Source organism: Actinomadura sp. NPDC023710 (assembly GCF_040639875.1).
GTDB classification, from domain to species: Bacteria; Actinomycetota; Actinomycetes; order Streptosporangiales; family Streptosporangiaceae; genus Spirillospora; species Spirillospora citrea.
Genome location: NZ_JBFAGB010000054.1, coordinates 1 through 55,384, shown reverse-complemented (window position 1 = coordinate 55,384; position 55,384 = coordinate 1). Strand labels below are relative to the sequence as shown.

The 55,384-nt window shown below is 73.3% G+C and carries 44 protein-coding genes; 14 read left to right on the top strand and 30 right to left on the bottom strand.

From position 1 onward, the window contains the following. Window positions 1-104: 104 nt before the first annotated feature. The 6 genes from serA to AB0H37_RS40110 all read right to left on the bottom strand — a co-directional run bounded on the left by serA (window position 105) and on the right by AB0H37_RS40110 (window position 7,801). The gene (gene serA, locus AB0H37_RS40135; protein WP_329094175.1) at window positions 105-1,694 is read right to left on the bottom strand and encodes a phosphoglycerate dehydrogenase; all 1,590 of its coding nucleotides are present in this window, start codon (window positions 1,692-1,694) and stop codon (window positions 105-107) included. Between the two features lie 175 nt (window positions 1,695-1,869). Continuing rightward, complete coding sequence (locus tag AB0H37_RS40130) at window positions 1,870-2,526, bottom strand: hypothetical protein (protein ID WP_229809842.1); 657 nt, start codon at window positions 2,524-2,526, stop codon at window positions 1,870-1,872. A 365-nt stretch (window positions 2,527-2,891) separates the two neighbouring features. Next, complete coding sequence (locus tag AB0H37_RS40125; protein ID WP_360617854.1) at window positions 2,892-4,454, bottom strand: DUF2079 domain-containing protein; 1,563 nt, start codon at window positions 4,452-4,454, stop codon at window positions 2,892-2,894. Window positions 4,455-4,509: 55 nt separating this feature from the next. Further along, window positions 4,510-6,486, bottom strand: coding sequence for an FtsX-like permease family protein (locus tag AB0H37_RS40120; RefSeq protein ID WP_360617852.1), 1,977 nt, complete (start codon window positions 6,484-6,486; stop codon window positions 4,510-4,512). Then, window positions 6,483-7,199 carry an ABC transporter ATP-binding protein gene (locus AB0H37_RS40115; protein ID WP_179833284.1) on the bottom strand — a complete coding sequence of 239 codons (717 nt, stop codon included), beginning with the start codon at window positions 7,197-7,199 and terminating at the stop codon, window positions 6,483-6,485. The genes AB0H37_RS40120 and AB0H37_RS40115 overlap by 4 nt, the downstream gene beginning before the upstream one ends. After that, complete coding sequence (locus AB0H37_RS40110; RefSeq protein ID WP_179833283.1) at window positions 7,196-7,801, bottom strand: PadR family transcriptional regulator; 606 nt, start codon at window positions 7,799-7,801, stop codon at window positions 7,196-7,198. Before AB0H37_RS40110 ends, AB0H37_RS40115 begins: the two co-directional genes overlap by 4 nt. 140 nt (window positions 7,802-7,941) lie before the next feature. Between AB0H37_RS40110 and AB0H37_RS40105 the strand changes: the two genes are divergently transcribed. After that, a complete protein-coding gene (locus AB0H37_RS40105) occupies window positions 7,942-8,730 on the top strand; it encodes a hypothetical protein (RefSeq protein ID WP_360617851.1) in 789 nt (262 codons plus the stop codon). 83 nt (window positions 8,731-8,813) lie between these two features. Here the strand turns inward: AB0H37_RS40105 and ilvC are convergent, their stop codons facing one another. From ilvC to AB0H37_RS40085, 4 genes are all read right to left on the bottom strand, one after another. Continuing rightward, window positions 8,814-9,797, bottom strand: a complete 984-nt coding sequence (gene ilvC / locus AB0H37_RS40100) for a ketol-acid reductoisomerase (RefSeq protein WP_179833281.1) — start codon at window positions 9,795-9,797, stop codon at window positions 8,814-8,816. 70 nt (window positions 9,798-9,867) lie between these two features. Next, window positions 9,868-10,392 carry an acetolactate synthase small subunit gene (ilvN, locus tag AB0H37_RS40095; protein ID WP_329094188.1) on the bottom strand — a complete coding sequence of 175 codons (525 nt, stop codon included), beginning with the start codon at window positions 10,390-10,392 and terminating at the stop codon, window positions 9,868-9,870. 5 nt (window positions 10,393-10,397) lie between these two features. Next, a complete protein-coding gene (locus AB0H37_RS40090) occupies window positions 10,398-12,269 on the bottom strand; it encodes an acetolactate synthase large subunit (RefSeq protein WP_329094190.1) in 1,872 nt (623 codons plus the stop codon). A gap of 151 nt (window positions 12,270-12,420) precedes the next feature. After that, complete coding sequence (locus tag AB0H37_RS40085) at window positions 12,421-15,249, bottom strand: EAL domain-containing protein (RefSeq protein WP_360617849.1); 2,829 nt, start codon at window positions 15,247-15,249, stop codon at window positions 12,421-12,423. Between the two features lie 403 nt (window positions 15,250-15,652). Here AB0H37_RS40085 and AB0H37_RS40080 point away from each other — a divergent pair, with 403 nt between their 5' ends. Continuing rightward, on the top strand, window positions 15,653-16,759 hold the full coding sequence (locus AB0H37_RS40080; protein WP_360617848.1) for a PQQ-dependent sugar dehydrogenase: 1,107 nt from the start codon (window positions 15,653-15,655) through the stop codon (window positions 16,757-16,759). A gap of 105 nt (window positions 16,760-16,864) precedes the next feature. Here AB0H37_RS40080 and gatB read toward each other — a convergent pair whose 3' ends face one another. The 3 genes from gatB to gatC form a co-directional block, all read right to left on the bottom strand. Further along, window positions 16,865-18,349, bottom strand: a complete 1,485-nt coding sequence (gene gatB / locus AB0H37_RS40075; RefSeq protein ID WP_179838476.1) for an Asp-tRNA(Asn)/Glu-tRNA(Gln) amidotransferase subunit GatB — start codon at window positions 18,347-18,349, stop codon at window positions 16,865-16,867. Between the two features lie 14 nt (window positions 18,350-18,363). Then, window positions 18,364-19,863, bottom strand: coding sequence for an Asp-tRNA(Asn)/Glu-tRNA(Gln) amidotransferase subunit GatA (gatA, locus tag AB0H37_RS40070; protein ID WP_329094195.1), 1,500 nt, complete (start codon window positions 19,861-19,863; stop codon window positions 18,364-18,366). A 191-nt stretch (window positions 19,864-20,054) separates the two neighbouring features. Beyond that, the gene (gatC, locus tag AB0H37_RS40065; RefSeq protein WP_179833275.1) at window positions 20,055-20,354 is read right to left on the bottom strand and encodes an Asp-tRNA(Asn)/Glu-tRNA(Gln) amidotransferase subunit GatC; all 300 of its coding nucleotides are present in this window, start codon (window positions 20,352-20,354) and stop codon (window positions 20,055-20,057) included. 178 nt (window positions 20,355-20,532) lie between these two features. On the opposite strand from gatC, the gene AB0H37_RS40060 reads away from it, so the two are divergent. Continuing rightward, window positions 20,533-20,781 carry a DUF6458 family protein gene (locus AB0H37_RS40060; protein ID WP_179833274.1) on the top strand — a complete coding sequence of 83 codons (249 nt, stop codon included), beginning with the start codon at window positions 20,533-20,535 and terminating at the stop codon, window positions 20,779-20,781. Window positions 20,782-21,146: 365 nt separating this feature from the next. On the opposite strand, the gene AB0H37_RS40055 is transcribed toward AB0H37_RS40060, so the two are convergent. The 4 genes from AB0H37_RS40055 to mnmA form a co-directional block, all read right to left on the bottom strand. Further along, window positions 21,147-23,261: a bifunctional diguanylate cyclase/phosphodiesterase gene (locus AB0H37_RS40055; protein WP_360617845.1), complete on the bottom strand. Its 2,115-nt coding sequence runs from the start codon at window positions 23,259-23,261 to the stop codon at window positions 21,147-21,149. Between the two features lie 258 nt (window positions 23,262-23,519). Then, window positions 23,520-25,688: an NAD-dependent DNA ligase LigA gene (gene ligA, locus AB0H37_RS40050; RefSeq protein ID WP_360617844.1), complete on the bottom strand. Its 2,169-nt coding sequence runs from the start codon at window positions 25,686-25,688 to the stop codon at window positions 23,520-23,522. A gap of 51 nt (window positions 25,689-25,739) precedes the next feature. Beyond that, window positions 25,740-26,741: a methionine synthase gene (locus AB0H37_RS40045; RefSeq protein ID WP_360617843.1), complete on the bottom strand. Its 1,002-nt coding sequence runs from the start codon at window positions 26,739-26,741 to the stop codon at window positions 25,740-25,742. A 62-nt stretch (window positions 26,742-26,803) separates the two neighbouring features. After that, window positions 26,804-27,880 carry a tRNA 2-thiouridine(34) synthase MnmA gene (mnmA, locus tag AB0H37_RS40040; protein WP_360617842.1) on the bottom strand — a complete coding sequence of 359 codons (1,077 nt, stop codon included), beginning with the start codon at window positions 27,878-27,880 and terminating at the stop codon, window positions 26,804-26,806. 67 nt (window positions 27,881-27,947) lie between these two features. Here mnmA and AB0H37_RS40035 point away from each other — a divergent pair, with 67 nt between their 5' ends. Continuing rightward, window positions 27,948-29,033 (top strand): DUF695 domain-containing protein, encoded by a 1,086-nt coding sequence (locus tag AB0H37_RS40035; protein ID WP_329094207.1) that lies wholly within the window; start codon window positions 27,948-27,950, stop codon window positions 29,031-29,033. Between the two features lie 36 nt (window positions 29,034-29,069). Here AB0H37_RS40035 and AB0H37_RS40030 read toward each other — a convergent pair whose 3' ends face one another. Both AB0H37_RS40030 and AB0H37_RS40025 read right to left on the bottom strand, forming a co-directional pair. Further along, on the bottom strand, window positions 29,070-29,903 hold the full coding sequence (locus AB0H37_RS40030) for a DUF1206 domain-containing protein (protein WP_360617840.1): 834 nt from the start codon (window positions 29,901-29,903) through the stop codon (window positions 29,070-29,072). A 33-nt stretch (window positions 29,904-29,936) separates the two neighbouring features. After that, the gene (locus tag AB0H37_RS40025; protein WP_360617857.1) at window positions 29,937-31,112 is read right to left on the bottom strand and encodes a cysteine desulfurase family protein; all 1,176 of its coding nucleotides are present in this window, start codon (window positions 31,110-31,112) and stop codon (window positions 29,937-29,939) included. 157 nt (window positions 31,113-31,269) lie between these two features. Between AB0H37_RS40025 and AB0H37_RS40020 the strand changes: the two genes are divergently transcribed. From AB0H37_RS40020 to AB0H37_RS40010, 3 genes are all read left to right on the top strand, one after another. Then, window positions 31,270-31,791, top strand: a complete 522-nt coding sequence (locus AB0H37_RS40020; RefSeq protein WP_329094211.1) for a TetR/AcrR family transcriptional regulator — start codon at window positions 31,270-31,272, stop codon at window positions 31,789-31,791. Window positions 31,792-31,983: 192 nt separating this feature from the next. Beyond that, window positions 31,984-33,213: an MFS transporter gene (locus tag AB0H37_RS40015; RefSeq protein ID WP_360617839.1), complete on the top strand. Its 1,230-nt coding sequence runs from the start codon at window positions 31,984-31,986 to the stop codon at window positions 33,211-33,213. 48 nt (window positions 33,214-33,261) lie between these two features. Further along, a complete protein-coding gene (locus AB0H37_RS40010) occupies window positions 33,262-35,058 on the top strand; it encodes a serine/threonine-protein kinase (protein ID WP_360617838.1) in 1,797 nt (598 codons plus the stop codon). A 67-nt stretch (window positions 35,059-35,125) separates the two neighbouring features. On the opposite strand, the gene AB0H37_RS40005 is transcribed toward AB0H37_RS40010, so the two are convergent. The 8 genes from AB0H37_RS40005 to AB0H37_RS39970 form a co-directional block, all read right to left on the bottom strand. Further along, window positions 35,126-36,076: an electron transfer flavoprotein subunit alpha/FixB family protein gene (locus tag AB0H37_RS40005; RefSeq protein WP_179833265.1), complete on the bottom strand. Its 951-nt coding sequence runs from the start codon at window positions 36,074-36,076 to the stop codon at window positions 35,126-35,128. Window positions 36,077-36,096: 20 nt separating this feature from the next. Next, window positions 36,097-36,876, bottom strand: a complete 780-nt coding sequence (locus AB0H37_RS40000) for an electron transfer flavoprotein subunit beta/FixA family protein (RefSeq protein ID WP_089312987.1) — start codon at window positions 36,874-36,876, stop codon at window positions 36,097-36,099. 275 nt (window positions 36,877-37,151) lie between these two features. Further along, window positions 37,152-38,459: a hypothetical protein gene (locus AB0H37_RS39995; protein ID WP_360617836.1), complete on the bottom strand. Its 1,308-nt coding sequence runs from the start codon at window positions 38,457-38,459 to the stop codon at window positions 37,152-37,154. Window positions 38,460-38,516: 57 nt separating this feature from the next. Next, entirely contained in the window at window positions 38,517-40,442 is a 1,926-nt protein-coding gene (locus tag AB0H37_RS39990) for a serine/threonine-protein kinase (protein ID WP_329094220.1), read from the bottom strand. A 48-nt stretch (window positions 40,443-40,490) separates the two neighbouring features. After that, window positions 40,491-41,303, bottom strand: coding sequence for a serine/threonine-protein kinase (locus AB0H37_RS39985; protein ID WP_360617835.1), 813 nt, complete (start codon window positions 41,301-41,303; stop codon window positions 40,491-40,493). 97 nt (window positions 41,304-41,400) lie between these two features. Continuing rightward, window positions 41,401-42,351, bottom strand: a complete 951-nt coding sequence (locus AB0H37_RS39980) for an acyl-ACP desaturase (RefSeq protein ID WP_329094223.1) — start codon at window positions 42,349-42,351, stop codon at window positions 41,401-41,403. A 171-nt stretch (window positions 42,352-42,522) separates the two neighbouring features. After that, window positions 42,523-43,290, bottom strand: a complete 768-nt coding sequence (locus tag AB0H37_RS39975) for an SDR family oxidoreductase (RefSeq protein ID WP_179833260.1) — start codon at window positions 43,288-43,290, stop codon at window positions 42,523-42,525. Window positions 43,291-43,356: 66 nt separating this feature from the next. Next, the gene (locus AB0H37_RS39970) at window positions 43,357-44,022 is read right to left on the bottom strand and encodes an NAD(P)-binding domain-containing protein (protein WP_360617833.1); all 666 of its coding nucleotides are present in this window, start codon (window positions 44,020-44,022) and stop codon (window positions 43,357-43,359) included. An 82-nt stretch (window positions 44,023-44,104) separates the two neighbouring features. On the opposite strand from AB0H37_RS39970, the gene AB0H37_RS39965 reads away from it, so the two are divergent. Continuing rightward, the gene (locus AB0H37_RS39965; protein WP_329094228.1) at window positions 44,105-44,476 is read left to right on the top strand and encodes a helix-turn-helix domain-containing protein; all 372 of its coding nucleotides are present in this window, start codon (window positions 44,105-44,107) and stop codon (window positions 44,474-44,476) included. Here the strand turns inward: AB0H37_RS39965 and AB0H37_RS39960 are convergent. Next, complete coding sequence (locus tag AB0H37_RS39960) at window positions 44,463-45,245, bottom strand: enoyl-CoA hydratase-related protein (protein WP_179833257.1); 783 nt, start codon at window positions 45,243-45,245, stop codon at window positions 44,463-44,465. The genes AB0H37_RS39965 and AB0H37_RS39960 overlap by 14 nt on opposite strands. 121 nt (window positions 45,246-45,366) lie before the next feature. Here AB0H37_RS39960 and AB0H37_RS39955 point away from each other — a divergent pair, with 121 nt between their 5' ends. From AB0H37_RS39955 to AB0H37_RS39945, 3 genes are all read left to right on the top strand, one after another. Continuing rightward, window positions 45,367-48,366, top strand: a complete 3,000-nt coding sequence (locus AB0H37_RS39955) for a DEAD/DEAH box helicase (RefSeq protein ID WP_360617832.1) — start codon at window positions 45,367-45,369, stop codon at window positions 48,364-48,366. Beyond that, on the top strand, window positions 48,367-49,143 hold the full coding sequence (locus AB0H37_RS39950) for an SWIM zinc finger family protein (protein WP_179833255.1): 777 nt from the start codon (window positions 48,367-48,369) through the stop codon (window positions 49,141-49,143). It abuts the gene before it with no gap. A gap of 155 nt (window positions 49,144-49,298) precedes the next feature. Then, a complete protein-coding gene (locus AB0H37_RS39945; RefSeq protein WP_360617831.1) occupies window positions 49,299-50,039 on the top strand; it encodes an ATP-binding cassette domain-containing protein in 741 nt (246 codons plus the stop codon). A 25-nt stretch (window positions 50,040-50,064) separates the two neighbouring features. On the opposite strand, the gene AB0H37_RS39940 is transcribed toward AB0H37_RS39945, so the two are convergent. Further along, window positions 50,065-51,234, bottom strand: a complete 1,170-nt coding sequence (locus tag AB0H37_RS39940) for a sensor histidine kinase (RefSeq protein WP_360617829.1) — start codon at window positions 51,232-51,234, stop codon at window positions 50,065-50,067. A gap of 229 nt (window positions 51,235-51,463) precedes the next feature. On the opposite strand from AB0H37_RS39940, the gene AB0H37_RS39935 reads away from it, so the two are divergent. After that, window positions 51,464-51,724 carry a helix-turn-helix transcriptional regulator gene (locus tag AB0H37_RS39935; protein ID WP_229809839.1) on the top strand — a complete coding sequence of 87 codons (261 nt, stop codon included), beginning with the start codon at window positions 51,464-51,466 and terminating at the stop codon, window positions 51,722-51,724. Continuing rightward, the gene (locus tag AB0H37_RS39930; protein ID WP_360617827.1) at window positions 51,721-52,296 is read left to right on the top strand and encodes a hypothetical protein; all 576 of its coding nucleotides are present in this window, start codon (window positions 51,721-51,723) and stop codon (window positions 52,294-52,296) included. The genes AB0H37_RS39935 and AB0H37_RS39930 overlap by 4 nt, the downstream gene beginning before the upstream one ends. Here AB0H37_RS39930 and glgP read toward each other — a convergent pair. Continuing rightward, the gene (glgP, locus tag AB0H37_RS39925; RefSeq protein WP_329094237.1) at window positions 52,293-54,890 is read right to left on the bottom strand and encodes an alpha-glucan family phosphorylase; all 2,598 of its coding nucleotides are present in this window, start codon (window positions 54,888-54,890) and stop codon (window positions 52,293-52,295) included. The two genes, AB0H37_RS39930 and glgP, sit on opposite strands and share 4 nt — an antisense overlap. Window positions 54,891-55,245: 355 nt before the next feature. Between glgP and AB0H37_RS39920 the strand changes: the two genes are divergently transcribed. Next, on the top strand, window positions 55,246-55,384 hold a 139-nt coding region (locus AB0H37_RS39920), incomplete at its 3' end, for a maltotransferase domain-containing protein (protein WP_360617855.1).

Sequence of the window (55,384 nt, the reverse complement as noted above, 5' to 3'; positions counted from 1 at the left end):
GGACGGACACGCCGATCGTCCGCCGTCGCCGTCCGCTACGTCCAGGGTCCGGCCGCCGCGCTGGACACATGGCCGGACGCCCGCCCGAAGCTCATCCGTCGAGACTAACCTTCGAGGTCGACGCGGCGGCCCATGTCAGCGCCCACCTCGCGGGTGATGGCGTCGACGAGCTGGGGCGCGACGGCCGAGTCGACGGTGAGCGCGATGAGCGCCTTGCCGCCCTTGGCGTCGCGGCCGACCTGCATGCCCGCGATGTTGACCTGCTCGTCGCCGAGCAGCTTGCCGACCGCGCCGACGATGCCGGGGCGGTCGACGTAGGAGAAGAACGCCATGTGCTCGGTCGGGACGAGCTCCATGTTGTAGCCGTTGATCTCGATGATCCGCTCGGCGTGCTTGGGGCCGGTGAGGGTGCCCGACACCGACACGACGGAGCCGTCGGACATCGTGCCGCGCACCTGCACGACGTTGCGCCAGTCGGGGCTGTCCTCGCTGGTGGTGAGGGTGACCTCGACGCCGCGGTCGCGGGCCAGCAGCGGCGCGTTGACGAAGGTCACGGCCTCCTCGATGACGTCCACGAAGACGCCCTTGAGCGCGGCCAGCTCCAGCACCTTGACGTCGTGCTCGGCGATCTCGCCGCGGACCACCACGTCCAGCCGGACGGGGACGCCGCCGGCGAGGGCGGTGAAGATGCGGCCGAGCTTCTCGGCGAGCGGCAGGCCGGGCTTGACGTCCTCGGCCACGGCGCCGCCCTGCACGTTCACGGCGTCCGGGACGAACTCGCCGGACAGCGCGAGCTTCACGGAGCGGGCGACCTGGGTGCCCGCCTTCTCCTGCGCCTCGTGGGTGCTGGCACCGAGGTGCGGGGTGACGACGACGCTGTCGTGGTGGAACAGCGGGCTCTCGGTGCACGGCTCGGTGCTGAACACGTCGATGCCGGCGCCGGCGACGCGGCCGTCCTTGAGCGCGAGGTCGAGGGCCGCCTCGTCGACGATGCCGCCGCGGGCGGCGTTGACGATGCGGACGGACGGCTTGACCTGCTGCAGCTCGCGGTCGCCGATGAGGCCGAGGGTCTCGGGCGTCTTCGGCAGGTGGACGGTGATGAAGTCGCTCTCGCGGAGCAGCTCGTCGAGGGTGACGAGCTTCACGCCGAGCTGCGCGGCGCGGGCGGCCTGGACGTAGGGGTCGAACGCGACCACGTTCATGTCGAAGGCGGCGAGGCGCTGGGCGACGAGGACGCCGATGCGGCCGAGGCCGAGCACGCCGACGGTCTTGCCCTGGAGTTCGACGCCCGTGTACTTGGAGCGCTTCCACTCGCCCTGCTTGAGCGCGGAGTGGCCCTGCGGCACGTTCCGGGCGGTGGCCAGGAGCAGAGCGATCGCGTGCTCGGCGGCGGTGACGATGTTGGACGTGGGCGCGTTGACGACCATGACGCCGGCCTTGGTGGCGGCCTCCACGTCGACGTTGTCGAGGCCGACGCCGGCCCGGGCGACGACCCGGAGCTTCTTGGCGTGCTGGAACACCTCGGCGGTGACCTTGGTGGCGCTGCGGACGATCAGGGCGTCCACGTCGGCGACGGCGGGCAGCAGCCGGTCCTTGTCGCTGCCGTCGACGTGCCGGACCTCGTAGTCGGCCTCCAGGACGGCGATGCCGGCCGGGGAGAGTTCTTCTGCGACGAGGACGACGAGCTTGCTCAAGTGGAAACAGTCCTTCGAAAAAAGTAGGTGTTCGTGTGCTGTGCAGGTGAAGTCGCGAGTCACCTCGTCGTGCCCTCGCCCCCTCCGGTGAGTGTATAACCCGGCGGCGGCGGCGGTTCGCGGCGGGGAAAGACCCACCAGTAACTCCGGTTCGTCCCGCGTTGTGACGGTCTCGTCAGGCGGCGTTCGGCTCCGGCACCGAGGCGAGCACCGACGCGACCCGCTCGGCGTCGCCGACGTGCACGTGCGGGACGTCCACGAACACCCGCAGCGGCCCGGGCGGCAGCCCCAGCTCGTCGGCGACCTGCACCTGCACCTCGCGGAGCGGGATGTAGGCCAGGTAGGCGCGGTGGATGTTCTGCGACCGGAACATCGCCGTCATGATCAGCCGGTAGCCGCGGATGCGGAACGACAGCGCGGTCAGCGCCGGCAGCCCGTCGGCCGGCTCGCCGGGGATCGTCAGCGAGATCCACGCGCTGGTGGTCCACGGTCTCGCGCGCAGCAGGTCCACCACCCACCGGATCTGGTCGTGGCCCTGCAGGTCGTGCAGCCGCGGCCAGAACCGCCCGCGGACGACCCGGCGGGTGCGCTCCTGCGCCCTGCGGACGAGCCGCGCCCGGTCGCCGTACTCGCGCAGGATCGGGTCCTCCCAGCTCAGGGAGCAGATCTCGAACAGCAGCGGCGGCCCCTCGATGATGGGCCCGCCGTCCTCCAGCCCCGCCTCCCCGGCCGCCCACACGTGCCGCAGGACGCCGACCCACGCCCGCCCGCACGTCTCGAAGCGCAGGACGTCCCTGTCCTCCCGCCCCGGCATGCCCTCCCGCCCCGGCATGTCACGGCTCCTCGCCGTGACCGGTTCCCCGGTCCACCGCGCGCGTCATCGGGGATTCGCCCGCCCGTCGCATTGCCCGCCGGGCGAGGAATTCCGGGCCACCGCCCACCGGTGCCTCCGCCTCGCCGCCGTTCAGCCTCACACCGCTCATGCCACGCCCCAAGGCCCGCTCCGGCCGAGGTCACGGGGTGTTCGCACGGGTTCCTCCCGCGCCGGCCGCGGCCGTAACGACTCTCTTCAAGTATCTGGCAAAGTACCCAGAAAGGGTAGGGATAATTGGCCGATCGGCACCTTCACTGGGATTCTTACCCGTGCGACGATGATCGGTCATCGGACAATCCGTCCAAAAGCCGCGTTTCGCCTTATCAGGGGTTCCCGCTACCAGGGACCCGGGGGTCGGGGACGTCCCGGTGCAGCACGACGTAGCCGTCCCTCCGGAAGACCTCCCGGTACCCCTCCGCCTTCAGCCCCTCGACCCGCCGCCGCTGCTCGGCGGGCGAGCCGAAGGGGAACTCCAGCCGCTCCACCTGGGCGATCACCCAGGGCGCGCCGTGGGAGCGGTCGTCCCACAGGAGCACGCGGGCACGGGACGTCAGCGCAGGGCCGAGGCCGTTGGCGGCCTCGACGAGCGCGCCGTCCGGGATGCGCGCGACGGCCGCGGACGCCGCCCGCGCCCGCTCGTTCGGCCGCCACAGCGCGGGATCGGCCAGGTGGCGGTAGGCGAAGAAGGGCACGCACGCGACGGTGACCGCGAGGATCCCCGCCATCGGCGCGGCGGAGGGCAGCCGTCCCAGTGCGCCTCGCGCGATCCGGGGCCGTCCGCGCAGCCGCGCCGCGCCGTCCGCCGCCGCCAGGACGAGCACGGCGACGATGAAGGCGTTGTAGTGGTAGTGCGGTTCCCACCAGTTGCCGAACCGGCTGGCGAGCATCCGCTCGGCGAGCAGCGGGACGGCGGTGAGGGTCAGCGGGGACGCCAGCGGCAGAAGAAGCAGCGGGAGCAGCACCAGAGCCATCGTGAGCAGCTTCCGCGGCGGGTCGCCGAGGACGCGCACGACGTCCCATGGATGGGTGAGGGCGTGCACCGCCGCGTGGGGAAGGTCCGGGCCGAGCGCCCCGTACGCCCAGTAGTAGTCGTTGTCCCCGCCGAACGCCGCGACGGCCACGCGGGAGCAGACCCAGGTAGCGGCCAGCCCCACCGCGACGTAGGCGAGACCCGCCCGCCGGTCGCCTGGCGGCAGGAGTCCCCGCAGGGTCCGCAGCCCGCCGCCGGTGGGACGGGTGAGCAGGTAGAGGCCGAAGCCCGCGAGCAGCAGCCCCATGTCCTCCTTCACCAGCAGCAGGGCGAACGCGGCGGCGGCCGCCTGGAGCCGCCGTCCGGCGTCGTGCCGCTCGACCATCAGCGCCGACAGCAGCGGGACGAAGGCGACCTCGTGGAAGTCGAAGGCGAGCGCCTCGGCGATCGGCCAGGACAGCGCGTAGGCGCCCGCGGCGCAGTAGGCGGCGCGAGCGCCGAGCCGGCGCTCGGTGTACCGCCAGATCGGCGGGATCGCGAGCGCGAGCAGGACGGCCTGCGCGACCAGCAGGGTCGCCGGGCCGTCGTGGATCCAGTAGAGCGGCGCGAGCAGCGCGAGGATCGGCGAGAAGTGGTCGCCGAGGATCGAGAAGTCCGGGCCGAAGTCGTTGTGGACGCCCTTGACGATGGCGACCGGCGGGCCGAACCGGCTGTAGGACCGGATCGCCTGGTCGAAGATCACCAGGTCGTAGCTGCCCGTCCGGAAGGCGCGCAGCCGCATCAGCGAGTACGCCGCGTACAGCAGCGCGCTCGCCGCGACCAGTGCCGCCAGGGCGGCGCTCCGGCGCCGGGCGGCGCCCCCGCGGCGTGCGGAGGAGCCGCCGGCCGGTCCCTGCACCGCAATCGCCTCGACCACGCGCCGGACGCTATCACCAGCGGCGGCGCGTGGCCGAGCGGCCCGGCGGGCGTCGCTACCCCGGGGTCCGGCGGGCCGGGGGACGGCCGCCGGTCACCGCCCCGGCCGCGCACGCCGCGACGAGCGGGACGCCGATCGCGAGCGCCAGCAGGAGCAGCCACGGGACGTCGACGATCGTCCCGTGCGGGGCGGCCCCGTTCTCCTCCACGCCGTCGGTGAGCGGCCGCGTCACCGCGAGGCCGGGGACGAGCCCGCCGGCGATGCCGAGCCAGCAGCCGAGCGCGGCGATGAAGGCGCCCCGGCCCATCGTCAGCAGCCGTCCGGTGCGGGGCCGGGCACCGACGGCGCGCAGGGTGGCCAGGTCGGGACGGCCGTCGGCGGCGGCGAGCCCGGTGGCGATCAGGGTGGCGCCGAGCGCCAGGACGGCAGCGGCCGCGCCGAGCATCAGCGTGATCCTCCCGAACGACTCGGTGAAACCCCGCTCGACGTGGACGGCGCCGGAGTCGTGGCCGAAGGTCTCCATGCTCCTGGTCAGCCGGGCCTCCTCGGCCTTGGTGACCCGGTGGTCGGCGCGGTCCACCCCGTACGCCTCCGTCCGGATGGGCACGCCGGCCTTCTCGGCGAGCTTCTCCGCGGCCTCCGGCGGGACGATGGCCGGCACGTGCGGGTCGCCGTGGGCGGCCACGGCCGGCAGGTCCTTGATCGTCGCGATCGTGTGCTGCCGGTCGTCGTCCCAGTAGGTCACCTTGGTGGTGACCGTCCCGTGGTCGAGCGGACGCACCCGGAACAGGACGATCTTGCCCGCGTCCAGCGCCGACGCGACCCCGGCGTCGTTGCGGCCGAGCAGCATCCGGGCCTCCCGCGCGCCGCCGACCACGATCGGCAGGATCTCGTTCAGGGCCGCCCCGTCATGCTCGGCCGAGAAGGTCAGCGCGGGGCATTTCGATGTGTCCTCGGACAGGCAGACCCCGTCCGGCCCGGGAAGGGTGCGCAGGGGGATGACCGGCACGCCCGGCAGGTCGCGCCGGACGACGGCCGCGGCGGCGTCCTCGTCCCTGCCCTGCGGCAGCCGGATCAGCGCCGAGCCGTGGGGCAGCTGCGCCTGGTACTCCACCTGCCGCTGCCGGAAGTCGCTGACGCCCCCGATGGCCAGCGCGGTGACACCCGCCACGGCCGCCATGATCGCGGCGACCGCGGGCGCGGTGCGGGCCCGGTTGCGGGCGCCGTCCCGGACGGCGAGGCGCAGCGGCAGCGGAAGCCGGGGCGCGAGCCGCCCGGTCGTCCCGACGATCCACGGGGAGGCGAGCACGAGACCGATGATGATCGCGGCGGCGCCGAACGCGGCGCCGAACTCGCGCAGCGCCCGGACGCCCTCCAGGGACGCCGCCAGGCCCGCCAGGACGAGGACGCCGCCGGCGATCGGCAGGCCGCGCCGCGCCCGGCCGGGCGGTTCGCGGCGTCCGGCGAGGGCGGCGACGACGTCCATCCGGCCCGCCTGGCGCGCGGGCACCAGGGCGGCGAGCAGGCCGCTGCCCGCGCCGAGCAGCATCGTCACGGCGACCACGGTCCACGGCACGGTGAACGGTCCGAGGCCGTCCGGTCCGTCCGCGGCCCGCGCGACGACGGCCGCGGCGGCGATGCCGAGCCCCGCCCCGGCCACCGCGGCGATCCCGCCGAGGAGCAGGCCGCTCGCCAGCACGACGGCGCGCAGGTGCCGGCCCGCGCCGCCCGACGCCGCGACGAGCGCGAGGTCGCGGCGCCGCCGCCGGACGTCCACCATGAACGCCGGCCCGGCGAGCAGGACGACCTCCAGCACGACCATCGCGATGATCATCGCGAGCACGGCCGACTCGGCGCCGCTCGGGGCGCCGGACGACCCCTCGATCCCCGCCTCGGAGGTGGAGCGCAGCACGGCCAGGGCGACGACGACGCCGATCGGCAGGCCGATCATGCACAGCACGAGCGCCGTGCGGCCCTTGGCGCGCAGCGCGTCCTGGCGGGCCATGCGCAGCGCGAAGACGTAGCGGTTCACAGTTTCTCCTGCAGGAGGCTCTCGGGGCCGGTCGGCCGGGGCGTGGCGTCGACGATCCGGCCGTCGCGCAGGAACACGACCCGGTCGGCCCAGGCGGCGTGCCGCGACTCGTGCGTGACCATCAGGCAGGACGCGCCCGCGTCGCAGCGGGCCCGCAGGACGCGCAGGACGTCCTCGCCGGTGTGGCTGTCGAGCGCCCCGGTCGGCTCGTCGGCCAGGACGAGCCGACGCTCGCCGACCAGCGCGCGGGCGATCGCGACGCGCTGCTGCTGGCCGCCGGACATCTCGTCGGGGAACCGGTCGGCCAGCTCGGCGACGCCGACCTCCGCGAGCGCCTCCCGCGCCTCCCGGCGGGCCGTGCGGGCGCGGGCGCCGTCCAGCTCGCGCGGCAGCATGACGTTCTCGCCCGCGGTGAGGCTCGGGATGAGGTTGAGGTCCTGGAAGACGTAGCCGACGCTGCGGCGGCGCAGCGCGGCCCGCCCGGCCCGGCCGAGCCCGCCGAGGTCGGCGCCGTCCACCAGGACCTGCCCGGACGTGGGACGGTCGAGCCCGCCGGCCAGCGCCAGCAGGGTCGACTTGCCGGAGCCGGACGGGCCCATCACGGCGACGAACTCGCCCTCCGCGACGTCCAGCGTCACCTCGCGCAGCGCGTGGACGAGGGACGGGCCGGCGCCGTGGTCGCGGGACACCTCCCGCATCGCCAGCACGCTCATCGCCGCGCCTCCTCGTCGGCCGGGGCGGGCGCCTCGACCGGGACGGACGGGGCCGCGGGGGCGGACGGCGCGGAGGGCTCGGCGCGGGCGACGTAGGCCTCGCAGTGGTCCAGCCAGCGGACCTCGGCCTCCGCCTGGAAGATCATGGATTCCAGGACCAGCCGCCACGCGCGGTCGCCCTGGTCGGCGGGGACGGCGGGCGCGTCGGCCTTGAGGCGGGTGAGGTCCTGCAGGGTGCGCAGCGTGGCGGTGCGCTGGGTCTGGACGACGTGCGCGGCGTCGACGCCGGGCGTGGTGACGGCCATCGCCAGCTTGATCGCCAGCTCGTCGCGGGGCCGGTCGGAGCGGGCGATGGGGGTCGAGAACCACCGCCGCACGTCCTGCTCCCCCGCCGGCGTGATCCGGTAGACGAACCGGCCCTCGTCGTCGGCGCCGACGCGCGTGACGAGCTCGTCGCGTTCGAGGCGGGACAGGGTGGAGTAGACCTGGCCGATGTTGAGCGGCCAGGTGGCGCCGGTGGACGACTCGAACTCGGCGCGCAGCTGGTAGCCGTAGCGGGGGCCCTGGGACAGCAGGGCCAGCAGACCGTGACGGATGGACATGCCTACCAAGTATGCATACCGAGTATGCGGCAGGCAATACCGAGTATGCATCCTGGGAGACACACCGTCCGGTTTTCACTGTGCGCGATCGAGCTGGGCCCTACCGTGACCGATGTCCCCGGCCGATCAGGAGATGACCCGTGACCTCGGACAACGCCATCAGCGTCCTGCGCGACCTCCTGCGCGTGTACGACCACCGCTTCCTGGCCCTCGACGGCCCCCAGCGGGAGCGGCTCGTGGAGGGCACCCGCCGCGTCCTCGGCGAGGAGGGGCTGAGCGAGGCCGCCCGCGCCGCGATGCCCGCGTCCGCGCGGCTCAGGGCGTTCTGCATCCAGCACGGCCTGCGCGAGGAGCTGGAGCGGATGATCCGCGACGAGGTCGAGGGGACCCCGGCGGGCGCGGTCGTGGTCGGCGGGCGGATCTACGCGATGTACCCCTACCTGCGCGGCGTCTCCCGGCATGACGCCGACATCACCAGCGAGGTCGGCGTCGAGCACCGCCTGGAGGCCGTCTGCTGGCAGGGAAGGAAGGTGCGCATCCGCGGCGTCGCCGCCCTCCAGCGCGTCGAGACCGGACGGACGTCCGTCGACGTCGTCCTGCGGGAACGCGCGTCCGGCAAGGAGCACGGCTTCATCGCCGACCCCCGCGCGGGGCGCGCCGGAGGGTTCGAGGTCGTCGCCGACCCGGCCGCCGTGGAGCCGGGGCATTGGGACGTGCACGTCACCGCGACCGCCCTCGGCGTCACCCGCGAGGCCCGTTTCGGCTCGGCGCGCGCCGAGGGGGTCAAGACGGCTGCGCAGCGGCGGGCCGCCGGCCCGAAGGACGTCACCGTCTACTTCACCAAGGGCGGCCATCTGGCCCTGCTCGTGGCCGAGGCCGCCGAGCCCGCCTCACTGCGCGACAGGATCCGCCGCCGCCTGCGCCGCTGAGCCCGCGAGCCCCCCGCGCGGGGCTCGCGGGCATGCGAGAACGCGGGGACCGGGCACCGGTCCCCGCGCCGCCGCGGAACGGCTCAGTCGTTGAGCCAGCTCATCATCGGGCGCAGCTCGGCGCCCGTCTTCTCGATCGGGTGCTGGGCCAGCTCCTCGCGGTACTGCGTGAACTTCTTCTGGCCGCCCTCGAACTCGTCCACCAGCTCCTTGGCGTACTCGCCGGACTGGATCTCGCCGAGGATCTTCTTCATCGCGGCCTTGGTCTCCGGCGTGATCACGCGCGGGCCGCGGCTGTAGCCGCCGTACTCGGCGTTGTCCGACACCGACCAGTACATCTTGGACACGCCGCCCTCGTACATCAGGTCGACGATCAGCTTCATCTCGTGCAGGACCTCGAAGTAGGCGACCTCCGGCTGGTAGCCGGCCTCGGTCAGCACCTCGAACCCGGTCTTGATCAGCTCGGAGACGCCGCCGCACAGCACCGACTGCTCGCCGAACAGGTCGGTCTCGGTCTCCTCGGTGAAGGTCGTCTTGATGCCGCCCGCGCGCAGGCCGCCGATGGCCTTGGCGTAGGACAGCGCCAGCGGCCAGGCGTTGCCGGACGCGTCCTTCTCCACGGCCACGATCACCGGCACGCCGCGCCCGGCGACGAACTGGCGGCGCACGAGGTGGCCCGGGCCCTTCGGCGCGACCATGGCCACGTCCACGCCCTCCGGCGGCTGGACGAGGTCGTAGCGGATGCTGAAGCCGTGGCCGAAGAACAGGGCGTCGCCCTCGACGAGAGCGGGCTTGATGTCCTTCTCGAAGATCTCCCGGTGGTGGTGGTCGGGGGCCAGCAGCATGATCAGGTCGGCCTCCTCGGCGGCCTCCGCCGGGGTGACCACGCGCAGGCCCTCGGCCTCCGCCTTCTCCCGGCTGGCCGACCCCTCGCGGAGCCCGACCCGCACGTCGACGCCGGAGTCGCGCAGCGAGAGCGCGTGCGCGTGCCCCTGGCTGCCGTAGCCGATGATCGCCACGTGCCGGCCCTGGATCACGCTCAGGTCGGCGGCGTCGTCGTAGAACATCTCAGCCACAGTGCTGTTGCCTTTCGTTGGTGTGTTGGTGCCGCCCGCGGGGCGGCGTCCGGGTCGCGGGTCAGGCGCTGCGCTCGATGGCCCGCAGCGAGCGGTCGGTGATGGACCGGGCACCGCGGCCGACGGCCACCATGCCCGACTGCACCAGTTCCTTGATGCCGAACGGCTCCAGGATCCTGATGAACGCGTCCAGCTTGTCGCGGTTGCCGGTCGCCTCGATCGTGACGGCGTCGGGCGCGACGTCCACCACCTTGGCGCGGAACAGCGTCACGGTCTCCAGGACCTGCGAGCGGGTCTCGGCGTCGGCGCGCACCTTGACCAGCACGAGCTCGCGCTGGACGGACGCCGAGGAATCCAGCTCGACGATCTTCAGCACGTTGATCAGCTTGTTGAGCTGCTTGGTGACCTGCTCCAGCGGCAGGTCGGCGACGTTCACCACGATCGTCATCCGGGAGATCTCCGGATGCTCGGTGGTGCCCACCGCGAGGGACTCGATGTTGAAGCCGCGCCGGGAGAACAGCGCCGCGACCCGAGCCAGGATGCCGGGCTTGTTCTCCACCAGCACCGAGAGGGTGTGCAGGCTCATCGGGGTCAGTCTCCGTTCTCCCAGTCGGGAGCCATGTCCCGGGCGATCTTGATGTCGTCGTTGGTGGTGCCGGCCGCGACCATCGGCCACACCATGGCGTCCTGGTGGACGACGAAGTCGATCACGACGGGGGCGTCGTTGATCTCCATCGCCTTGGCGATGACCTCGTCGACGTCCTCGGCCTTCTCGCAGCGCAGGCCGACGCAACCGTACGCCTCGGCGAGCTTGACGAAGTCCGGAATCCGCTTGGCCGAGTGAAGGTTGGTGTTGGAGTAGCGCCCGTTGTAGAAGAGCGTCTGCCACTGCCGGACCATCCCGAGGTTACCGTTGTTGATCACGGCGACCTTGACCGGGATGCCCTCGATCGCGCAGGTCGCGAGCTCCTGGTTGGTCATCTGGAAGCAGCCGTCGCCGTCGATCGCCCAGACCGTGGTGTCCGGCGCGCCGACCTTGGCGCCCATCGCCGCCGGGACGGAGTACCCCATCGTCCCGGCGCCCCCGGAGTTCAGGAACGCGCCCGGCCGCTCGTACTTGATGAACTGCGCGGCCCACATCTGGTGCTGGCCGACGCCCGCGACGTAGTACGCCTCCGGCCCCGCGATCCGCCCGATCCGCTCGATGACGTACTGCGGGGACAGCGAGCCGTCGGCGGGCGTGTCGTAGCCCAGCGGGTACGTCTCGCGCCAGGCGCCGAGCTGGCGCCACCAGTCGGTGTAGTCGCCCTTGCGGCCCGCCTCGTTCTCGTTCTGCAGGGCGACGACCAGGTCGGCGATCACCTCGCGGGCGTCCCCGACGATCGGCACGTCGGCGTGCCGGTTCTTGGAGATCTCCGCCGGGTCGATGTCGGCGTGCACGACCTTGGCGTGCGGCGCGAACCCGTCCAGCTTCCCGGTGACGCGGTCGTCGAACCGGGCGCCGAGCGCGACCAGCAGGTCGGCGCGCTGCAGCGCGCCGACGGCGCCGACGGCGCCGTGCATGCCCGGCATGCCCATGTTCAGCGGGTGGCTGTCGGGCAGCGCGCCCTTGGCCATCAGCGTGGTGACGACCGGCGCGCCGGTCAGCTCGGCGAGCACCTTCAGCTCGGCGGCCGCGCCCGCCTTCAGCACCCCGCCGCCGACGTACAGCACCGGGCGCCGCGCCTGGACGATCAGCCGTGCCGCCTCGCGGACCTGCTTGGAGTGCGGCCGGGTGACGGGCCGGTACCCGGGCAGCTGCAGCGCGACCGGCCACTCGAACCCGACCGTCGCCTGGAGGGCGTCCTTGGCGATGTCGACCAGGACGGGGCCGGGCCGCCCGGTGCCCGCGATGTGGAACGCCTCGGCGATGGTGCGGCCGATGTCCTCGGCCTGGGTGACCAGGAAGTTGTGCTTGGTGATCGGCATCGTGATGCCGGCGATGTCGGCCTCCTGGAAGCCGTCGGTGCCGATCAGCGAGGACGCGACCTGCCCCGTGATCGCCACGATCGGCACCGAGTCCATGTAGGCGTCGGAGATCGCCGTGACGAGGTTGGTCGCGCCCGGCCCGCTGGTGGCCATGCAGACGCCCACCTTGCCGGTCACCATCGCGTAGCCCTGGGCGGCGTGGCCGGCGCCCTGCTCGTGCCGGACGAGGATGTGGCGCAGCTTCCTGGAGTCGAACAGCGGGTCGTACGCCGGGAGGATCGCGCCGCCCGGGATGCCGAACACCGTGTCGACGCCGACGTTCTCCAGGGCGCGGACCAGCGCCTGGGCTCCCGTCATCTGTTCGGTCGTCATGATTCTGCGGTTCCTTGGGGAGTGAGTGTTGGCTCGCCGGGCAACAAAAAACCCCCGCCGCCGTGAGGCGGTCGAGGGGAGGCGCGCAGGACGAAAAGCTTGGTCAGCCTGCGCGCCGACCAAGTACTACGAGGATGGTGGAGGTGCTCTGCACGTGCCCACTTTCGCCGATGTCCGGCCACCGGTCAAATCCTTGGACGCTTTGTCTCATATGTCGAGACGGTAGTGTCGTCCGCCACACCCGCGCCCGGCACGGCCGTGTCGCACGCCACGGTCACCCCGGCAGCGGGAGCGGGACGTCGCCCGGACGGGCCTGGCCGGCGAGGTTCGTCCGCACCAGCGACTCGACCCGCTGCGCCGCCATCGGCCGCGCCACGAGGAAGCCCTGGCCGCGCGGGCACCCCATCTCCCGCAGCAGCTCCAGCTGCTCGGACCGCTCGATGCCCTCCGCCACCACGGTCAGACCGAGGTCGCTGCCGAGCTGCACGATCGTCCGGGTGAGCAGCGTCAGGGTCTCGTCCGAACCGAGCCCCGCCACGAACGACGGGTCGATCTTGATGATGTCGACCGGGAGCTGCCCGAGGTAGGCCAGCGAGGCGTACCCGGTGCCGAAGTCGTCGATCGCGAGGCGGACGCCGAGGTCGCGCAGCTGGGACAGGCGCTCGACGTTCTGGTCGGCGTCCTCGACGAGGACCTCCTCGCGCACCTCCAGCGTGAGCGCCTGCGGCGGCAGCCCCGTCTCCGCCAGCGCCGCCGCGACCGACTCCACGAACCGGGGCGCGGCGATCTGCCGGGCGGTGAAGTTCACCGACAGGCCCACGTCCCACGAGTCGCCGCGCCAGCGGGCGACCTCCCGGCACGCCTCCCGCAGCATCCAGTCGCCGAGCGGGATCATCAGGCCGGACTCCTCGGCCAGGCCGATGAACTCCTCCGGCGGTACCGCCTCGCTCCCCCGGCGCCAGCGCAGCAGCGCCTCCACGCCGGTCACCCGGGACGTGGCCAGGTCGACGACCGGCTGGAACTCCACGGAGAACTGCTCCTCGGCGAGCGCCGCCTGCAGGTCGCTGCCGAGCTCCAGCCGCCGGACGACGTCGGCGTGCATGTGCGGCGCGTACACCTCGACGCGCCCGCCGCCGAGCTCCTTCGCACGGGCCATCGCGAGGTCGCCGTTGCGGATCAGTTCGGCGGCGCCGCGGCGGAGCCGCCGTCCCGCGTCCGATCCGGCGCCGGTCGGCTGCTCCGCGTCAGCGGCGAACGCGATGCCGACACTCGCCGTCAGCACGATGTGCTTGTTGCCGACCTGGTAAGGGTCGACCGAAAGCACGCGAAGGAGCCGACCGGCCAGTTCGACTGTGGCACGCGTCTCACGCGCGTCCGGCGGGATCTGCACCAGGACGGCGAACTCGTCGCCGCCCCACCGCGCCACCGTGTCGTCGGCCTGGACGTTCGCGCGCAGCCGCCGGGCCGCCTGCGCGAGCACCTGGTCGCCGGCGGCGTGCCCGTCGGAGTCGTTCACGGCGGTGAACCCGTCCATATCGACGAACACGACCGCGGCCTTGCCGCAGGACGCCTGCCGCGACAGCACCTCCCGCGTGCGCTCCTCGAAGTAGGAGCGGTTCGGCAGGCCCGTCAGCCCGTCGTGGAAGGTCAGATGGGCGACCTGCCGTTGCAGCGCCGCCTGCTCGCTCAGGTCGCGGGTGGTGACCAGCAGCCGGGACGGCGCCCCGTCCGAGCCCTTGTACCGGGAGATCGTGGACTCCGTCGGCAGCCACGTCCCGTCCGCGGCGCGCAGCCGGCACGACACGCGCAGCGCGTCCTGCGGGCCGACGTCGCCGGCCGGCTCGTCCAGGAACTCGGTGAACACCTGCTGGACGCGCGGCAGGTCCTCCGGGTGGATGATCTCGTTCAGCGGGCGGCCGAGCAGCTCGTCCTGGGTGTAGCGGTAGGTCCGCAGGGCGCCCGCGCTGGCGTGCCGGACGGTGGCGTCCAGGTCGCAGATGAGCACCGCGTCGTTGATGCTCTCCGACAGGGCCCGGAAGTGCTCCTCGCCGGTGTCCACGGCCCGGCGCAGCGCCTCGTTCTCCCGCAGCAGCGCGGCGAGGCGCGCGATCAGCACCAGCGCGGCCGAGCCCGCGGCGATCGAGATCGCCGGCTCCAGGCCGTCGTTGCCGGCGATCGAGTGGCCCGCGATGAACAGCGCGGCCGCGGCGGCCACCGCGGCGGGCGCGAGGCCGGGGCCGATCATGCGGCCGCACTCCTCGGCGGGCGCCGCGACGTCCTCGGGGATGTCGTCGACGGGCAGCGCCGGCTCGGCGGCCGGGCCCGTCCACGGCACCAGCAGCAGGAGCAGCAGCCCGGCCAGGCGCAGGATGTCGGAGGGGTCCTCGGCGGAGCCGCCTCCGTCCAGCCGGACGAACGTGGTCACGATGTCGGCCGCCGCGATGGCGGCCAGCGCGCCGTACCCCATCCAGGCGAGGCGGCGGTGCCCGCGCGCGGCACCGAGGACGAACGGCAGCGCCCCGCAGACGAACACGATGTCGATCAGCGGGTACAGCAGTTCCAGCAGGAACTCCGGCGGCGACTCCCCCGACCGGTGGTACAGGTTCCCGAACAGGGCCACCCAGCCGAGGACGAACAGCGCGCAGGCGCAGACGTAGGTGTCGGCGGCGTAGCGCAGCCACGTCCCCGCGTCACGGGGCAGCCGGATCGGCGCGACCAGGCCGATGACGAGCGCGACCAGCGCGACCAGGTAGAACAGGTCGGGGATCGACAGCGACAGGGCGCTGCGGCCGGAGCCGTAGGCCAGCGCGCCGCCGACCGCGCCGACGAACCATGAGGCGGCGGCGATGCCGTACCACCGCCAGGACGCGCGCCAGATGCCGCCGGGAGCGCCGGCCGCTTCGGCGGACGGGCCGTCGGGGCGCCGGGACGACAGCAGCAGGGAGATCGCGGCGGCGCCCGCGGCGCCGGCCTCGGTCCAGGCGATGAAGGCACGGCCGCCCCAGCCGAGCAGCGAGCCGGTGGCGTACAGCACACCGACGATCGCCGCCAGGGCGACCGGCAGCGCACGCGGCGGTACCCGCCTGGCGTAGTCGCCGCTCATCGCGCCGTGTCCCTTCCTGCCCGATGGGCCGGTCGGCCCTGGCGGAGGCAGGGCCGCGCCAGGGGAGAGTGGGGTCCACGACCCCCGCCGCCTGGATAACGGGCCGAAGGTCACGGATCGTGCCCGCGCCCGATCGGCGCGGACCGGTGGCGAGCGCACCGGCCTCGCCTGCCGGGTATCAGCGACGTTGCTGCACTACGGGATCACCGTGTCGCTCACTGTACGTTCGGTAGGTCACGGAGCGATTGAGGCTGAGCGACCTTCCCGCGACGAACGGCCTCGTCGCGGATCCGTTTGGGACGTCCGAAAGCCGAACATCACCGGATCGCCGCCTTGCCGGGATGACGCTGCGTGACGGGGAACGGTAAGCGCCGGGGATCCGTAGTACGTGGGGGAGGCGCTCATGCGACAGCACACCACCATCCTCGTCCCGGCCGTCCTGGTCTCGGCGGCCGCGCTCCTTGCGGCCTGCTCGTCCTCGCCGTCCGGGGGCGGGGCGGGCCGGACCCCGCCGCCCGCGTCCAGCACTCCGTCCGGGACGGCGAGCGGCGGGCCGGGCACGCCCCGCACCGTCACCGACGACCTCAGGGTGCCGTGGGCCGTGGCGTTCCTGCCCGGAGGCGACGCGCTGGTCACCGAACGGGACACCGCCCGGCTCCTGCGCGTCACGCCGTCCGGCCGCAGGGCGACGGCCGGCACGGTGCCCGGGGTGGACGCGCAAGGTGAGGGCGGCCTCCTCGGCGTCGCGGTGTCCCCGTCTTACCGAACCGACCATTTCGTCTACCTCTACTACACGGCCGCGTCCGACAACCGTGTCGTGCGCGCCACCTATGACGGCCGTCTCGGCGACCTGAAACCGATCGTCGCCGGCATCCCCAAGGGCGCCGTCCACAACGGCGGACGCCTGGCCTTCGGACCCGACAAGATGCTTTACGTCACCACCGGCGAGACCGGCGAGGGCGGCAAGGCGCAGGACAAGGACTCCCTCGGCGGCAAGATCCTCCGGGTCACGCCCGAGGGCGCGCCCGCGCCCGGCAACCCGTTCGGTACCCGCATCTGGACGTACGGGCACCGCAACGTCCAGGGCCTCGCCTGGGACGGCGCGGGCCGCATGTACGCCACCGAGTTCGGCCAGGACCACTTCGACGAGATCAACCTGATCGGCAAGGGCCGCAACTACGGCTGGCCCGAGGTCGAGGGGGTCGGCCACCGCAAGGGGTTCACCGACCCGCTCCTGACCTGGACGACCGACCAGGCGTCGCCGTCCGGCCTCGCCTACGCGAACGGTTCCCTGTGGGCCGCCGCGCTGCGCGGCGAGCGCCTCTGGCAGATCCCGCTCGACGACGGCAAGGCGGGACGCCCCATCGCCCGGCTCCAGGGCCGCTACGGACGGCTACGCGCGGTCGTCCGCACACCGGACGGCGCACTGTGGGTGACGACCAGCAACCAGGACGGCCGAGGCGCCCCCAAGCCGGGCGACGACCGCATCCTCGACATCCCCCTCCGCTGAGCGCCCGGCATCGCCGGAACGCCCGATCCCGTCCGGGCGCCCATTCGCCGGGGCGTCCCGCCTGAGCTGAGACGCCCCGGCGACCGCACGGGGCGCCGGCCAGGGTCAGGAGGCGCCGAGTTTCTCCAGGATCAGTTCGCGGGCGCGGCCGGCGTCGGCCTGACCGCGGGTGGCCTTCATCACGGCGCCGACGAGGGCGCCGGCCGCCGCGACCTTACCGGCGCGGATCTTGTCCGCCACGTCCGCGTTGCCGGCGATCACCTGGTCAATGACCGAGGACAGCTCGCCCTCGTCGCTGACGACCTTCAGGCCCCGCGCGGCGACGACCTCGTCCGGGCCGCCCTCGCCCGCGAGGACGCCCTCGAACACCTTGCGGGCCAGCTTGTCGTTCAGCTCCCCCGCGCTGATCATCGCCTGCACGCGGGCGACCTGCTCGGGCGTGATCGGCAGGTCGGCCAGTTCGACGCCCTGCTCGGTGGCGCGCCGCGACAGCTCGTTCATCCACCACTTGCGGGCCGCGGCGGCGTCGGTGCCCTGCGCGACCGTCGCCTCGATGAGGTCGACGGCGCCGGCGTTCACGACGTCCCGCAGCTCGAGGTCGGACAGGTTCCACTCCCGCTGGATGCGCCCGCGGCGCGCGGCCGGAAGCTCCGGCAGGGTCGCCCGCAGCTCCTCCACCCACTCCCGCGCCGGCGCCATCGGCACCAGGTCGGGCTCGGGGAAGTAGCGGTAGTCCTGCGCCTCCTCCTTGCTGCGCCCGCTCGTGGTGCGGCCGGTGTCCTCGTGGAAGTGCCGGGTCTCCTGGACGATGGTGCCGCCGGCGTCCAGCACGCCCGCCTGCCGCTCGATCTCCGACCGGACGGACCGCTCGACCGACCGCAGCGAGTTGACGTTCTTGGTCTCGGTCCGCGTGCCCCACTTCTCGGCGCCGCGCGGCATCAGCGAGACGTTCACGTCGCAGCGCATCGAGCCCTGCTCCATGCGCACGTCCGACACGCCGAGCGACCGGACCAGCTCGCGCAGCTCCGTCGCGTACGCCCGCGCCACCAGCGGCGCCCGGTCGCCGGTCGCGGGGATCGGCTTGGTGACGATCTCCACCAGCGGGATGCCCGCCCGGTTGTAGTCGACGAGGGAGTACTCCGCGCCGTGGATGCGCCCCGTCGAGCCGCCGACGTGCAGCGACTTGCCGGTGTCCTCCTCCATGTGGACGCGCTCGATCCCGATCCGGTACGTCTCGCCTTCGACCTCGACGTCGAGGTGGCCCTCCACGCAGAGCGGCTCGTCGTACTGCGAGATCTGGTAGTTCTTCGGCATGTCCGGATAGAAGTAGTTCTTCCGGGCGAACCGGCACCACTCCACGATGTCGCAGTTCAGCGCGAGACCGATCTTGATGATGCCCTCGATCGCGGCGTGGTTGGTGACCGGCAGGGATCCCGGCAGCCCCAGGCACACCGGGCACACCTGCGTGTTCGGCTCCGCGCCGAACGCCGTCGGGCACCCGCAGAACATCTTGGACGCGGTGCCGAGCTCGATGTGCGTCTCGATGCCGAGCACCGGTTCGAACTTCGCCAGCGCCTCGTCGTAGTCCATCAGGGCCGGAGTGGTCACTTCGCCTCCACCAGTTCCGGGGCCTTGGCCAGCAGCGGGCCGCCCCAGCGGTCTTCGAGGGCCCGCTCGACGGCGGCGCCGACGCGGTAGACGCGGTCGTCGCCGAGGACGGGGGCCATGATCTGCAGGCCGACGGGCAGGCCGTCCGACAGACCGCACGGCACCGAGATCGCGGCGTTGCCGGTGAGGTTGGCCGGGATCGTGCACAGGTCGGCCAGGTACATGGCGATCGGGTCGTCGGCGCGCTCGCCGATCGGGAACGCGGTGGTCGGCGTGGTCGGCGAGACCAGCACGTCCACCTGCTCGAACGCGGCCTCGAAGTCGCGCTTGATCAGCGTGCGGACCTGCTGCGCCTTGCCGTAGTAGGCGTCGTAGTAGCCCGACGACAGCGCGTAGGTGCCGAGCATGATGCGCCGCTTGACCTCGGGCCCGAAGCCCTCCGCGCGGGTCAGCGCCATGACCTCCTCGGCGCTGCGGCTGCCGTCGTCGCCGACGCGCAGGCCGTACCGCATCGCGTCGAAGCGCGCCAGGTTGGACGAGCACTCCGACGGCGCGATCAGGTAGTAGGCGGGCAGCGCGTAGGAGAAGTGCGGGCAGGACACCTCGACGACCTTCGCGCCGAGGGACTCCAGCAGCTCGACCGCCTCGTTGAAGCGCGCGGAGACGCCCGCCTGGTAGCCGTCGCCCGCGAACTCCTTCACGACCCCGACGCGCAGCCCGTTGACGTCGCCGCGGCGCGCGGCCTCCACGACCGGCGGGACGGCCTCCTCCACCGAGGTGGAGTCCATCACGTCGTGGCCGCTGAACGCCTCGTGCAGCAGCGCCGCGTCCAGCACGTTGCGGGCGAACGGGCCCGGCGTGTCGAGCGAGGACGCGAACGCGATGACGCCGTAGCGGGACGAGCCGCCGTAGGTGGGCTTCATGCCGACGATGCCGGTGACCGAGGCGGGCTGCCGGATGGAGCCGCCGGTGTCGGTGCCGGTGGACAGCGGCGCCTCGTACGCGGCGACCGCCGCCGACGACCCGCCGGACGACCCGCCCGGGACCCGCTCCAGGTCCCACGGGTTGCGGGAGGTGAAGTAGGCGCTGTTCTCCGTGGACGAGCCCATCGCGAACTCGTCCATGTTGGTCTTGCCGAGGATCACCAGCCCGGCCTGCCGCAGCCGCGCCGTCACGGTCGCGTCGTACGGCGGCCGCCAGCCCTCAAGGATCTTGGATCCGGCGGTGGTGGGCATGTCCGCGGTGGTGAACACGTCCTTGTGCGCGATGGGGACGCCGGCCAGCGGGCCGAGCTCCTCCCCCGCCGCGCGCCGCTCGTCCACCCCGCGGGCCTGCGCCAGCGTCGTCTCGCGGTCGACGTGCAGGAACGCGTTGACGCTGCCGTCCACCGCCGCGATGCGGTCCAGGTGCGCCTCGGCCACCTCGACGGCCGACGCCTCACCGGCGGCGATCAGCTCCCCGAGCTCCGCCGCACTCTTCCTCACCAGCTCACTCACCGGTCGTGTCCTTTCTGGGGGGACGACCCCCCAGGCCCCCCGGCCGTGCCGCCTGACCGGTGCCCTCCACTCCGCTGCGCTCCGTTCCGGTCACCGGCCGCGTCATTTTCTGGGGGGCGACCCCCCAGGCCCCCCGGGCGTGCCGCCTGACCGGTGCCCTCCACTCCGCTGCGCTCCGTTCCGGTCACCGGTCAGGCCTCCTCATCGAGGATCCGCGGTACGCGGAAGCGCTGCCCCTCGGCTGCCGGGGCGCCGGCGAGGGCCTGCTCGGGCCGGAGGCACTGTCGCACCTCGTCCGTCCGGTAGACGTTGGTCAGCGGCAGCGCGTGGGAGGTGGGCGGGATGTCCTCCGCCGCGACCTCCTGCACCCGCGCGACCGCGGAGATGATCTGGTCGAGCTGGGCGGCGAGATGGTCGAGCTCATCGTCGCCGAGCGCCAGCCGGGACAGCCGGGCGAGGTGCGACACCTCGTCACGGGTGATGGCGGACATTCGAGAAACCGTTCGTGCGATGAAGTGGGTTCACGGCCATCCTATGGGCCCGCACCCCCGGATCCCGACCCGTTTACGCGGGCGCGCCCGCGGCAGGTCGCCGGGATCGCCCGTTTCATCCCCGCACGGAGGGAACGCTTCTTGCGTCCACCCCCGGGACGAGCGAGAGGAGACCGCCGTGACCATCGGCGGCAGCATCGCCCTGATCATTATCGGCGCGATCCTGGCATACGCAGTGAACTACGACATCAGCGGGATCGACATCCGGCTGGTCGGCGTCATCCTGATGATCGGCGGCGTGATCGGCCTGGTCGTCGGCATCGTGCGGATCATGTCCGCCCGCCGCGCCGTCGATCGCCGGCCCCCGCCGGCGGCGGTGCGCGAGGAGTACTACCCGGACGACTACGAGGCCCGCCGCCGCTACTGACCCCGGCACCGCGGGTACCGCCGCACGCAGCACGCCCGTCAGCGGACAGGGCGCCGCCTTCCCCAGGCGGCGCCCTCCCGGGCGTGTGGCGAAGCTCCGACAGAGGACGACACCCTTGGCAGGACGGCGTCGTGCCAAGGAACAGTGCCTTGCCGTGAAACGGTGTTGTGCTGAAGCCTGGCCCTCTGGCCTGGGTGTACTTGGCCATGATCTTGGTGACACCTGACCGGTAGGTCTTTGATCAGCGACCGGCGGGGCGAACCTGGGGCCGGGCCGACTTCGCGGACGCCGGGAGTGGCCGCCCGCTTCCTCCAGCCGCGCGAACAGGACCTGGGTGGAGCGCGACGGCAGCGGGTCGGGCGGGGTCAGGCGCCTCCGGGGGCCTTGACCGAGGGGACGGCGAAGGAGTACAGCCATTCGGTGGCGGCCGCGGCGTCCATGGGGCGGCAGAAGTGCCAGCCCTGCGCGGCGTCGCAGCCCATCTCGCGGAGCCTCTCGGCGGTCTCGGGGTCCTCGACGCCCTCGGCGACCGAGCGCAGGCCGAGGGTGCGGACGAGGTCGACGATCGAGCGGACGATGACGGCGTCGTCGGGCGAGTCGGCCAGCCGCTGCACGAACGAGGAGTCGATCTTGATCTCCTCGACGGGCAGGCGCTTGAGCCGGACGAGGGAGGAGTATCCGGTGCCGAAGTCGTCCAGGCTGAGCGGGATGCCGAGCTCGGCGAGGGCGCTCACCGTGTCGGAGGCGTAGGCGGGCTCGTTCATCAGGATGCGCTCGGTGATCTCCAGCTGGAGCGCGGCGGCGGGCAGGCCGCGGGCGAGCAGGCCCTCCTCGATGACCTCGGTGAGGCCGGTGTCGAGCAGGTCGCGTCCCGAGGCGTTCACCGCGACCTGGACGGGCATGTCCGCCCGCCACCACGCGGCGGTCTGGGCGAGCGCGGCCTGCACCACGTAGTGGGTGATCGAGCGCATCAGGTAGGTCTGCTCGGCCACCGACAGGAACGCCTCGGGTTCCAGGAGGCCCTTGTCGGGGTGGCGCCAGCGCAGCAGGGCCTCCATGCCGACGAGGTGGCCGTCCCGCAGCGCGATCTTCGGCTGGTAGAACAGCTCCAGCTCGGAGCGGTCGAGGGCGCGGCGCAGGTCGCCGAGCATGCTGAGCCGGGCCGGGGAGTTGCGGTCCTTGCCGGGCGAGTACGTCTCGACGCCGGTCCGGGCCTCCTTGGCGTTGTACATGGCGACGTCGGCGCGTTGCAGCAGCAGCTCGAAGTCGGGCGCGTGGTCGGGGAACAGCGCGATGCCGACGCTGGCCTCCAGGTCGAACGACATGCCGTCCAGCCGGACGGGTTCGGAGAGCGCGGCGCGCAGCCGGGCGGCGACCTCGCGGGCGGCGGCCTCGTCCCGCACGGTGGGCAGCAGCACCGCGAACTCGTCTCCGCCGAGCCGCGCGACGAGGTCACCGGGGCGGACGCTGTGGGTGAGCCGGTGCGCGACGAGCTGCAGCAGCCGGTCGCCGGTGGGGTGCCCGAGGGTGTCGTTGACCTCCTTGAACCGGTCGAGGTCGAGCAGGAACAGGCCGGCGCGGTGGTCCGGCGAGTCGGCCGCCTTGCGCCGCCGGGCTCCGAGGCCGGCGGCGCGCGGGAGCCGCCGGTCCGCGCCCCGCGCCTCGGCGAGGGCCTCCTCGGTGCGGACGATCAGCAGTTTGCGGTTGGGCAGGCCGGTCAGTCCGTCGTGCAGCGCCTGGTGCTCGCGCCGGACCGAGACGGAGGCGTTGAGGTAGACGGCGATGAACGGCAGGACGATCAGCGGCACGAAGACGGCGGACCGGTCCATCGCGATCACCATCAGCGGGGCGAGACCGAGCAGCGCCAGGTGCACGAGGACCTGGTAGGCGAGGTCCCAGCGGAGCGACTTCACGAGCGACACGCGGGCGTGCAGCGCGACGGCGGCGCCGACGAGGGTGTCGTTGCAGACGAAGTAGACGGTGCCGGCGAGCGCGATCGCGGGCAGGTCGGAGCCGTGCGGCACCCACAGCTGCGAGGGGGTCGCGAGGTCGCCGGAGAGCGCGAGGACGAGCTGGGCGGCGGCCAGGCTGAGCGTGTACTGGGCGACGTTGAAGGCAATGCGGTGCGGGGAGCGGGCGCGGAAGATCCCGCAGGTGATCACGGCGACGGCCTGGAGGGCGGCCGCGATGGGCAGCCCCGCGTACAGCAGCGCGGCGAACGAGAACGTCGTCGAGGTGGTGGCGCCGTTGTTCTCGGTGCTGCCGGGCGTGATGATCGGCCGCAGCTCGCCGAAGATGATGAAGCAGCCGAGGATCCAGAACACGGGGGTCCCGGCGAGGGCGTCGAGGTCGGCGCGGGTCAGCCCGGAGAACGCGGCGACTCCGGCGGCGACACCGAGCAGGATGACGACGACGAAGTAGATCCACAACGGGGAGCCACGGCGTGGCGCCGTGTTCCGCGTGTTGTTCGGGTCCTTCATCACATCCTCGGGGGGCTTCGGGGGGCCGGCCCCCGGCACCGGGCGTCCCCGACCTCGGGGGACGCCCCCCGGGTGTTACGTCCGGAGATTTCAGGTGTGGGTCGTGATGTGAGGGAGAGTACGGCCTTTGCTCAACTTCGCGAAACCGGTTGCGTACGTTCCGTTATTTCCTTTCCACGCCCGTCCCTCGTCGGTGGGTAGTGGAAGTGTACCCCTGAGTAACGCAACCCTGGTCGAAACCCCTGCAACCACACCGTGTTAGGCGTCGGCGCGCATAGTTACGTTTTTGGCCGCATCTGGCCCATCGGAGAGCAGGACCCGGAACCCGTCCTCGGCCAGGACCGGCACGCCCAACTTGACCGCCTTGTCGTATTTCGACCCTGGACTGTCGCCGACGACCACGAAGCCCGTCTTCTTCGACACCGAGCCGGACACCTTCCCGCCGAGCCGCTGCACCGCCTCGGTCGCCGAGTCGCGGCTGAACCCCTCCAGCGATCCGGTGATCACGACGGTGACGCCCTCCAGCGGCCGCGGGCCCGCGGCGCCCTCGTCCTCCATCCGGACCCCTGCGGCCCGCCACTTGTCGACGATCTCGCGGTGCCAGGGCTCCTCGAACCACTTCTTGATCGACGCTGCGATGGTGGGCCCGACGCCGTCGACCGCGGCGAGCTCCTCCTCCGTCGCCTCGGCGATCGCGTCCAGCGAGCGCATCTCGCGCGCGAGGTCCTGGGCGGCGGACGGCCCCACGTGCCGGATCGACAGCGCCACCAGCACCCGCCACAGAGGCTGCCGCTTGGCCTTCTCCAGCTCCTCGAAGAGGATCTCGACCGTCTTCTTCGGCTCGCCCTCCTTGTTGGCGAAGAACGACACGACCTTCGGCTCGCCGGTCTTCGGGTCGGTCTTGGTCGTGCCGGTCCGCTGGTCGAGGACGAGGCTCCTGATCGGGAGCAGCTGGTCGACGGTGATGTGGAACAGGTCGCCCTCGTTCTTGACCGGCGGGTCGCTCGGCTCCAGCGGCTGGGTGAGCGCGGTCGCCGCGACGTACCCGAGCGCCTCGATGTCGAGCACCTTGCGGCTCGCCAGGTAGAACAGCCGCTCGCGCAGCTGGCCGGGGCAGCTCTCGGCGTTCGGGCAGCGGATGTCGACGTCGCCCTCCTTCTCGTACGCCAGCTCGGTCCCGCACTCGGGGCAGGTGCCGGGCATGACGAACTCGCGCTCGGACCCGTCGCGCAGCCCCGTCACCGGCGCGACGATCTCGGGGATGACGTCGCCCGCCTTGCGCAGGACGACCGTGTCGCCGATCAGCACGCCCTTGCGCCTGACCTCGCTCGCGTTGTGCAGCGTCGCCCGCTCGACCGTGGACCCGGCGACCTTGATCGGCTCCATCACCCCGTAGGGGGTGACGCGCCCGGTCCGTCCCACTCCGACCTTGATGTCGAGGAGCTTGGTGTTGACCTCCTCCGGCGGGTACTTCCACGCGATCGCCCAGCGCGGTGCCCGGCTCGTGGACCCGAGCCGCCGCTGCAGCGCGAACTGGTCGACCTTGACGACGACCCCGTCGATCTCGTAGGCGGTGCCGTGCCGGTCCTCGCCGTACTCCTCGATGTACTCGCGGACGGCGGCGAGCCCGCCGACGACCTTGTAGCGGTCGCTGACCGGCAGCCCCCAGCCGCGCATCAGCTCGTACGCGCCGGACTGGCTGTCGGGCTGCTTCCCGCCCCGCCACGCGCCGAACCCGTGGACGAGCATGCCGAGCGGCCGGTGCGCGGTGACGCGCGGGTCCTTCTGCCGCAGCGAGCCCGCCGCCGCGTTGCGGGGGTTGGCGAAGGGCTCCTTGCCCGCCTCAATCTGGACCGCGTTGACCTGCTCGAACCCCTCGACCGGCAGGAAGACCTCGCCGCGGACCTCCAGCACGTCGGGCCAGCCGTCGCCGGCCAGCCGGCTCGGGATGTCGGCGATGGTGCGCACGTTGTTGGTGACGTCCTCGCCGGTGCGGCCGTCGCCGCGGGTGACCCCGCGCGTGAGCCGCCCGTTCTCGTAGGTCAGCGCGATCGCCAGGCCGTCGATCTTCAGTTCGCACAGGTAGCCGGCGACCTCGCCGACCTCCTTGACGACCCGCTCGTCCCAGGCGAGCAGCTCGTCGGCGCTCATCGCGTTGTCCAGGCTCTGCATCCGCTCCAGGTGCCGGACGGTCGCGAAGTCGGTGACGATGGGCGCGCCGACCCGCTGCGTCGGCGAGTCGGGCGTGACCAGCTCCGGATGCCGCTCCTCCAGCGCGTGGATGTCGCGCATCATCCGGTCGTACTCGGCGTCGGAGAGCGTCGGCTGGTCGAGGACGTAGTACCGGTAGTTGGCCTCGTCGAGCCGCTCGCTCAGCTCCTTGTGGCGCTGCCGCGCCTCGGTCGGAACGCCGTCGCTCATGGTCATGCCCCTATTCTCGCCAACGGGACCGACAATATGAGCCCTCGGCGCGCCCTTCTAGAGAGCCGCTTCGTAGAGCATCCGGGCCGTGTCCCGGCAGCGTCCGAGGGCCGCCCGGACGTACCGCGGCGACGCGCCCGCCATCCCGCACGCCGGGGTGATCACGACTTGCTCCGCCAGCCGCTGCGCCGGGAACCCGAAGCGGCGCCACAGCTCCCGCACCGGCTCGGCGGTCTCCTGGAGGGACGGCAGGGCGGCGTCGGTCGCGGCCACCGCGCCGAGGAACAGGCCGATCCCCGCGTCGATCGTCTCCCCCACGACGTCGTCGTCGCGCTTCGGGAGCAGCCGCAGGTCGACCGAGAGCGCCTTCGCCCCGGCTCCGCGCAGCAGCCCGTACGGGACGTTCCGGGCGCAGCAGTGCACGACGGGGAACGCGTCCGCCGCGTCGATCACCGTGCGCAGCGCCTCCTCGGCGACCGGCTCCTCGATCGCCCGCAGCCGCGAGAACCCGCTGGCGGTCGGGACCGTCCCGGCGAGCGCGGCGGGCAGGCCGGGCTCGTCCAGCTGGAGGACGATCTGAGCCGCCGGGAGCCGCCGCCGGACGTCGGCCACGTGCCCCGCGACGCCCTCGGCCAGCGAGGCGACCAGGTCCCGGACGGCGCCGGGGTCCCTCAGCGCCCGGTCGCCGTGCCGCAGCTCGATCGAGGCGGCCAGCGTCCACGGCCCGCACACCTGGATCTTGAACGGGCCGTCGTGGCCGCCCGCGACCTCCTCCAGGACGTCCAGGTCGCGGGCGAGATGGTCGCGGGAGCGCTGCGTGTCGCGTCCAGGGCGGTCGGAGAACCGCCACCCGGACGGCTCCAGGTGCACGGGCATCTCGACCAGCAGCCCGGCGGTCCGTCCCGCCAGGTCGGCGCCCGGGCCGCGCGCGGGCAGCTCGGGCAGGTGCGGCATCTCGGGCAGCTCGCCGAGGACGACCCGCAGCGCCTCGGCGGGGTCCTCTCCCGGATAGGACCCGACGCCGGTCGCCGTCCCGGTCTGCCACGGAAAGCTCGTCACCCTGGAAAGCCTATCGGCGCCGCGACGCGGCGATCACAGCAGCGCGGCGACCCGGTCGAGGTTCAGGCGGGAACGCGTGCGGCCTCCGCGATCGTGGCCGAGGCGAGGACGCGGTCGCCGTCGTAGAGCACGGCGGCCTGGCCGGTCGCCACGCCGCGCGCGGGGGTGGCCAGGCGGATGCGCAGCTCGTCCCCGGCCTGCTCGGCCGTGCAGGCGTAGACCTCGCCGTGCGCGCGAAGCTGGACCTGGCAGTCGAACGGACCCTCGGGGACCTCGCTCAGCCACACCGGGCGCTCGCCGGTGATCTGGTGGACGTCCAGCGACTCGCGCGGGCCCACCGTCACGGTGTTCGTGACCGGCGAGATGTCCAGGACGTAGCGGGGCCGCCCGTCCGGCGCCGGGGTGCCGATCCGCAGGCCCTTGCGCTGCCCGATCGTGTAGGCGTAGGCGCCGTCGTGCTCGCCGACCTCGTTGCCGTCGGCGTCGACGATCGGGCCGGGCGCCGCCCCCAGCCGCTCGGCCAGGAAGCCGCGCGTGTCGCCGTCGGCGATGAAGCAGATGTCGTGGCTGTCGGGCTTGTCGGCCACCTGGAGCCCGCGCCGCTCCGCCTCCAGCCGGATGTCGGCCTTGGAGGTGTCGCCGAGCGGGAACAGGGCGTGCGCGAGCTGCTCGGGCGTGCAGACGGCCAGCACGTACGACTGGTCCTTGCCCGCGTCGACGCCGCGGCGCAGGACGCCGCCGTCCAGCCGCGCGTAGTGCCCGGTGCAGACGGCGTCGAACCCGAGGGCCATCGCGCGGTCCAGCAGCGCCGCGAACTTGATCTTCTCGTTGCAGCGCAGGCACGGGTTCGGGGTGCGGCCCGCCGCGTACTCGCTGACGAAGTCCTCCACCACGTCCCTGTGGAAGCGCTCGGCGAGGTCCCACACGTAGAACGGGATGCCGATCACGTCGGCGGCGCGGCGGGCGTCCCGGGAGTCCTCCAGGGTGCAGCAGCCTCGCGCCCCCGTCCGGTACGACTGGGGGTTGCTGGACAGGGCCATGTGGACGCCGGTCACATCGTGCCCGGCATCGGCGGCACGGGCGGCGGCCACGGCGGAGTCGACGCCGCCCGACATGGCGGCGAGTACACGGAGAGGCATAGTCCTTCGAGCGTACGCGGCGTGGCCCGGTCCCCCGACTCCATTTCCGCGTACGATTGGGGCCGCTATGGGAATCTTCCGCCGTCCGCGCGAGGCGTCCGCCGCCGCACCGCCCGCCATCAGCGAGTTCTGGGAGTGGTGGGCGCAGGCCCGCCCGACGATCGAGGCCTCGCTGGCCGCCGGGCCGGATCAGTCCGAGGAGTCCGATCCGGCCGTGCCCGGCGAGGGCCTGTCCGCCGAGACGATGGAGGAGCTGTCCCGCCGCGTCCACAAGATCCATCCCGGGCTGCAGTGGGAGATCGGCGGCGCCGACGACCGGAACCCCTCGCTGACCGTCACCGGCGGCGGCGAGCCCGAGCTGCGCGGCCTGACCGAGCGCTGGGCCCGCTCCGCCCCGGCCGGCTCCGCGGCGGCCGGCTGGAGCTTCCACCCGTCCCGCCAGGCCGACCCGGAGATGCTCGGCCAGGACCTCATCCTCGGCGACCACGAGTTCGACCTGGAGTACGTCCGGCTCGGCATGCGCGCCGACGCCGACCGCGCCCGCGTGCACATCACCGCCTACCACCCCGACTTCCTGTTCGTCTCCGAGGAGCAGCAGCTCCAGGTCGCGCTGAACGTCCTGCACTGGGCGCTCGGCGAGGACGACGTGGCCCGCTGGGTCGGCGAGGTCACGATCGCGACCGAGGCGCCGATCGACTCGCTGCCGCCGTCCATGCTGTCCGCGGTCGTGGAGCAGATCTCCGAGCCGTTCGCCGAGCCCGCCTGGCTGACCGGTGAGGGCCGCACCCCCCGCGGCCACCCCGCCCGCCTCGGCGCCCGGTTCCCGCTGCACCGGCAGGACTACCCGCTCTGCGACCTGCACGTGGCGATCACCGTCCCGTACGCCAACAGCAACCCCGACCGGCTCCCCGTCGAGCCGTCGTCGGGCGCGCTGCGCGCGTTCGAGAAGAAGCTCGCCAAGCTCGGCGACCGCGCCGTCCTCGCCGTCCGCGAGACCGGCGACGGCCTGCGCGTCTTCCACCTGTACGCCGACCCGGACTCCGGCGTCATCTCCGAACTCGACCAACTGGCCGCCGCCTGGCCGGAGGGCAAGGCGAAGGTGGCCTCCACCAACGACCCCGGCTGGAAGGCCCTGTCCCCCTACCAGCCGTAACTCCCAGGGGGCGCGCCCTGGGACCCCGCCCGAGGGCTAGTTGCTCGCGTCTACCTTGCGGTAGCGGGCCTCGCAGAAGTTGTACAGGCCGAAGGTGATGACGCCCAGGGCGATGGCGACCAGGCCCCAGGGGCCGGCAGGGGTGTCGGCGAACTCCCGGAGGGTGCCGTCCAGGCCCTGGGCCTTGTCGGGCTGGAAGCTGATGGCCGCGTAGGCGAGGAAGGCGCCGACGGCGGCGACGACGAGGCCGCGGGCGGTGCTGCCGACCAGGGCGAGGGGCTTGACGACGCGGCGGGCGGTGGCGCCCATCTCCCAGCTCTTCAGTTCCTTCATGAACTTGTGCCGGAAGGCGTTCACGACCATGACCGCGCCCACGACGACGAAGCCCACCGCGACCGCCAGGACGAGCCAGCGGCCGCCGGGCGCGTCCATGAGCCGCGCGGTGTAGGTCTTGGACTGCTTGTCGCTCGACGAGCCGTGGTGGCCGAACAGGAACGCCAGGGTCCCGACGAACGCGACCACGTAGATGACGGCGCGTCCGGCCGACCCGAGGCGCTTGGTCGCCTTGTCGCCGTCCGGTACGGGACGGCCGAGCAGGGCCTCCGCGACCTGCCAGAGGACGAGCGCGGCGAAACCGACCGCCATCAGCACGATCAGGAGGAGGCCGCCCGGTTTGTCGGCGATGGTCTCCAGCGCACCCGTGCGATCGGCCTCCTTCCCGCCGCCGCCGAAGGCGACCTGGAGGGCCAGCCAGCCGATGAGGAGGTAGAGCAGGCCGCGCGCGACCAGCCCCACCCGGGACATGTGGTGGAACCAGGGGTGTCCCGCCGCCTGCTTGAGCCCGTCGCTCACGTCCGTCGTCACGGCCACGCTGTCCCCGTTCAAGGAACGGTCAAACCAGCGTCAACTGAGACCAGCGCGGCGGGCGCGCTCGACGACCGGGCCGATGGCGTCGGCGAGGGCCTTCACGTCGGCCTCGGTGCTGGTGTGGCCGAGGGAGAAGCGGAGCGAGCCGCGGGCGCGCTCGGCGCCGGCGTCCATGGCGACCAGGACGTGGCTGGGCTGGGAGACGCCCGCCGAGCACGCCGAGCCGGTGGAGCAGGCGATGCCGCGCGCGTCCAGCAGCATGAGCAGGGCGTCGCCCTCGCAGCCGGGGAAGGAGAAGTGCGCGTTGCCGGGGAGGCGGTCGTCGGGATCGCCGTTCAGCACCGCCTCGGGGACGGCGTCCCGCACGGCGGCGATCAGCTCGTCGCGCAGCCCGGCGAGGCGGGCCGCCTCGGCCTCGCGGCGGCCGACCGCGGTCTGGACGGCGGCGGCGAACCCCGCGATGGCGGGGGCGTCGAGGGTCCCGGACCGGACGTCGCGCTCCTGGCCGCCGCCGTGCAGCAGGGGCACCGGGTCGAGGAACACCGGCGGCTTCGGCTTGGCCAGCAGCAGGGCGCCGACGCCGATCGGGCCGCCGAGCTTGTGGCCGGTGATGGTGAGGGCCTGCGCGCCGCTCGCCGCGAACCCGACGGGCAGCTGGCCCGCGGCCTGGACGGCGTCGGTGTGCAGGGGGACGCCGCGCTCGCCGGCGGCGGCGGCCAGCTCGGCGACGGGCTGGACGGTGCCGACCTCGTTGTTGGCCCACATCACGGTGGCGAGCGCCACGTCGTCGCCGGAGCCGAGCAGTTCGCGCAGCGCCCCGGGGGTGACGCGGCCGAGCCCGTCCACCGGGACGACGTCGACCCTGGCGCCCTCGTGGTCGGCGAGCCACTGGACCGCGTCCAGGACGGCGTGATGCTCGACGGCGCCGACGAGCACGCGGGTGCGGGACGGGTCGGCGGAGCGGCGCGCCCAGTAGATCCCCTTGACCGCGAGGTTGTCGGCCTCGGTGCCGCCGGAGGTGAACACGACCTCGCTCGGGCGGGCGCCGAACGCCTCGGCGATGAGCTCGCGGGACTCCTCCACGACCCGCCGGGCGCGCCGGCCCGCCGCGTGCAGCGAGGAGGGGTTGCCGAGTTCGCGCAGCTCCGCCGTCATCGCCTCGATGGCCTCGGGCAGCATCGGGGTGGTCGCCGCATGGTCGAGGTAGTTCACCACGCGGACAACAGTATCCGCGCCCGCCCTGTTCCCTTCCCGGGCCCGGGGGGCGGCCGGAACCAGCCTGGTGACAGGGCGGAATAGACCTCGGCGGCCCGCGGTTGGCCGTATACCGTCCAGCCGGTACAGTAGAGGCCGACACAGTGAGGACGTCATGAAACGAGAAGCCCTCTTGGACGCCGCCGAGTCCGTGCTCTTCGAGCAGGGGACGCAGGCGCTGACGCTCAGCGCGGTCGCCGACCGCGCCGGCGTCAGCAAGGGAGGGCTGCTCTACCACTTCCCCACCAAGGAGGAGCTCGTCCGGGCCATGGTGGCGCGGGTCATCGAGGAGTTCGACGACCTGATCGCCTCCCACGACGACGGCACGCCGGGGTCCTACACCCGCGCCTACGTCGAGGCCACGTTCGAGATCCTCGCCGGCGAGGCCCGCGCCTACCGGCGGTGGTCGGCCATCACGGCCGCCGCCGCCGACCCCGAGCAGGCCGAGCCGCTGAACGAGGCGATGCGCCGCTGGCACGGCCGCGACCCGGCGGACGAGCCCGATCCGGGCAACGCGGCGATCGTCAGGCTGGCGGCCGAAGGGCTCTGGGAGGTGGTCAGCCATGACCCCGGGCTGTACGACGCCGAGCAGCTCCGAGCGCTGAGACGGCGGCTCCTGGAGCTGCTGGAGCGCTGACGCCGGGGGCGCCGCACGCGCCCCGTCCGACCTTCCGGACGCTCCGGACCCGCACGGGTTTGGAGCGTTCCATGACGCACGTCACATGATGGCGCCCGTCACATGACGGCGCACGTCACATGACGGCGCACGTCGCACAAGACCGCATGTCACACCGGGGTGCGCCCCGCCGAGCCGAGAAAGAGGTGAACAATGCTGTTCCGTGCCCGTTCGGGAACGTTCCTGACCTTCGCGCTGGCCGGTCTGCTGACCGGAGTGTGGGTGGCGCGCATGCCCGCGCTGGCCGGCAAGTTCGGAACGAACGAGGGCGAGATCGGCATCGTCGTCCTCGTCTGGGGACTCGGCGCGATCGCGGCCATGCAGGCGCTGCGCGGCGTGATGGCGCGGGCCGGCAGCCGCACCGTCCTGCGGGTCGCCCTGCCGCTGACGGGGCTGTCCTACGTGGGGGTGGCGCTCGCCCCCACCTACGGCGTCCTCCTCGGCGCCGTCGCGCTGTTCGGCATGACGTTCGGGATCACCGACATCGCGATGAACGCGCAGGGCAGCGTCGTCGAGCAGGCGTACCGCCGGTCCGTCATGAGCGGCATGCACGCCGGCTGGTGCGTCGGCGCGATGAGCGGCGGCCTGTTCGGCGTCGCCACGGCAGCGGCCGGTTTCGGGTTCACCGAGACCGTGCTGGTCACCGCCCTGCTGTCGCTGCCCGCCGGGCTCGCACTCGGCCGCACCTACCTGCCCGACCCCGCCGCGCCCGCCGCGTCCGGAACGGGACGCAGGGCGCGCCGGATGCCCGCCGCCGTCTACCTGATCGGCGTCCTCGCGTTCATCGCGTTCATGACCGAGGGGTCGATCGCCGACTGGAGCGGGCTGCTGCTGCACGACGAGCTCGGCGCGACCGAGGCCGTCGCCGCGGCCGGCTACCCGATGTTCGAGCTGGCGATGCTGCTCGGGCGGCTCGTCGGCGACCGCGTCCGGATGCGGGTCGGCACCCGCCGGCTGCTGGTCGGCGCGGGCCTCGGGACCGCCGTCGGCATGACCGTCGTCGTGCTGGCGCCGGTCCCGGCGGTGGCGATCGCCGGGTTCTTCGTGACCGGGCTCGTGGTCTGCACGGTCGTCCCGACGACGATCTCGCTGGCGGGCTCCGCCGCTCCGGACCGTCCCGGCGCGGCCGTCGCCCAGGTCGGCGCGATGGGCTACGGCGGCCTGCTGCTCGGCCCGGTCGTGGTCGGCTTCCTGTCGGAGGCGACGTCCCTGCGGGTCGGCGTCGGCGTGGTCGTCGTGCTGGCGCTGCTGATCGCGGCGGGCGCCCGGTACGCGCCGCTGCGCACGACCGCGGACATCTCCGTCCCCGCCCCGGCCGAGGCCCCCGCGGAGGCTCCGGCGCCAGGGGCGGGCGACTCCCGGCCGGAACCCGTCGCCGCCTGAGGTCGCGATCCGATATAACCCCTTCCATCAAGGGCGCATGGGGGCGGTATGGGCGGATGGCGGGTTCCGGGCTACAGCGAGATGCGGGTGCTCGGCGAAGGCGCGCAAGGTCGCGTCGTGCTCGCGCGGCACGACGCGACGGGGCGCCCGGCGGCGATCAAGTACCTGGCGCGGCCCCTCGCCGGGGACGCCGAGTTCCGCGAGCGGTTCCGCGGCGAGGCCGATCTGCTCAGCCGGCTGCGCAACCCGTTCGTCGCCCAGCTGTTCGGCCTCGTCGAGGCGCCGGACGGCGCGGCGATCGTCATGGAGGCAGTGGACGGGGCGCCGCTGAAGTCGGTGCTCGCCGAGCGGGGGCCGCTGGCGCCCGAGGCCGCCCTGGCGGTGCTCAAGGGCTCGCTGCTCGGTCTCGCCGCCGCCCACGGCGTCGGCATCGTCCACCGCGACTACAAGCCCGCGAACGTGATCGTGCGCGGCGACGGGCTGAGCAAGCTGATCGACTTCGGCATCGCGGTGGACGCGGGCGCGTCCGGCCGCTCGGGGACGCCCGTCTACATGGCGCCCGAGCAGTGGCGGGACGAGCCCGCCTCCCCCGCGACCGACGTGTACGCGGCGGCGTGCGTGTTCTTCGAGTGCGTGACGGGGCGCCGCCCGTACACCGCCGAGGACCAGGGCGGGCTGATGGGCCGCCACCTCACGGCCCCGATCCCGGTGCAGGACGTCCCCGGGCCGCTCCGCCCGCTGATCGAGCGCGGGCTGGCGAAGAACCCGTGGGACCGCCCGCCGGGCGCCGCCGCGTTCGTCTCCGAGCTGGAGTCGGTCGCGGCGGGCGCGTACGGGCCCGACTGGGAGGGGCGCGGCGTCCGCACGCTCGCGGGCGCCGCCGCCGCGCTGTCGGTGCTGTTCCCGCTGACCGCGCTCGGCCTCGGCTCGGGCGGCGCCTCGGCGGGGGCGGCCGGAGCCGCGGGCGCCGCGGGCGCGGCGGGGTCGGGGGGCGCCGCCGGGACGGGCGGAGCCGGCGCGGCGGGCGCTGCGGGCAAGGGCGTCATCGGCACGCTCGGCGCGAAGGGCGCGGCGGCCGTCGCGGGCGGGACCGCCGCCGTGGCCGTGGGCGGCGGGGCGGCGGTCTACGTGGCGGTCGCGGACCAGCCGAAGCCGATCGTGGCGCGGCTGGCGGCGCTGAGCGAGCCCCGGCAGGACATCGGCCGTGGGATGACGTTCCAGGCGCAGGGCCGGATCGTGCGCGTCACGGGCGGGGACGCAGCGCTCAACCGGAAGATCAACCAGGCGCTCCGGGCGCCGCTCGAACAGCGCTGGGCCAAGCTCCGCAACGGCCTGAAGGACATCGGCCGCGGCCCCTACACCGACGTCGCCACACCGAAGATCCTCCTGCGGAACGACCGGCTGCTGTCGGTGTGGTACTCCGTCGAGCTGCGCGGCGAGCGCGGGACGGGCTGGGACCAGTCCCAGGCGGCGACCGTCGACCTGCGGACCGGCGCCTCCTACCGGCCGCTCGACCTGTTCCGCGTCCCGACCGAGCCGGGCCTCGAGCCGCTGGACGGCAAGATCAAGACGCGCCAGCCCGGCGGCGCCTACTGCGGCAGGGGCCAGGCGAGCGGCCTCGGCCTGCCGCAGGGCACCGACAACCCGTCCGCGTTCGTCAGGTCCGGCGAGGTCACCATGGCCCTCACCCCGGCGGGCCTGCGCGTGGCCTTCTACCTCTCGACCCTGGGGTACGAGTCGGCGTGCGGCCAGCTGGACACCGTCCTGCCCTACGCCGAGGTCGGCGACATGGTGAAGCCCGCGCTGCTCAAGGCCGTCCCGTACCCGTCGCCGAAGCGCTCCTGAAAGACGAGGCGCCCCCGAACGGACGAAGGGCCCGGCGGCGCGTGCGCCGCCGGGCCCCCGCGCGAGATCACTTGCGCTTGCTGATCTCCTCGGTCAGCTGGGGCGCGACCTGGAACAGGTCGCCCACCACGCCGTAGTCGACGAGCTCGAAGATCGGCGCCTCGGGGTCCTTGTTGACGGCGATGATGGTCTTCGAGGTCTGCATGCCGGCCCGGTGCTGGATGGCGCCGGAGATGCCGACCGCGATGTACAGCTGCGGCGACACCGTCTTGCCGGTCTGGCCGACCTGGAACGAGTGCGGGTACCAGCCGGCGTCGGTCGCGGCGCGGGAGGCGCCGACGGCCGCGCCGAGCGAGTCGGCCAGCCCCTCGATGATCTTGAAGTTCTCGGCGCCGCCGACGCCGCGGCCGCCGGAGACCACGATCGCGGCCTCGGTCAGGTCCGGGCGCTCGCCCTTCTCCTGGACGACCTTCTCCACGATCCTGGCGCCCTTGTCGGCGTCCGAGAGCGTGACCGACACCTGCTCCTCGGCCGGGGTGGCCGCGGACGCCTGGGGCGCGACGGAGTTCGGCCGCACCGCGATGATCGGCGTGCCGGTCTTCACCTTGGCGTGCGCGATGATCCCGCCGCCGAAGATCGAGTGCTCGGCGACGAAGCCGTCGGCGACGTCCACGACGTCGGTGAGCACGCCGGAGCCGGTCTTGACGGCGAGGCGGCCCGCGATCTCCTTGCCCTCGCCGGTCGCGGCCACCAGCACCGCGGCCGGGGACTTCTCGCTCACGAGCTGGGCCAGCAGCGCGGCCTTCGGGGCGACGACGTAGGAGGTCAGCTCCTCGTCGGCCGCCACGTAGACCTTGCCGGCACCGTACTCGGCGAGCCTGTCCCTGGCGTTCTCATAGCCCGGGCCGACCCATACCGCGGCCGCCTCGCCGAGCCGGTTCGCCAGCGTCAGCAGTTCGAGCGTGACCTTCTTGACCTCACCGTCGACATGGTCGACGAGGACGAGAATCTCGGTCATGGTTGAATCCCCTTCCTCGGTCAGACGAACTTCTTCGACGCGAGGAACTCGGCGATCTTCGCACCGCCGTCGCCCTCGTCGGTGACGATCTCGCCCTTCGCACGCGGCGGCGCCTCGGCGAAGTCGACCACCTCGGTCGCGGCGTTCGCCAGGCCGACCCGGGACGCGTCGATGCCGGCGTCGCCGAGGCCGAGCGTCTCGACCGGCTTCTTCTTCGCCGCCATGATCCCCTTGAACGAGGGGTAGCGCGGCTCGTTGATCTTCTCCACCACGGACACCACCGCGGGCAGGCTGGCCTCGACCCGGTCGAAGCCGTAGTCGGTCTGCCGCTGCACCTTGATGGACGTCCCGTCGATCTCGACCTTGTTGGCGAGCGACAGCTGCGGGACGCCGAGGCGCTCGGCGAGCATCGCGGCGAGCACGCCGGTGCGCGCGTCGGTGGACTCCGCGCCGAGGACGACCAGGTCGAACCCGGTGCGCCCGAGCGCCTGCTCCAGCGCGTACGAGGTCTGCAGCGCGTCGGAGCCGGCGAGGCCGTCGTCGAGGAGGTGGACGGCCTTGTCGGCGCCCATCGCCAGCGACTTGCGGATGGAGTCGGTGGCCTTGCCGGGGCCCATGGTGAGGACGGTCACCTCGCCGCCCTGGGCCTCCTTGATGCGCAGCGCCTCTTCGATGGCGTACTCGTCGAGTTCGTTGATGACGCCGTCCGCCGCGGCGCGGTCGAGCGTGCTGTCATCGGACTTCAGCTTGCGCGGGCTCTCCGTATCGGGAACCTGCTTCACCAGGACGACGATGTTCATGGCCGGTGGCCGACCTCCCTGCACTCAGTTGGCCGCTGAGGTAAGCGGCAGAGGGGCGCCGCCCATGACGGGTCGACGCGGACGTGCGCTTTCGCAGTCACAGCCTGCCAAACACCCGAACGTGCTTCGGAGCCGGGTCCCCGGTTCGGCCGTGCACGATAATGTTACTCGTCGGTAGCCTACTGGCAAATCCCAGTTCGTGAGACCTTACCCACGTGCCCGGCGGGTTTGCGGTGCATGAGGCGTCCCGAATCGGACGTGGCGGACATCATGCCTCATACCCTGTTGACGGCGTGCTGGAGGCGGTCCATCGAGCTCTCCAGCGTGCGCTGCAGCCCGTAGGTCGGGGAGAAGCTCGGCGTCAGCGTCATCGCGCCGACGCCGACGAGCAGGCACAGCACGCCGAGGCCCACGACCGCGGCCGCGACGGCCCGCGGCCGCCGCGCCACCGGAAGGAACATCCGCTCCAGCTGGCGCCGCGGCGCGCTGACGCCCGGCGCCGTCCACAGCACCGCGGCCCCGGCTCCGGCGCCGAACGCGCAGGCCGTGAGCGAGTCCAGCTTCCCGCCGACCGCCGACGCCGCGGCGAGCCCGAGCGGGACGGCGGCCGTGAACACCGCCGCGTAGGGGACGGTCAGCAGCGTCCGCCCGAACGCCCACGCCCAGCCGCGCGCCGTCGTGCCCGCCACGCGCAGCAGCGTCACCGCGGCCAGCGTCAGGACGAGTCCCGCGATCGGCAGCATGATCACGACGCCGACGCCGGCCACCACCACCATGGCCGCGAGCAGCCGCGCCCAGCCCTGTGTCACCGCCGTCTCGTGCACCGCCGTCTCCCGCGCTCCGGCGGGGGCCGCCGCAGGACCGGGCGCTGCCGGGCCGGTCGGCGGGGCGGGGGCCTCGGGCGCGAGAGCCGCGGCGGCGGGACGTGCACTGGTGGTCGACGTGGCCGGAAGCTTCAGGCGGGACGCCGACTCCGCCAACTCGGCCGCAGACGGGCGGGCCCCCGGGTCCGGGTGGGAGGCGGCCGCCACCAGGGCGCGCAGGTCGGCCGGCAGCGACTCGGCGGGCCCGTCCGGACGGCCGGTGGCGGCGAACGCCACCGTGGCCGCCCATGCGCGGATGTCGTCGCCGGCGTCGGCGCCGGAGGTCAGCGCGAAGTCGACGACGACCGGCGCGTCGTCCACGACCAGGACCGTGCCCGGCCCCAGCTCGCCGTGCGCGAGACCGGTCAGGTGGATGGCGGCGAGTGCCTTGGCCAGCCCGAAGGCCATGCGGCGCAGCGCGTCCCCCGACATCGGCCCCTGCTCGGCGATCCTCTCGGCGAGCGGACGTCCGGGGACGAACCGGAACACCACGTAGGGGCGCGGGCCGGCGGCCTCACCGTCCAGGACGTCCGCCACGTAGGGGCTGAGCACCTCGCGCATCCGCGGGACGTCGGGGGCCGCGCCCGGCGGCAGGAGCCGGATCGCCACGTCGCGGCCGTCGGTGCCCGCGGCGCGGTGGACGTCGCCGGTGCCGCCGCCCAGCCTGGACAGCAGCCGGTACGGACCGATGTGCGCCTGGTGGCTCGTCTCACCGCTCATAATGGGTCGCCACCCTACCGACCGGAGAGGGACCGCGCCCGTCGCCGGAGCCGCGCGTCACGTCCCGGGGATGCTCGCCACGAGGTCGTGGACGTCGGCGCGCACGCTCTCCAGGTCCTGGCTCATCCCGTCCACCGGCGTGGTGTCGGGCGGCTGCCGCTGCGACAGCCCGACCAGCACCGCGGCGAAGATCCCGAGGATGAGCGCGCCGACGAGCGCGGCCTCGGCGCGCGGCAGCACCGCGCCCCAGATGCGGGCGAGCTGGCGGCGGGGCGCGCCGCTGCCCGGCGCGAGGCACAGCAGCCCGATCACCGCCATGGCCGAGTAGGCGATGGCCTTGGACGCGGTCATCTCCGGGTTCGCGAAGATCAGCACACCGAGCAGGATCAGCCCCGCGACACCGCTGAGCGCCGTCCAGAGCACGGTCGACATCAGCGCGCCGGGCAGGTGCAGCGGCGTCCGGAACGCGGCCGCGACCGCGTCGCCCGAGCGCGGGCCCCGCCGCGTCTGCCGGCCCTCCATGCCCTTGGCCGCCTTGTCGCCCATCCGCAGCACGAACACGCCGGCGACGGTGACGCCGAGGGCGAGCAGCGGCGCGATGTTGGCGAACCCGAGCAGCGCCACCAGGACGATGAAGCTGAGCACCCGGTACCAGCCGTAGGGCTTGCGCCGCTCCTTGTCGCGCTCAGCCCCGTCGGCACGGGCCTGGTCGGGACGCTGCCGCGCCTCCGTCTCGTAGGGGCCGCGCTGGAGCGCGCCCTGCGTGGGCTGGTTCGGCGGGGGCCCGTACTGCGGCGGCGGATAACCACCCTGGTAGGGGCCCTGGTCGTAGGGGGCGGGCGGCCCGTAGCCGCGCTGCCCGTACTGCTCCCCCGCCTTGAACGGCGCGGGCCCCGGCGGGGGGACGGGCGGCGGCGCGGCGGGCGGCAGCTGGCCCACGAAGTCCTTCGGCTGCGCCGGAACGGGCGCGGGCGACGGGACGGGCGTGGGCACCGGCATCCCGGGCGACGCCGACGACGTCCCGGACGACGGCGGGTCCTGCGGCGCCGGCATGGAGAACTGCCGGGAGTGGTCGGCGGCCGTCTCCTCCGGCCCCGGCGTGCCCGACGTGCCCAGCACACCGGCCGCACCGGCCGCCGGGTAGTGCCGGTCGACGCGCGTCTGGTCGGTGATGGTGGCCTCGAGATGGATGCGCCGCGTGAGCTGCACCAGGTTGACGGCCGTCGGGCGCTCGGCGGGGTGCCGCGCCATCGCCGACCGCAGCACGGGCAGCATCGCCTCGGGCACGCCGTCCAGGTCGGGCGTGCTCTGCATGATCTTGTAGAAGATCGACTCGAAGGTGCCGGAGCCGAAGGGCGGGCGGCCGGTCGCGGCGTAGGCGACCGTCCCGCCCCAGGCGTGCACGTCCGACGGCGGGCCCGCGTCCTCGCCCTCGATGATCTCCGGGGCGAGGTAGCCGGGGGTGCCGATGACCATGCCGGTCGCGGTCAGCCGGGTCGCGTCGGCGGCCTGCGCGATGCCGAAGTCGATCACGACGGGCTCGCCGTCCACGAGCATCACGTTGCCGGGCTTCATGTCGCGGTGCACGATCCCGGCGCCGTGGATCGCCGACAGCGCCGCGGCCAGCCCCACGCCGAGGCGCTGCAGCGCCGGCCCGTAGATCGGGCCGGACTCCTCGACGATCTCCTCCAGCGTCCGGCCGGGCACGTACTGGGTCACGATGTAGGGCTGGTCGGCGGTCACGTCGGCGTCGAGGATCTCGGCGACGTGCGGGCTGTGCACCCTGCGCATCGAGTCGACCTCGCGGGCCAGCCGGCGACGCGCCGTGGCGTCGCCCGCGACCGCGGGCCGCAGCACCTTGATGGCCACGTTGCGCCCCTCGGGGTCGGCGCCGAGGTAGACGACGCCCATGCCCCCTTCCCCCAGGGTCTGCTGGACGCTGTAGTGGCCGATTCGGTCCCCGGACGTGACAGCTCCCCTCATCGTTTCCGAAACCCTACCCTTGCCCATCCTGCCGGGGGGATCCAGCCATCAGGCCGCCACCACCCCGTCGCCCTCGGCGGCGGCGGCCAGCGCCCCGGCGAACCAGCGCGCGGAGGGACGTTCCGCCGGGTCGCGGCGGAACGCCGCCCGCAGCAGCCCCGCCAGCGGCTCCGGAGCGCCGTCGATGTCGGCCTGGCCGCGCAGGATCCTGAAGCACACCCCGTGCAGCGACCCGCGCCCGAACGGCGGGCGGCCCGTCGCCGCGTAGGCCACGGTCGACGCCCACGAGAACACGTCCGACGCGGTGGTCGCGCGCTCCCCCTCGATCAGCTCGGGCGCCAGGTAGGCGGGCGTCCCCACGACCATGCCGCGCCTGGTGATCTGCTCCGCGCCGGACTCGTGCGCGATGCCGAAGTCGATCAGCGTCGGCCGGTCGCCCAGCACGATGACGTTGCCGGGCGCCACGTCGCGGTGCAGCACGCCCGCAACGTGGACGTCCCCGAGCGCCAGCGCCAGCCGCCGGGCGAACCGGACGAGCCGGTCGCCGCGCATCGGCCCGTACGCCGAGACGAGGTCGTTCAGCGGGCACCCCGGCACGTACTGCATGACCACGTGCGGCCGCCGCGCCGAGATCGCGCCGTCCAGCAGCCGGGCGACGTAGGCGCTGCGCACCCGCGCCTGCGCCTGCATCTCCCGGGCCAGCCGGCTGATCGCCTCCGGCTCCCCCGTGAGCTCCGGAACGAGCTCCTTGACCGCGACCTCCCGGCCGCCGGCGTCCATGGCCAGGTAGACCACCGCCGTGCTCCCCCGGCCGATCTCGTCCAGCAACCGGTACCCGCCCAGTCGCCTGTGCGTCCCCATGCACCCTTTGACGCGAGGAAACGCCCTCCAGGTTCCCGGAATCCACCCGAGTCCGGTTCAGGTCACCCGAACCCGCTCCGGCCGCGGCCGCTCCGGGCTAGCCCTTGCGGGCGGCCTGGCGGGCGCGGCGCTCTTCGCGGCGGGTCTCGAACTTGGTGGCGGAGGCGTCGAGGTGCTCCAGGAACTCGCCGAGCTCCTCGCGGGCCTTCTCGCCGTCGCCCGTCAGGTCGGTGCGGTCGAAGACGCCCCACTTGCGCAGCACCGGGACGAGCACGTCGTCGTGGTGGAGCCGCAGGTCGTAGATGCCGGCGTTGGCGATGACGACCGACTTGCGCAGGAAGCCGTCGATGCTGTGGCCGGGCATCTGGAACGTCGTCACGACATCGGTGATCGCCCGCATCGTCTCGTTCGGGGCGGCCTCCAGCGCGGCGCCCATCAGGTTCCGGTAGAAGATCATGTGGAGGTTCTCGTCGGCGGCGATGCGGGTCATCATCTGCTCGCAGACGGGGTCGCCGGACGCCCTGCCGGTGTTGCGGTGCGAGACGCGGGTCGCGAGCTCCTGGAACGACACGTACGCCGTCCCGTGCAGGAAAGAGTCGCCGTGGTCGGCCTCGTAGCCGGCCTCCATGTGGTGCATGCGGGCGCGCTCCAGCGCGATCGGGTCGACCGCGCGGCTCACGGTGAGGTAGTCGCGCAGGGCGACGCCGTGCCGGTTCTCCTCGGCGGTCCAGCGGTTCACCCACGTGCCCCAGGCGCCCTCGCGGCCGAAGACGGTGGCGATCGCGCGGTGGTAGCCGGGCAGGTTGTCCTCGGTGAGGAGGTTGACGATCAGCGAGTCGCGCGCCTCGGGTGTCACCTTCGACTGCTCGATCGACCACGGCTCGCCGCCCAGCGGCCCGTCGAAGTCGCGGCCCTCGCTCCACGGCACGTACTGGTGCGGGAACCATTCCTTGGCCGTCGACAGGTGCCGGTTCAGCTCCTGCTCGACCACCGGCTCGAGGTCGAGCATGAGGCCGGTCTGGGACTTCTCTTCGGGGGTCAGGGACATGTGCTTCCTTCGCTGGACGAGGTCCTTGTGCAGCCGCCCAGCAGGCCGTTCACAACCTACTCAAGCGTAGGTTCGATCGTCGCGAGAAAGCGCGAGCCCCGTCAAGTCAGCACCGCGACAAGCAACGCGCGGGAACTTTTGTAGATCCGCGCGAAAGGGTGTGACGTCTTGTCACCGCGTGTCGGCGGCCTGTTGCCACATGCGGTTCGCGGCCGCCCTGAGGAGCGGTCTCGGAACGAGGCGGAGCGCCGGGAGCGCCGCCTTGTACTGCATGCCGGGGACGCACAGCGCGCGCCCGGTCGCCACAGCCTCCAGCCCCGCCCGCGCCACGTCCTCGCGCCGCAGCCAGAGGAGGTTGGCCGGGACGTCGTCGTCGGTGCGGGTGAACCCGGGGCACAGAGCCGTCACGTGGACGCCCTTGCCCGCGACCTCCGAGTGCAGGCTCTCCGAGAACGACGCCACGTACGCCTTCGTCGCCCCGTAGGTCGCGCTGCCGGGCGAGGGCGCGAACCCCGCCATCGACGCGACGTTCAGCACCCCGCCCCGGCCGCGCGCGATCATCCCGGGCAGGGCGGCGTGGGCGAGCCGCACGAGGGCGGCCACGTTCAGCTCGATCTGCGCCAGGTGGTCGTCCAGCGGCAGTTCCGCGAACGCTCCAAAAGCGCCGTACCCGGCATTGTTGACCAGCAGCTCGACCGGCTCGGTGCGCAGCCGCCCCTCGACCTCGGCGCGCTGCGCGGGATCGGTGAGGTCGGCGGCCAGGACCTCCACGGCGACCCGGTACCGTTCGACGAGTTCGCGGGCCAGCCCGTCCAGCCGCTCGCTCCGGCGGGCCACGATCACCAGGTCGGTGCCGCGGGCGGCCAGGAGGCGGGCGAAGCTCTCGCCGATACCGCTGGACGCCCCCGTCACGAGCGCGGTACGGAACGCATGTCGCATGGCGGCAGATGCTAGCGGCGGTTCTTCGCGCACCCCCACAGGACGCCCAAAAACACAAATAACGTTTCAGCCCGCGAGCTCGGAGGTACGCGCCGGGTCGCCCCCAGCGTACTCGGGGGGCGGCAGCATCGCGGACGGATCCTCGCCCGCCACCCACAGGCCCACCAGGAACGCGGTCGCGGCCTCCAGCAGCCCGGCCCTCTCCAGGCTTCCGCCGTCCATCGGCACGCAGCCGAGGTCGCCCACCAGGCCCCGCACCACGGCGAGGGCCTCCTCGTCGTCCCCGCACAGCGGGACGCCGAGGGGACGCCCCGCGAACGCCGGGGGCGTCATCCGCCACACGCTCTCGTGGCAGGTGGAGAAGGCCTTGACGACCCGCGCGCCGGTGGCGTCGGCGATCCGCCGCGCCGCGGACGGGCCGCCCGCCGTCTTGAGCCGCTCGAACGGCGGCTCCATCGGGTTGGTGCAGTCGATCAGCACGCGCCCTTCCAGCGGCCCCGCCGCGCGCAGGACGTCCTGGACGCCCTCGTGCCAGACGGCGAGGAGCACCGCGTCGCCGAACTCCGCCGCCTCCCGCAACGTGCCGCCGGCCGCGCCGTGCCCGATCCGGCCGGCCAGCGCGACCGCCTTCGCGGGCGTCCGCGCCCCGATCCGCACCTGGTGTCCCTTGCGCGCCCACTGCGTGGCGAGCGCGTCCGCCATGGCGCCCGCGCCGAGCACTCCGATCCGCATGACATCCTCCCGTTCGTTTACCGTCGGTCGGGACGTTAGGCGGTCCGTTCCGCACCATCCGGTGCGTATCGGAAGAGGCAGGATGGCGGGCGAACCCATGGACGAGTACGAGTACATCGCCGACTGCCGGACGCGGCTCGGCCTCGACCTGCTGTCCGGCACGTGGACGGGCGTCGTGCTGTGGACGCTGCAACACGGCCCGCTACGTCCGGGTGACATGCGGGCGCAGATCGGCGGCATCAGCCACAAGGTGCTGACCGAGACGCTCCGCCGCCTCGAACGCGACGGCCTGGTCGCCCGCCGCCGCTACGCCGAGGCGCCCCCGCGCGTCGAGTACGAGCTGACCCCGCCGGGGCGCGGGATGCTCGAACCCCTCGCCGCCCTCGGCCGCTGGACCGAGCGCTACGCCGAGGAGGTGCTCGACACGCGGGACCGCGCGCTCAGCGACCGGTGAACGTCGCCTTGCCGGGCCCCTCCTCCAGGAAGCTCTTCATCCCGCTCGCCTGGTCCTCGGTGGCGAACAGCGCCGCGAACTGCGTCCGCTCGATCTCCAGCCCGGTGTCGAGGTCGGCCTCGAGCCCCCGGTCGATGGCCTGCTTGGCGGCGCGCAGCGCGATCGCGGGACCGCCGACGAACACCGCCGCCCACTCCTTGGCGGCGGCGTAAACGGCGTCGTCCGCGACGACCCGGTCCACCAGGCCGATCGCGAGGGCCTCGTCCGCCGCGACGTGCCGTCCCGAGAAGATCAGGTCCTTCGCCCTGGACGGCCCGACCAGCCGGGCCAGCCGCTGCGTGCCGCCCGCGCCGGGGATGATGCCGAGCTGGATCTCCGGCTGCCCGACCTTCGCGCCCTCGCCCGCGACGCGGAAGTCGGCGGTCAGCGCCACCTCCAGCCCGCCGCCGAGCGCGTACCCGGTGATCGCGGCGATGACCGGCTTGGGGATCGCGGCGAGCGCCTTGGCGAAGTCCTGCAGCAGCCGCGAGTGGCCCGCGGACATCTCCGCGTACGACATCGGGGCCATCTCCTTGATGTCCGCGCCCGCCGCGAACACCCGCTCGCCCCCGTACAGCACGACCGCGCCGACCGCCTCGTCCTGCGTGACCTGGCGGGCCGCGTCGATCAGCTCCCGCTGCATCTGCGCGTTCAGGGCGTTCATCTTCGGCCGGTCGAGCCTGATCGTCGCGATCCCGTCCTCGACCTCGACCCGTACGAACTCGCCCACGGCGACCCTCCCAGTGTGACTCGGTGGCGGACGCCCCGAGCCTAGCCAGCGAGCCTGAGTGACGGCTGTCAGGAACCGTGAAGCATGGTGGCGTCCGAGGCGGCTGGTAGCTTCGGGGACCATGCTCGTCGCCCACGCCACCTGGCATGGCGGTGCGCTCTGCCTGTGGGCCGAACGCACCGGCCCGTACGAGCCCTCCCCGGACGTCCACCCCTTCGCGACCTGCGACTTCACCGGCACGTCCTACGAGCCGCTCCTGCGCGCCGCGTTCCGCGTCGAGCTGGCCATGTCGCTGCCCACCGCGGGCGACCATCCGCTTCCGTCGGCGGAGCTGGGCCCCGAACCGGTGCGGGACGAGCCCGAGCTGCGCACGTGGCGGGTCCCGGCCCTGGTCCTCGCGCCGTTCCCCGCGATGGCGCTGCTCGAGGCGGCCGAGCACAGCGCCGACGTCATCGCGGGCACCGACCTGCGCTTCCTGTGCATGCTCGCGGACGAGGCGGTGCACCTCGCCGGGCGCGGCCACGTCCTGCCCGCCCTGCTGCGCGAGGACGGCGACCTCGTGGCCCGCTGGCGGCCGGTGATCGACGACCCGGCGCGGTTCCGCGCGCTGGCCCGCGCCATGCCCGCCGCCTGCCGCGCGGCGGGCGGCGGGCGCCCCGCCGCCGAGGTCCTGCGCGAGGCGCTGTCGGCCCTGGTCGACACGGCCGTGCGGGGCGTGGTGCCGCATCCGCTGCTGGTGTCGCGGCGCAAGGAGCCCGACCGGCTGCCGCTCGCCGAACGCTGGGTGATGGCGCTGACCGGCCCCTCCCCCGAGGTCGCCCGCGAGCCCCGCGACGACCCCGACGACCTGATCGCGGAACTGGACGCGTGGGCCGCCGCCGCGCGCCGCCCGTCCGGCCCGCTGCGCGTCTGCTTCCGCCTCGCCGAACCCGGCGCCGAGGAGTTCGAGGAGGACGCCGAGCCCCGCGAAGGCGACTCCTGGCGGGTCGAGTTCGCCCTCCAGGGCACCGACGACCCGAGCCTCTACGTCCCCGCCGCGCTGGTCTGGGAGGGCGAGGCCACCTCGATCCCGCAGGCCGAAGAGACCCTCCTCGCCGGCCTCGGCCGCGCCCTGCGCCTCTTCCCCGACCTGGCGCCCGCCCTGGACGGCCCCGCGCCGGGCGAACTCCTCCTCGACACGGCGGGCGCGTTCCGCTTCCTCCGCCAGGCGGCCCCGATGCTCGCCGCCGCGGGCTTCGGGGTCCTGCTCCCCCAGTGGGCGGGCAAGGCGAAGCTCGGCATGAAGCTCACCGCCCGCAACGAGGACCCGGAGGCGTCAGCGGGGGCGGCGGCGCCCTCCGGCTTCGATCTGAAGTCGATGGTCGACTTCCGCTGGGACCTCGCCATCGGCGACGCGAGCGTCGACGAGGCCGAACTGGAGGAGCTGGCCCGGCTGAAGACCCCGCTCGTCCGCCTGCGCGGCCAGTGGGTGGAGCTGGACGAGCACCAACTGGAGGCCGCCCTCGACTTCCTGCGGCACCCGCGCCGCGGCCGCATGACCGCCGCCGAGGCGATCCGCGCGATCGTGCACGCCGGCGACGACGCCCTCCCCCTGACCGAGGTGGACGCCACCGGCCCCCTCGGCGACCTCCTCTCCGGCGAAGCCGACCGCCGCCTCGCCCCCCTGCGCACCCCCGAGGACCTGGACGCCGAGCTGCGGCCCTACCAGGAGCGCGGGCTCGCCTGGCTGGCGTTCATGAACGACCTCGGCCTGGGCGCCCTTCTCGCGGACGACATGGGCCTCGGTAAAACGATTTCGGTGCTCTCACTGCTCGTTCACGAACGAAAAGATGGTTCTACAGCCTCCCCGACGCTGGCCATCCTCCCGATGTCGCTGGTGGGGAACTGGCAGCGGGAGGCGGCTCGGTTCACGCCCAAGCTGCGCGTTTACGTCCACCACGGGACGGGACGGCGCCGCGGCGAGGGCCTCGCCGAGGCGGTCGCGGGCGCCGACCTGGTGCTGACCACCTACGGGACGGCCGCGCGGGACGCCGAGATGCTGGCGGCCATCGACTGGGAGCGGGTCATCTGCGACGAGGCGCAGGCGCTCAAGAACAGCGGGACGCGGCAGGCCCGGGCGGTGCGGAGCATCCCGGCGCGGAGCCGGATCGCGCTCACCGGCACGCCGGTGGAGAACCACCTGACCGAGCTGTGGTCGATCATGGAGTTCGCGAACCCGGGGCTGCTCGGGCCGCGGAGCGCGTTCCGGCAGCGGTTCGCGATCCCGATCGAGCGGGAGGGCGACGAGCAGGCGGCGCTGGCGCTCAGGCGGGCGACGCAGCCGTTCATCCTGCGCCGCCTCAAGACCGACAAGTCGATCATCTCGGACCTGCCGGAGAAGCAGGAGATCAAGGTCTACTGCAACCTGACGACCGAGCAGGCGTCGCTCTACCAGGCGACCGTGGACGACATGCTCCAGCGGATCGCCGAGGCGGAGGAGGCCGAGCGGCGGGGGCTGGTGCTGGCGACGATGGCCAAGCTCAAGCAGGTCTGCAACCATCCGGCGCACCTGCTCAAGGACGGCTCGCGCCTGCCCGGCCGGTCGGGCAAGCTCGAACGGCTGGAGGAGATCTGCGCCGAGGTGCTGGAGCAGGGCGAGAAGGCGCTCGTCTTCACCCAGTACGCCGAGTTCGGGTCGATGCTCCAGCCCTACCTGGCGGCGCGGCTCGAACGGCCGGTGCTGTGGCTGCACGGCGGGACGTCCAAGCAGGGGCGGGACGACCTCGTCCAGCGGTTCCAGGAGGACACCGAGCCCGCGATCTTCCTGCTGTCCCTCAAGGCCGCCGGGACGGGCCTGACGCTGACCGCCGCCAACCACGTCGTGCACGTGGACCGCTGGTGGAACCCGGCCGTGGAGGACCAGGCCACCGACCGGGCGTTCCGCATCGGGCAGACCCGCAACGTCCAGGTCCGCAAGTTCGTCTGCGTCGGGACGATGGAGGAGCGCGTCGACGAGATGATCGAACGCAAGAAGGCCCTGGCCGACTCGATCGTCGGCACCGGCGAGGACTGGCTGACCGAGCTGTCGGTCGCCGAGCTGCGCGACGTCCTGCGGCTGTCGCCGGAGGCGGTGAGCGACTAGGTGGACGAGGGCATCAGGGCGCGCACCCGGCGGGGCTCGATCGGGGCGCAGTGGTGGTCGCGGCGCTTCATCGACCTGGTGGAGTCGTTCGCCGACGCCGGGCGCCTCCAGCGGGGACGCGCCTACGCGCGCAAGGGCAACGTGTTCGACCTGCGGGTGGAGGCGTACGAGGTCACCGCGAAGGTGCGGGGCTCGGCACCGGAGCCGTACGAGGTGGCGCTCGGCATCGAGGCGATCGACGAGGACGGCTGGCGCGCGGTGGAGGCGGAGCTGGCGTCCCGCGCGCTGTTCCGGGCCCGGCTGCTGGCCGGGGAGATGCCGCCGGAGATCGAGTGGGTGTTCGCCGAGCTGGGGCTCGCGCTGTTCCCGGACTCGGCGTCCGACCTGCACCTGATGTGCGACTGCCCCGACTGGGGCGACCCGTGCAAGCACGCCGCCGCCGTCCTGTACCTGCTGGCCGAGGCGTTCGACGACGACCCGTTCCTCATCCTCCAGTGGAACGGCCGGCGCCGGGACCAGCTGCTCGGCGCGTTGCGGCGCGCCACCGAGACCGAGCCCGATCCGCTGGAGATGCGGGAGGAGCCGCTCACCGCCGCCGGGTTCTGGACGCCGCCGTCCGGGCTGGCCCGGCTCCGCGAGCGCCCGCCCGCGCCGCCCGTCCCGCCGGGGTTCGTGCTCCAGGTCGCCGCGCCTCCGCCGGTCCGCGTCCGGCGTCGCGCGCTGACGGACGTGCTGGCGCCCGTCTACGAGGCGCTCGCCGGGCAGGACGAGGATTGAACCGGAGTCTGCGGCGGCGTCCTCCGGGCCGCGGATGATCTTACGGAATGCGAACGCCGGCGCGGCGCGGCCGCCTGCCGGAGGGATCGCTCCGTAGCCTCCTGCCATGGGGCGCCGTGAGAGGGCGGGCCCGCATCATGGGGGAGTGACGAGGGATGAGCGGAATCGTCGTGGAGGCGCGGGAGCTGCGCGTCCGCTGCGGCGCCCAGACGGTCGGGGACTTCTCGTTCGAGGTGCCGGAGGGCGAGGTCTACGCGCTGCTCGGCCACGCGGGGTCGGGCAAGACCCTGCTGCTGGAGGCGCTGGCAGGCCTCCGCCGCCTCTGCGGCGGCGCGGTGCGCGTCAGGGGCATCGACCCGTACGCGGCGCGGGAGGGGCTGCGGATCGGCACGGTGTGGCGGGACGGCGGGCTGTTCCCCGGCCTCACCGTCTTCGAGATCGTCGCGGGCCGGCACCGCTGGACGCTGGACCCGCTGGCGGCGGACGAGGTGCTCGCGCTGACCGGCCTGGAGGAGTCCGCCGGGACGCGGTTCGAGCGGCTGACGGCCGGGGAGCGCCGGCGGCTCGACCTGGCGCTGGCGCTGCTGGACCGCTCGGATGTGCTCTTCCTGGACGAGCCCACGTCCGGCCTCGACAGTGGAACGATCCATCGAATGTGGACGGCACTGCGCCGGATCGCCGCGTCCGGCACGACGGTCCTGCTGACCACGCGCGACGCGGCCGAGGCTCGCCGCGCCGACGGCGTCGGCGTCGTCGACCGGGCGCGGCCCGTGGCACCGGGCGGCGGGACCGGCATGATCCCGATCAGCGGGCCCGCCCCGTCCGGCGGTTCCGGCGCCGCTCGGTTCTGGTCTCAGGCGGCCGCGAGCCGAGCTCCGAGCTCCGAGGCCGTGTAGCTTCCGAGGCCGTGCGGCCGGCGGGCTAGAGCGGCAGGCGGGCGCGGACGGTGAAGCCGCCGTCCGGGCCGGGCCCGGCGACGAGGCCGCCGCCGAGCGCCTCGGCGCGCTCCCGCATCCCGCGGATGCCGCTGCCGTCGGCCGACGGCGTGCCGGATCCGGGCCTCCCGTCGTCCTCGACGCTGACGACGACGCCGTCGGCCTCGTAGCGGACGCGGACGACGGCGGACGCCGCGCCTGAGTGCCGGGTGACGTTGGTGAGCGCCTCCTGGACGATCCGGAACGCGGCGAGGTCGGTCTCGGCGGGCAGCGGGCGCGGCTCGCCCTCCGCCTCGGTGCGGATCTCCAGCCCGGCCGCCGCGAGGCCCCGGGTCAGCTCGTCCAGGCGGGCGAGGCCGGGGGCGGGCGCGACCGGGGCGGCCTCGTCGACCTGCCGCAGGACGCCGAGCGTGGCGCGCATCTCCCGTAGCACGTCCTTGCTGGCCTGCTTGATCGCGGTGAGGGCGTCCTCGGCGCGCTGCGGCTCGCGGCGCAGGCCGTGCAGCGCGGCGGTGGCCTGCACGTTGATGAGCGAGATGTTGTGGCCGAGGACGTCGTGCAGCTCGCGGGCGATGCGCAGCCGCTCCTCGATGGCGCGGCGGCGGGCCTCGGCCTCGCGGCCGCGCTCGGCGACGCGGGCGCGCTCCTGCGCCTCGCGCAGGTAGGCCCGGCGGTTGCGGACGACGCCGCCGATGGCGACGACCGCGACGAACCAGCCGATGAGCAGGAAGCCGGCGGCGTCGGCGAGGTGGTTGACGTCGTCGCGGCGGTCGGCGGCCACGGTCCCGGCCACCGCGATCCCCGCGAGGACGGCGGCCGCGGTGAGGTGGCCCTCGGCCGCCGCCGTGTAGAGGGCGATGACGAAGGTGAGCACGACCGGGCCGTCCGGCTCGGTGACCGGGTAGTAGACGGCGCAGGCGGCGAGCGTGACGGCGGCGACCGCGACGGGCCGGCTCCGGCGCAGGTACAGCGCCCCGCAGGCGACCGCGAGCAGCGCCCAGCTGTAGAGGGGCATCCGTGAGGGCGGGCCCGTGTGGATCGACACGAGGGTCATCGCGGCCAGGACGGCGAAGGCCCCGCCGGCCAGTGCGGCGTCCGCGGTGCGGCCGGTCGGCAGCCACGGGACCGGCCGCGCGTCGCGGTTGGCAAGTCGCACGTGTCCATCCTGCCAGGATCCGTCCACTTGCACATCCGATACGGGATGTAGTACTTCTACTATTAACAGATGCAGTAATACGGCGATCCGTTGAAGGACCCGTACAGGGGGTGCGCATGAGCGAGCCGGTGATCCGCGCGCGGGACGTGCGGATGCGCTACGGCCGCGCGGAGGTGCTGCGCGGCGTGAACCCGACGACGACCGTCGGGTTCCTCGAAGGGTGCGGGCCGTGATCCGCAAGACTGTCCCGGTGTCCGCCGAGAAGGAGACCGTCTACAACCGGATCCCGGTGCTGAGGGCGGAACGCGGCGTCTCGCGCCGCGACCTCGCCGCCGCACTGGGGGTGCACTACCAGACGGTCGGTTACCTGGAACGGGGCGAGTACAGCCCCAGCCTGCACCTCGCCCTCCGCATCGCCGAGTACTTCGAGGTGCCCGTCGAAGTCGTCTTCTCCCTCAAGCCGTTCCCCAGAATCGGAGACACGCCATGACCAACCGCACGGCCGGGTGGCTGGAGCGGTCCCGCGGCAAGCGCGCGGACCGTCTCGCCGCCCTCGACGAGAAGCTTGAGCAGAGGATGCCCGCCCGCTACGGGCGCCGCCGCCCGCGCCGGGTGCTGGCCGGGACGGGCGCGGTCATGCTCGGCCTGTTCTGGGTGGACGCCGCGGTGTCCTGGGCGCTGGCCCCCAGCGACACCGCGATGATCGTCAACTTCGTGATCCTCGGCGTCCTGGTGGTGGGCGGGATCCCGCTGGCCGGCCAGCTGATCGCGGTGACCCGGGGCCTGACGTCCAAGCGGGAGCGGGAGCTGGACGAGCGGCAGCTCACGGCGCGGCTCCGCGCGTTCGCGACGGCGCACCGGGCCACCACGGTCGTCATGGTCGCCGTGCTGGTGGCGGCGATGATCGCCGACCGGGACGGCCGCGAGTCGCAGATCCCGGGTGCCGCGCTCTTCCTGATCCTGTTCGCGCTGCTGGCGACGCACGCGCTGCTCCCCCTCGTCGTCGCGGCCTGGCAGACGCCCGACCCGCCGCCCGCCGACGACGAGGGGGAGGTCGGCTAGCGCAGGTCGCCGTTCGTCATGCCCTGCGGCGCGGGCGGCAGCGCGACGAGGCCCATCTCGGCCCGGGTGGACAGCAGCGGGTGGCTCGGCACCACCCGCACGCTGTAGCCGAACGCGCCGCTGCGGCCGAGCGGGACCTCGCCGGCGTAGCGGCGCCGCCCGTTCTCGGCCGGGCCGCCGTCCTCCAGCTCCAGGTAGGACGGGTCGACGAGCGCGTCGGCGTCGTCCACCCGGCCGTAGGCGACCTCGACGGCGACGTCCTCGGGGGCGAGCCCGTCGAGGTCCACCACGACGCGGACCGTCAGCCGCGCGCCGACCTGGGGGCTCTCCTCCCCGGTGGACTCGACGTGCTCGACGGCGACCCGCGGCCACGCCGAGCGGACCTGGCGCTTCCAGGCCGCCAGCTCGCGGGCGCCCGCGAACTTGTCGGCGACCATCGAGCGCTCCGACACGGCGGCCGGGGTGTACAGGTCGTCGACGTAGTCGCGCAGCATCCGGGACGCGAGGACCTTCGGGCCGAGGGTGGCGATGGTGTGCTTGACCATCTCCAGCCAGCGGCGCGGCATCCCGGCCGAGTCGCGGTCGTAGAACGTGACGGACACGTGGTCCTCGATCAGCTCGTACAGGGCGGCGGCCTCCAGCTCGTCGCGCCGGTCGGGGCTGGCGAGGCCGTCGGCGGAGGGGATCGCCCAGCCGTTCTGGCCGTCGTACCACTCGTCCCACCAGCCGTCGCGGATCGACAGGTTCAGCCCGCCGTTCAGCGCCGCCTTCATCCCGGACGTGCCGCACGCCTCCAGCGGGCGCAGCGGGTTGTTCATCCACACGTCGCAGCCCTGGACCATGAGCTGCCCGAGCGCCATGTCGTAGTCGGGCAGGAACACGATCCGGTGCCGGACGTCCTCGGACCCGGTGAACCGGACGATCTCCTGGATGAGCCGCTTGCCGCCCTCGTCGGCCGGGTGCGCCTTCCCGGCGATGACGATCTGCACGGGCCGGTCGGGGTCCAGCAGGATCGCGCGGAGCCGGTCCGGGTCGCTCATCATCAGCGTGAGCCGCTTGTAGGACGGGACGCGCCGCGCGAACCCGATCGTGAGGGCGTCGGGGTCGAGGGCGTCGTCGATCCAGGAGGTCTCGGCCTCGCTGGCGCCGCGCTGCCGCCACGACTCGCGCAGCCGGCGGCGCGCGTCCATCACGAGGCGGCGGCGCAGCAGATTCCGCATCCGCCAGATCTCCGGCTCGGGGACGTCGCGGACCGCCTCCCAGCCGCGCCCGGACTCCATCACCGACGGCAGCTCCCGGGCGGTGAACTCCAGGACCTCGCGCGCGACCCAGGTACCCGCGTGCACGCCGTTGGTGATCGACCCGACGGGGACCTCGGCGGTGTCGAACCCGCCCCACAGCCCGCCGAACATCTGCCGGCTGACCTCGCCGTGCAGCCGGCTGACGCCGTTCACGCGCTGCGCCAGGCGCATTCCCATCACGGCCATGTTGAACACGGTGCGGTCGCCGCCGGGGTAGTCCTCGGCGCCGAGCGCGAGGATCCGGTCGACGGGGACCTGCTCCTCCTCGTTCGCGCCGCCGAAGTAGCGGGCGATCAGCTCGCGGGGGAAGCGGTCGATACCGGCCGGGACGGGCGTGTGGGTGGTGAAGACCGTGCCCGCCCGGACCGCCTCCAGCGCCTCGTCGAAGGTCAGGCCCTCCTCCTCGGCCAGCTCGCGGATGCGCTCCAGGCCGAGGAACCCGGCGTGGCCCTCGTTGGTGTGGAACACCTCCGGCGCCGGGTGCCCGGTGATGCGGCAGTACGCGCGGATGGCCCGCACGCCGCCGATGCCGAGCAGCATCTCCTGGAGGAGGCGGTGGTCGCCGCCGCCCCCGTACAGCCGGTCGGTGACGTCCCGGGCCGCCTGGTCGTTCTCCTCGACGTCGGAGTCGAGGAGCAGCTGCGGGACGCGGCCGACCCGCGCGATCCACACCTGCGCGTGCAGGCCGCCGCCCTTGGGCAGGCCGATGACGACGCGAACCGGCGTCCCGTCCCGCTCCCGCAGGAGGGTGAGGGGCAGCCCGTTGGGGTCGATCGGGGGGTAGCGCTCCAGCTGCCAGCCGTCCGGCGACAGCGACTGGGAGAAGTAGCCGTGCCGGTAGAGGAGCCCGACCCCGAGGATGGGGACGCCGAGGTCGCTGGCGGTCTTCAGGTGGTCGCCCGCGAGGATGCCGAGGCCCCCGGAGTACTGCGGGAGCGCGGCGGTGATCCCGTACTCGGGTGAGAAGTAGGCGATGCTCACCGGGGAGTCCCCCGGCCGCGACTGGTACCAGCGCGGCGCCGTCAGGTACTCGTGCAGGTCTTCGGCGGTGTCCTGGAGGCGTCGCAAGAACCGCCGGTCCTCGGCCAGCCGCGCGAGCCGCTCGGGGGCGACCTCGCCGAGCAGCCGGACCGGATCGTGGTGGACGGCCTTCCAGAGCGCAGGGTCCACGTCGCGGAAGAGGTCGAGCGTCTCGTGGTGCCACGACCAGCGCAGGTTGAGGACCAGCTCCTCGAGCTGCCTGAGGGGCTCGGGAAGGACGGTGCGTACCGTGAAACGTCGGATTGCCTTCACGCAACATCACGCTATGCGCTTCGGGGGCATGGGCGCGACGGCGGGGACCACACCGTCACCTCGCGGACCGATCGGCCCGGCGGAGGCGGGAATCCCCGGAACCCCTTCCCTACAGGGGCTCGCGTCCCGTCCCAGGCGGCCGTCACCTGGATGGGCCCCCTGGTCGCGGCCGACCGTTTGCCCAAACTCGACCTTCCCAAGACCGGCGCTGCGCGGCCGGGGCCGGCCATCGGCCGGGCCGCACACCACCGGCGGGTCATCGGTCGAGCGCGGAAATCATTCGAAGCTACTCGGCGGTAGAGGCCGGGTTCCGGGCATGGACGTTTTGGATCTCTCGAGAGGGTAGGGGTGGCACATGCACGTGGAGTCCGGAACGTCCAGTATGCCCGGCATTCCGAGGCTCGGCCGCATTCCCATCGTCGACGTGGCGCCGGTGGTGGGGTGCGGCCGGTGGCCGGCGAAGGCGGTGGTGGGCGAGACGGTCGAGGTGTCGG

Coding starts and splice junctions, on each gene's coding strand:
- AB0H37_RS39985 (WP_360617835.1), bottom strand. CDS start 41,303: ATGGGGACGCACAGGCGACTGGGCGGGTACCGGTTGCTGGACGAGATC.
- AB0H37_RS40005 (WP_179833265.1), bottom strand. CDS start 36,076: ATGACCGAGATTCTCGTCCTCGTCGACCATGTCGACGGTGAGGTCAAG.
- gatC (WP_179833275.1), bottom strand. CDS start 20,354: ATGTCCGCCATCACCCGTGACGAGGTGTCGCACCTCGCCCGGCTGTCC.
- mnmA (WP_360617842.1), bottom strand. CDS start 27,880: ATGCCTCTCCGTGTACTCGCCGCCATGTCGGGCGGCGTCGACTCCGCC.
- AB0H37_RS40085 (WP_360617849.1), bottom strand. CDS start 15,249: ATGAGCGGCGACTACGCCAGGCGGGTACCGCCGCGTGCGCTGCCGGTC.
- AB0H37_RS40130 (WP_229809842.1), bottom strand. CDS start 2,526: ATGCCGGGGCGGGAGGGCATGCCGGGGCGGGAGGACAGGGACGTCCTG.
- AB0H37_RS39995 (WP_360617836.1), bottom strand. CDS start 38,459: ATGAGCGGTGAGACGAGCCACCAGGCGCACATCGGTCCGTACCGGCTG.
- ligA (WP_360617844.1), bottom strand. CDS start 25,688: ATGACCATGAGCGACGGCGTTCCGACCGAGGCGCGGCAGCGCCACAAG.
- AB0H37_RS40080 (WP_360617848.1), top strand. CDS start 15,653: ATGCGACAGCACACCACCATCCTCGTCCCGGCCGTCCTGGTCTCGGCG.
- AB0H37_RS39945 (WP_360617831.1), top strand. CDS start 49,299: ATGAGCGGAATCGTCGTGGAGGCGCGGGAGCTGCGCGTCCGCTGCGGC.
- AB0H37_RS39970 (WP_360617833.1), bottom strand. CDS start 44,022: ATGCGGATCGGAGTGCTCGGCGCGGGCGCCATGGCGGACGCGCTCGCC.
- AB0H37_RS39930 (WP_360617827.1), top strand. CDS start 51,721: ATGACCAACCGCACGGCCGGGTGGCTGGAGCGGTCCCGCGGCAAGCGC.
- AB0H37_RS40055 (WP_360617845.1), bottom strand. CDS start 23,261: ATGAAGGACCCGAACAACACGCGGAACACGGCGCCACGCCGTGGCTCC.
- AB0H37_RS40115 (WP_179833284.1), bottom strand. CDS start 7,199: ATGAGCGTGCTGGCGATGCGGGAGGTGTCCCGCGACCACGGCGCCGGC.
- AB0H37_RS39980 (WP_329094223.1), bottom strand. CDS start 42,351: ATGTCCCTGACCCCCGAAGAGAAGTCCCAGACCGGCCTCATGCTCGAC.
- AB0H37_RS39965 (WP_329094228.1), top strand. CDS start 44,105: ATGGCGGGCGAACCCATGGACGAGTACGAGTACATCGCCGACTGCCGG.
- AB0H37_RS40000 (WP_089312987.1), bottom strand. CDS start 36,876: ATGAACATCGTCGTCCTGGTGAAGCAGGTTCCCGATACGGAGAGCCCG.
- AB0H37_RS39955 (WP_360617832.1), top strand. CDS start 45,367: ATGCTCGTCGCCCACGCCACCTGGCATGGCGGTGCGCTCTGCCTGTGG.
- AB0H37_RS40110 (WP_179833283.1), bottom strand. CDS start 7,801: ATGTCCATCCGTCACGGTCTGCTGGCCCTGCTGTCCCAGGGCCCCCGC.
- ilvN (WP_329094188.1), bottom strand. CDS start 10,392: ATGAGCCTGCACACCCTCTCGGTGCTGGTGGAGAACAAGCCCGGCATC.
- AB0H37_RS40020 (WP_329094211.1), top strand. CDS start 31,270: ATGAAACGAGAAGCCCTCTTGGACGCCGCCGAGTCCGTGCTCTTCGAG.
- AB0H37_RS40035 (WP_329094207.1), top strand. CDS start 27,948: ATGGGAATCTTCCGCCGTCCGCGCGAGGCGTCCGCCGCCGCACCGCCC.
- ilvC (WP_179833281.1), bottom strand. CDS start 9,797: ATGTTCTACGACGACGCCGCCGACCTGAGCGTGATCCAGGGCCGGCAC.
- gatB (WP_179838476.1), bottom strand. CDS start 18,349: ATGGACTACGACGAGGCGCTGGCGAAGTTCGAACCGGTGCTCGGCATC.
- AB0H37_RS39990 (WP_329094220.1), bottom strand. CDS start 40,442: ATGAGGGGAGCTGTCACGTCCGGGGACCGAATCGGCCACTACAGCGTC.
- AB0H37_RS39975 (WP_179833260.1), bottom strand. CDS start 43,290: ATGCGACATGCGTTCCGTACCGCGCTCGTGACGGGGGCGTCCAGCGGT.
- AB0H37_RS40015 (WP_360617839.1), top strand. CDS start 31,984: ATGCTGTTCCGTGCCCGTTCGGGAACGTTCCTGACCTTCGCGCTGGCC.
- AB0H37_RS40010 (WP_360617838.1), top strand. CDS start 33,262: ATGGGCGGATGGCGGGTTCCGGGCTACAGCGAGATGCGGGTGCTCGGC.